Annotated in this window: 51 protein-coding genes and 1 pseudogene (2 of these 52 running past the window's edge); 18 read left to right on the forward strand and 34 right to left on the reverse strand. The window is 66.7% G+C overall.

From position 1 onward, the window contains the following. Nucleotides 1-314: the 3' portion of an alpha/beta hydrolase gene (locus ACFC4D_RS39785; RefSeq protein ID WP_376071306.1), read on the forward strand. It extends 721 nt beyond the left edge of the window; 314 of the gene's 1035 nt are visible here — the last part of the coding sequence; its start codon lies beyond the left edge, outside the window; the stop codon is at nt 312-314. A 5-nt stretch (nt 315-319) separates the two neighbouring features. Here the strand turns inward: ACFC4D_RS39785 and ACFC4D_RS39790 are convergent, their stop codons facing one another. From ACFC4D_RS39790 to ACFC4D_RS39810, 5 genes are all read right to left on the reverse strand, one after another. After that, the gene (locus ACFC4D_RS39790; RefSeq protein ID WP_376071309.1) at nt 320-1711 is read right to left on the reverse strand and encodes a wax ester/triacylglycerol synthase family O-acyltransferase; all 1392 of its coding nucleotides are present in this window, start codon (nt 1709-1711) and stop codon (nt 320-322) included. A 111-nt stretch (nt 1712-1822) separates the two neighbouring features. Next, nucleotides 1823-2110: a hypothetical protein gene (locus ACFC4D_RS39795; RefSeq protein ID WP_364636637.1), complete on the reverse strand. Its 288-nt coding sequence runs from the start codon at nt 2108-2110 to the stop codon at nt 1823-1825. Between the two features lie 169 nt (nt 2111-2279). Then, nucleotides 2280-3272: an alpha/beta fold hydrolase gene (locus tag ACFC4D_RS39800; protein ID WP_375961333.1), complete on the reverse strand. Its 993-nt coding sequence runs from the start codon at nt 3270-3272 to the stop codon at nt 2280-2282. Between the two features lie 310 nt (nt 3273-3582). After that, the gene (locus ACFC4D_RS39805) at nt 3583-5538 is read right to left on the reverse strand and encodes an acyl-CoA dehydrogenase family protein (RefSeq protein WP_376071312.1); all 1956 of its coding nucleotides are present in this window, start codon (nt 5536-5538) and stop codon (nt 3583-3585) included. A gap of 127 nt (nt 5539-5665) precedes the next feature. Then, nucleotides 5666-6850 carry an AAA family ATPase gene (locus ACFC4D_RS39810; protein ID WP_375961327.1) on the reverse strand — a complete coding sequence of 395 codons (1185 nt, stop codon included), beginning with the start codon at nt 6848-6850 and terminating at the stop codon, nt 5666-5668. Nucleotides 6851-7061: 211 nt separating this feature from the next. Between ACFC4D_RS39810 and ACFC4D_RS39815 the strand changes: the two genes are divergently transcribed. The 3 genes from ACFC4D_RS39815 (at nt 7062) to ACFC4D_RS39825 (ending at nt 8727) form a co-directional block, all read left to right on the forward strand. After that, nucleotides 7062-7313: a hypothetical protein gene (locus ACFC4D_RS39815; protein WP_364636629.1), complete on the forward strand. Its 252-nt coding sequence runs from the start codon at nt 7062-7064 to the stop codon at nt 7311-7313. A 350-nt stretch (nt 7314-7663) separates the two neighbouring features. Next, nucleotides 7664-8242: a C40 family peptidase gene (locus ACFC4D_RS39820; RefSeq protein WP_375961324.1), complete on the forward strand. Its 579-nt coding sequence runs from the start codon at nt 7664-7666 to the stop codon at nt 8240-8242. Nucleotides 8243-8334: 92 nt separating this feature from the next. Further along, a complete protein-coding gene (locus tag ACFC4D_RS39825) occupies nt 8335-8727 on the forward strand; it encodes an RNA-binding S4 domain-containing protein (RefSeq protein WP_364636625.1) in 393 nt (130 codons plus the stop codon). Here the strand turns inward: ACFC4D_RS39825 and ACFC4D_RS39830 are convergent. The 5 genes from ACFC4D_RS39830 to ACFC4D_RS39850 form a co-directional block, all read right to left on the reverse strand. Next, complete coding sequence (locus tag ACFC4D_RS39830; RefSeq protein ID WP_376071314.1) at nt 8707-9912, reverse strand: cation:proton antiporter; 1206 nt, start codon at nt 9910-9912, stop codon at nt 8707-8709. The genes ACFC4D_RS39825 and ACFC4D_RS39830 overlap by 21 nt on opposite strands. Further along, entirely contained in the window at nt 9909-10298 is a 390-nt protein-coding gene (locus tag ACFC4D_RS39835; protein WP_375961318.1) for a hypothetical protein, read from the reverse strand. The genes ACFC4D_RS39830 and ACFC4D_RS39835 overlap by 4 nt, the downstream gene beginning before the upstream one ends. A gap of 7 nt (nt 10299-10305) precedes the next feature. Beyond that, nucleotides 10306-12975, reverse strand: coding sequence for an acyltransferase domain-containing protein (locus ACFC4D_RS39840; protein ID WP_376071317.1), 2670 nt, complete (start codon nt 12973-12975; stop codon nt 10306-10308). A 243-nt stretch (nt 12976-13218) separates the two neighbouring features. Continuing rightward, the gene (locus tag ACFC4D_RS39845; RefSeq protein ID WP_375961314.1) at nt 13219-13389 is read right to left on the reverse strand and encodes a type II toxin-antitoxin system VapB family antitoxin; all 171 of its coding nucleotides are present in this window, start codon (nt 13387-13389) and stop codon (nt 13219-13221) included. A 158-nt stretch (nt 13390-13547) separates the two neighbouring features. Continuing rightward, a complete protein-coding gene (locus ACFC4D_RS39850) occupies nt 13548-14519 on the reverse strand; it encodes an NAD(P)H-dependent flavin oxidoreductase (protein ID WP_375961311.1) in 972 nt (323 codons plus the stop codon). Between the two features lie 281 nt (nt 14520-14800). On the opposite strand from ACFC4D_RS39850, the gene fadD5 reads away from it, so the two are divergent. Next, nucleotides 14801-16360 carry a fatty-acid--CoA ligase FadD5 gene (gene fadD5, locus ACFC4D_RS39855; protein WP_376071320.1) on the forward strand — a complete coding sequence of 520 codons (1560 nt, stop codon included), beginning with the start codon at nt 14801-14803 and terminating at the stop codon, nt 16358-16360. A gap of 3 nt (nt 16361-16363) precedes the next feature. Here fadD5 and ACFC4D_RS39860 read toward each other — a convergent pair whose 3' ends face one another. After that, the gene (locus tag ACFC4D_RS39860) at nt 16364-18733 is read right to left on the reverse strand and encodes a flippase-like domain-containing protein (RefSeq protein ID WP_375961307.1); all 2370 of its coding nucleotides are present in this window, start codon (nt 18731-18733) and stop codon (nt 16364-16366) included. A 199-nt stretch (nt 18734-18932) separates the two neighbouring features. Between ACFC4D_RS39860 and ACFC4D_RS39865 the strand changes: the two genes are divergently transcribed. After that, the gene (locus ACFC4D_RS39865; RefSeq protein ID WP_376071322.1) at nt 18933-19556 is read left to right on the forward strand and encodes a GDSL-type esterase/lipase family protein; all 624 of its coding nucleotides are present in this window, start codon (nt 18933-18935) and stop codon (nt 19554-19556) included. Here the strand turns inward: ACFC4D_RS39865 and ACFC4D_RS39870 are convergent. Beyond that, on the reverse strand, nt 19533-21011 hold the full coding sequence (locus ACFC4D_RS39870) for a threonine/serine exporter ThrE family protein (RefSeq protein WP_375961301.1): 1479 nt from the start codon (nt 21009-21011) through the stop codon (nt 19533-19535). The two genes, ACFC4D_RS39865 and ACFC4D_RS39870, sit on opposite strands and share 24 nt — an antisense overlap. A 233-nt stretch (nt 21012-21244) precedes the next feature. Between ACFC4D_RS39870 and ACFC4D_RS39875 the strand changes: the two genes are divergently transcribed. Beyond that, the gene (locus tag ACFC4D_RS39875) at nt 21245-22165 is read left to right on the forward strand and encodes a LysR family transcriptional regulator (RefSeq protein ID WP_375961299.1); all 921 of its coding nucleotides are present in this window, start codon (nt 21245-21247) and stop codon (nt 22163-22165) included. Here ACFC4D_RS39875 and ACFC4D_RS39880 read toward each other — a convergent pair. Beyond that, nucleotides 22160-22765, reverse strand: coding sequence for a flavodoxin family protein (locus tag ACFC4D_RS39880; protein WP_376071324.1), 606 nt, complete (start codon nt 22763-22765; stop codon nt 22160-22162). The two genes, ACFC4D_RS39875 and ACFC4D_RS39880, sit on opposite strands and share 6 nt — an antisense overlap. A gap of 61 nt (nt 22766-22826) precedes the next feature. Between ACFC4D_RS39880 and ACFC4D_RS39885 the strand changes: the two genes are divergently transcribed. Further along, a complete protein-coding gene (locus ACFC4D_RS39885; protein ID WP_376071327.1) occupies nt 22827-23732 on the forward strand; it encodes a LysR family transcriptional regulator in 906 nt (301 codons plus the stop codon). A gap of 16 nt (nt 23733-23748) precedes the next feature. Here ACFC4D_RS39885 and ACFC4D_RS39890 read toward each other — a convergent pair whose 3' ends face one another. The 3 genes from ACFC4D_RS39890 to ACFC4D_RS39900 all read right to left on the reverse strand — a co-directional run bounded on the left by ACFC4D_RS39890 (nt 23749) and on the right by ACFC4D_RS39900 (nt 27929). Further along, entirely contained in the window at nt 23749-25332 is a 1584-nt protein-coding gene (locus ACFC4D_RS39890) for a phytoene desaturase family protein (protein WP_376071330.1), read from the reverse strand. A gap of 75 nt (nt 25333-25407) precedes the next feature. Further along, complete coding sequence (locus tag ACFC4D_RS39895; protein WP_376071332.1) at nt 25408-26943, reverse strand: FAD-binding protein; 1536 nt, start codon at nt 26941-26943, stop codon at nt 25408-25410. An 80-nt stretch (nt 26944-27023) separates the two neighbouring features. Next, nucleotides 27024-27929, reverse strand: coding sequence for an NADP-dependent oxidoreductase (locus ACFC4D_RS39900; protein ID WP_376071335.1), 906 nt, complete (start codon nt 27927-27929; stop codon nt 27024-27026). 66 nt (nt 27930-27995) lie between these two features. Between ACFC4D_RS39900 and ACFC4D_RS39905 the strand changes: the two genes are divergently transcribed. Further along, nucleotides 27996-28418: a winged helix-turn-helix transcriptional regulator gene (locus ACFC4D_RS39905; RefSeq protein WP_376071338.1), complete on the forward strand. Its 423-nt coding sequence runs from the start codon at nt 27996-27998 to the stop codon at nt 28416-28418. Here the strand turns inward: ACFC4D_RS39905 and ACFC4D_RS39910 are convergent. Both ACFC4D_RS39910 and ACFC4D_RS39915 read right to left on the reverse strand, forming a co-directional pair. Further along, nucleotides 28408-29055 carry a class I SAM-dependent methyltransferase gene (locus ACFC4D_RS39910; RefSeq protein WP_375961285.1) on the reverse strand — a complete coding sequence of 216 codons (648 nt, stop codon included), beginning with the start codon at nt 29053-29055 and terminating at the stop codon, nt 28408-28410. The genes ACFC4D_RS39905 and ACFC4D_RS39910 overlap by 11 nt on opposite strands. A gap of 26 nt (nt 29056-29081) precedes the next feature. Continuing rightward, nucleotides 29082-30980: a DUF6301 family protein gene (locus ACFC4D_RS39915; RefSeq protein WP_376071341.1), complete on the reverse strand. Its 1899-nt coding sequence runs from the start codon at nt 30978-30980 to the stop codon at nt 29082-29084. A gap of 62 nt (nt 30981-31042) precedes the next feature. Between ACFC4D_RS39915 and ACFC4D_RS39920 the strand changes: the two genes are divergently transcribed. Beyond that, nucleotides 31043-32812, forward strand: coding sequence for a penicillin-binding transpeptidase domain-containing protein (locus ACFC4D_RS39920; RefSeq protein ID WP_376071343.1), 1770 nt, complete (start codon nt 31043-31045; stop codon nt 32810-32812). Between the two features lie 106 nt (nt 32813-32918). Next, complete coding sequence (locus ACFC4D_RS39925) at nt 32919-34628, forward strand: cutinase family protein (protein WP_376071346.1); 1710 nt, start codon at nt 32919-32921, stop codon at nt 34626-34628. Nucleotides 34629-34732: 104 nt separating this feature from the next. On the opposite strand, the pseudogene ACFC4D_RS39930 reads toward ACFC4D_RS39925, so the two are convergent. The 6 genes and pseudogenes from ACFC4D_RS39930 to rpsF all read right to left on the reverse strand — a co-directional run. Continuing rightward, a pseudogene (locus tag ACFC4D_RS39930) lies at nt 34733-35998 on the reverse strand (LAGLIDADG family homing endonuclease); the annotation flags it as partial. 127 nt (nt 35999-36125) lie between these two features. Next, nucleotides 36126-37520 carry a replicative DNA helicase gene (gene dnaB / locus ACFC4D_RS39935; protein WP_375961276.1) on the reverse strand — a complete coding sequence of 465 codons (1395 nt, stop codon included), beginning with the start codon at nt 37518-37520 and terminating at the stop codon, nt 36126-36128. Between the two features lie 500 nt (nt 37521-38020). Beyond that, on the reverse strand, nt 38021-38476 hold the full coding sequence (gene rplI / locus ACFC4D_RS39940; RefSeq protein ID WP_364636585.1) for a 50S ribosomal protein L9: 456 nt from the start codon (nt 38474-38476) through the stop codon (nt 38021-38023). 17 nt (nt 38477-38493) lie between these two features. After that, nucleotides 38494-38745, reverse strand: a complete 252-nt coding sequence (gene rpsR, locus ACFC4D_RS39945) for a 30S ribosomal protein S18 (protein ID WP_067567655.1) — start codon at nt 38743-38745, stop codon at nt 38494-38496. A gap of 55 nt (nt 38746-38800) precedes the next feature. Next, nucleotides 38801-39367 (reverse strand): single-stranded DNA-binding protein, encoded by a 567-nt coding sequence (locus ACFC4D_RS39950; RefSeq protein WP_364636583.1) that lies wholly within the window; start codon nt 39365-39367, stop codon nt 38801-38803. Nucleotides 39368-39471: 104 nt separating this feature from the next. Then, nucleotides 39472-39762, reverse strand: a complete 291-nt coding sequence (rpsF, locus tag ACFC4D_RS39955) for a 30S ribosomal protein S6 (RefSeq protein ID WP_330185601.1) — start codon at nt 39760-39762, stop codon at nt 39472-39474. Between the two features lie 169 nt (nt 39763-39931). On the opposite strand from rpsF, the gene ACFC4D_RS39960 reads away from it, so the two are divergent. Next, complete coding sequence (locus tag ACFC4D_RS39960; protein ID WP_376071349.1) at nt 39932-41332, forward strand: glycosyltransferase family 87 protein; 1401 nt, start codon at nt 39932-39934, stop codon at nt 41330-41332. A gap of 4 nt (nt 41333-41336) precedes the next feature. Here ACFC4D_RS39960 and ACFC4D_RS39965 read toward each other — a convergent pair whose 3' ends face one another. After that, nucleotides 41337-41894, reverse strand: coding sequence for a CGNR zinc finger domain-containing protein (locus ACFC4D_RS39965; protein WP_376071352.1), 558 nt, complete (start codon nt 41892-41894; stop codon nt 41337-41339). A gap of 88 nt (nt 41895-41982) precedes the next feature. Here ACFC4D_RS39965 and ACFC4D_RS39970 point away from each other — a divergent pair, with 88 nt between their 5' ends. Both ACFC4D_RS39970 and ACFC4D_RS39975 read left to right on the forward strand, forming a co-directional pair. After that, entirely contained in the window at nt 41983-42888 is a 906-nt protein-coding gene (locus ACFC4D_RS39970) for a DMT family transporter (RefSeq protein WP_376071355.1), read from the forward strand. A 21-nt stretch (nt 42889-42909) separates the two neighbouring features. After that, nucleotides 42910-43872 carry a DUF389 domain-containing protein gene (locus ACFC4D_RS39975; protein WP_376071357.1) on the forward strand — a complete coding sequence of 321 codons (963 nt, stop codon included), beginning with the start codon at nt 42910-42912 and terminating at the stop codon, nt 43870-43872. Between the two features lies 1 nt (nt 43873). Here the strand turns inward: ACFC4D_RS39975 and ACFC4D_RS39980 are convergent, their stop codons facing one another. The 3 genes from ACFC4D_RS39980 to ACFC4D_RS39990 form a co-directional block, all read right to left on the reverse strand. Further along, nucleotides 43874-44467 (reverse strand): Tellurium resistance, encoded by a 594-nt coding sequence (locus tag ACFC4D_RS39980; RefSeq protein WP_376071360.1) that lies wholly within the window; start codon nt 44465-44467, stop codon nt 43874-43876. Nucleotides 44468-44551: 84 nt separating this feature from the next. Then, nucleotides 44552-45664 carry a DUF475 domain-containing protein gene (locus ACFC4D_RS39985; RefSeq protein WP_375961260.1) on the reverse strand — a complete coding sequence of 371 codons (1113 nt, stop codon included), beginning with the start codon at nt 45662-45664 and terminating at the stop codon, nt 44552-44554. A 106-nt stretch (nt 45665-45770) separates the two neighbouring features. Beyond that, nucleotides 45771-46346 (reverse strand): TerD family protein, encoded by a 576-nt coding sequence (locus tag ACFC4D_RS39990; RefSeq protein WP_364636572.1) that lies wholly within the window; start codon nt 46344-46346, stop codon nt 45771-45773. Between the two features lie 212 nt (nt 46347-46558). Here ACFC4D_RS39990 and ACFC4D_RS39995 point away from each other — a divergent pair, with 212 nt between their 5' ends. From ACFC4D_RS39995 to ACFC4D_RS40010, 4 genes are all read left to right on the forward strand, one after another. Then, nucleotides 46559-47758, forward strand: a complete 1200-nt coding sequence (locus ACFC4D_RS39995) for a hypothetical protein (protein WP_376071364.1) — start codon at nt 46559-46561, stop codon at nt 47756-47758. A 94-nt stretch (nt 47759-47852) separates the two neighbouring features. After that, nucleotides 47853-49010: an HpcH/HpaI aldolase/citrate lyase family protein gene (locus tag ACFC4D_RS40000; RefSeq protein ID WP_375963775.1), complete on the forward strand. Its 1158-nt coding sequence runs from the start codon at nt 47853-47855 to the stop codon at nt 49008-49010. After that, entirely contained in the window at nt 49007-51544 is a 2538-nt protein-coding gene (locus tag ACFC4D_RS40005; protein WP_376071366.1) for a phosphoribosyltransferase, read from the forward strand. The genes ACFC4D_RS40000 and ACFC4D_RS40005 overlap by 4 nt, the downstream gene beginning before the upstream one ends. A gap of 59 nt (nt 51545-51603) precedes the next feature. Continuing rightward, nucleotides 51604-52419: an HAD family hydrolase gene (locus tag ACFC4D_RS40010; RefSeq protein ID WP_376071500.1), complete on the forward strand. Its 816-nt coding sequence runs from the start codon at nt 51604-51606 to the stop codon at nt 52417-52419. Here ACFC4D_RS40010 and ACFC4D_RS40015 read toward each other — a convergent pair. From ACFC4D_RS40015 to ACFC4D_RS40040, 6 genes are all read right to left on the reverse strand, one after another. Further along, entirely contained in the window at nt 52416-53168 is a 753-nt protein-coding gene (locus tag ACFC4D_RS40015; protein ID WP_376071503.1) for an isocitrate lyase/phosphoenolpyruvate mutase family protein, read from the reverse strand. The genes ACFC4D_RS40010 and ACFC4D_RS40015 overlap by 4 nt on opposite strands. Before the next feature lie 516 nt (nt 53169-53684). Beyond that, nucleotides 53685-54731, reverse strand: coding sequence for a radical SAM protein (locus ACFC4D_RS40020; RefSeq protein ID WP_376071369.1), 1047 nt, complete (start codon nt 54729-54731; stop codon nt 53685-53687). Between the two features lie 81 nt (nt 54732-54812). Then, nucleotides 54813-55538 (reverse strand): dihydroxyacetone kinase phosphoryl donor subunit DhaM, encoded by a 726-nt coding sequence (gene dhaM, locus ACFC4D_RS40025; RefSeq protein WP_376071372.1) that lies wholly within the window; start codon nt 55536-55538, stop codon nt 54813-54815. 8 nt (nt 55539-55546) lie between these two features. Next, nucleotides 55547-56173 (reverse strand): dihydroxyacetone kinase subunit DhaL, encoded by a 627-nt coding sequence (dhaL, locus tag ACFC4D_RS40030; RefSeq protein WP_376071505.1) that lies wholly within the window; start codon nt 56171-56173, stop codon nt 55547-55549. Next, a complete protein-coding gene (dhaK, locus tag ACFC4D_RS40035) occupies nt 56173-57174 on the reverse strand; it encodes a dihydroxyacetone kinase subunit DhaK (protein ID WP_376071374.1) in 1002 nt (333 codons plus the stop codon). Before dhaK ends, dhaL begins: the two co-directional genes overlap by 1 nt. Before the next feature lie 29 nt (nt 57175-57203). Further along, a protein-coding gene (locus tag ACFC4D_RS40040; RefSeq protein WP_364636558.1) for a hypothetical protein crosses the window boundary here: on the reverse strand, nt 57204-57671 show its 3' portion. It continues 267 nt past the right edge of the window; only the last 468 of its 735 coding nucleotides appear in the window; its start codon lies beyond the right edge, outside the window; its stop codon occupies nt 57204-57206.

Raw genomic sequence — 57671 nt, forward strand, 5'->3', positions numbered from 1 at the left:
TGCTGAACGCCGACCGGCTGCCGCGTATCCCCATGTACATCTCCAGCGGCACCGGACTGCCCGGCCCGCACGATGTGCTGGCCGATCCGACCGTGCGGCAGAACACCAAGACCCTGGCCAATCAGATGATGGTCGGCGGCGGTATCGAGGCGGCCACCAACTACTGCACCGCCCGGCTCGCCGAACGCACGAATGCCCTGGGCCGCAACGACATCACCTACAACCTCGACGCGCCGGGCACCCACTCCTGGGGCTATTGGCAGGATGAACTGCACCGGTCCTGGCCGGTGCTCGGTCCGGCGCTGGGGCTGTAATCCGTTCAGTCCCGGTGGGATTCGAGTGCCTGCCAGAGCTCGTCGAACGAGCGCAGCAGTAATTCCCCGTAGTGCCCGGTATCGGGCAGCATGGCGGTGTCGGCGCTGAAACTGATGATCAGCTCATCGCCCTGCGAGGTGGTCAGATGCCGCAGACCGTCACCGTCCATGATCGGCAGCGCACCGAACGCGCTGATCATCGGCGCACCCAGGAAGGCCAGCCGTTCCGCCACCGGCGGCACATTGCTGACGGTGGTATTGGACAGCGGCACCTGCGCGACATCATCGAATCGCCGCTGCGCCCTGCCCCATCCGGCCAATCGCAGCAGCCACGCGGGGGAGGTCTGCACGCGTTCCTGCCGCCGTAGATACGCCGGATCGCCGCCGCGTTCCTTCTCCCGTCGCACCGATTCCCGGATGGCGCGCAGCCGCCGCACCGGATCGGCGATATCGGTATGCAGATCGACCGACATCTGGGTGAGTTGATTCACCGAATCCCAGTGCGTGAGACCGCGCATGGAGCGCGGCACCATGGCGGCCAGCGAATCGGCGGGTGTCTCGCCCTGCTCGTCCAGGTAGGCGGCGAGCGCTCCGGCGACCACGGTCAGCACCAGATCGTTGACCGTAATCCGCTCCGGGGCAGCGGCTTTGGCCTTGAGCACGGCGGCCATGGGAATGCGCACCAGATCGAATCCGAAGCGCGGATCCACTTTTCGATTGAACCGGGTGGCGGGCCGCATGGCGAGCGGTTCCGGGGCCGATGACGGGGCGGCGCGGGTGCTCCGCAATCCGAGGGCGAACCGGAGCAACCGGTACGGCTGTGTCACCACCGCGCGGGCGAGCGCCCGGCGGGCGGACCATTCCCGGGCGTCGCCGGAATCGATCGGTGTCGGTAATGCGCTGCCGTCGAACAACTTCAGTTCGAGTTCCCTGGTCGCCACACCGTCACCGGCGCTGTGATGAAAGCCGAGCAGGACCAGCGTCACCGCCGCATCGGGCCTGCCCGGATATCCGGTGACAGCTTCGAAGATGTGAATCCGCCATGGCGGACGGGTCAGATCCATTCGGGTGGAGGCGATTTCGGCGATGCGGGCACGGATGGCGTTCCAGTCCCGAGCCGATTCCATCGAGACGTGCCGCTGTATGTCGAAGTCCGCGTCCCATACCCAATAGGGCAGATCCAGATCCCCCGGCACCCGCGCCAGTCGCCGCTGGAACAACCGGAAATGCCCGAGACGCGCTCGGACCCAGGCGATCACGGTCGCGGCATCGGGAGCCGACGCTCCGGCCGCGGTGGCGTCGAAGGCGTACACCGCGACGATATTCGACGGGTGCCGCTCGAATTCGTCATAGACGAAGACGGCATCGCGCGCCGTCAATCGCTCCGCGCGACTCACACACATACTCCTGCCCGGGACCGCCCCATCGCATGGATGGGTACTGCCGGGCAGCATTGTCCCGGGCGGGAGTTTAGTGATTCCCCACGCCGGTGTGGGCGGAAGTGTTGATTACTTGGTGCGCGGGCGGGAGTGGAAGCCCAGACCCTCGTCCTGCGCGCCCATCCAGGCCGCCTCGTCGTGCTTGGCGTCGGGGACGTAGATGGGTTCCTGCTTGGCCTTCGCCGATTCGCTCGGCGGGGCCTGCTCGAATTCATCGGCGTCGATGACGAGCCTCTCCAGATCGTTCTCCAACCGGCGAATCGAACCGGTCTCCCCGTAGTGGGAACGCAATGCGGTGACGCACTGCCGGAGCTGGCCGACCGTGTAGCGGAGTTCCGCAATCTCGCTGCGTGTCATCGAAAGCCTCCTCGAGCCGTGTGACCGACCACACAATATGATCTACAACACAGTACGTGAAGATACTCCGTTCGTCTCGTCGCGGAGACATATTCGCTGCTCAGCGGCCTGTCCCCGAGGCGGATCCGGGCCGCCGCCGCGACGGTCGCGGCCCGGAACGACGAGCGCCTCACCCCGCGATGGCGAACTCCGGGCCACAGTCCTCGCCCCGCTCGCAGGGGCGTCCGGCCGGATCGGCCACCACCGCCACGGCCCGATCCACCAGTGCCGCAATGGAAGCCGCGACCTCCTCGGCGCGCTCCATGATCACGCTGTGGCCCGCGCCGTCCAGGCGCACCAACTCCACATCGTCCAATTGCGAGGCCAGCACCACCGAATGCGCGAACGGGATCACGATGTCCGCCGAACCGGCCAGCACCAGCGCCGGAATCGCGCCCAGCCGGTGCAGGGTGGCGGTCTCGTCGAAGCGCATCAGCGATTCCAGGAAACTCGCCATGGTCAGCAGTGAGGTCTCGTTCAGCATGGCCGTGGCCACCGCCAGCACCCGCGGGCTGATCTTGCGGGTGCCCAGGGTGGCCTCGCGCATGATCGGCTCGAACAGATGCCGGGTGAAATGCTTGGACGCCTGCATGGCGCGCGGGGCGCGGCGCACCGCGACCCGCAGCGAGGTCACGGCCGGACCGTTCAGCAGGCGGCCCAGGCCGACCCGGGTGACGCTGTTGGCCGCGCCCGCCAGCAGGCCCACGCCCACGATGCGGGTGCCGATGGTCTCGGGGAAGAGCCGGGCGTACGCCAGGATGGTCATGGCGCCCATCGAATGGCCAACCAGCACAACCGGACCCGTGGGTGCGACCGCGCGCAGCACCGCGTCCATATCCAGCGCCAGCTGATCGATGGTGTACGTGGCCGGATCGGCGGTGCCCGAATTGCCATGTCCGCGATGGTCGTAGAAGACCATGTGCGTGCTCTCGCCCCACAGTCGTTGCAGATGCGCGCGCAGCAGCTCCCAGGATTCGGTGCGCAGGCAGTGCCCGTGTGCGAAGACCACGGTGAGCGGTGCGCCGGCGGGGCCGAATTCGCGAACGGCGATCGGCACGCCATCGTCCGCGGTGACGGTCAGATGGTGACCGTCGTGATCGGCGGCGGGGGTGCGGATGGACATGACGGCCTCCTGGAGAGTTCGCCTCTTGCCCGGTTGTCGATGGGTATTGCCTTCCCGTTAACCGTTCACACCAGGCGTTATGCACAAGTTGTCCAACCGATGCCGGTGATCGATATACCGATTCGACCGGATTTCTGCGCCATCGCTGCACAATCGGGCTATCTACAGCTTTCTAGTGGTGACACTAGAAAGCTGTAGATGCTTATGAGAACTACAGACCGCCTGGTCAATGCTCGCGACGGTGCTCGCGACAGCAATCTGCCCCTCTCTACCGAAGAAGCTAGAGAGGGGCAGATTTATCTGACGAGCACTAGGTGGACGAGCCCGCCTTCGTCGACGGCAGGAACGGACGGATCAGGTTCTGCTCCGTGGACGGCCCGAACTGCCATTCCGAGATCCACGGCCCGGTGCCCTCGCTGGGATCGAGCGCACCGCCCTCCAGCCAGCTGTAGCGGCCATCCAAAATGCCCCGGGTCAATTCGGTATCGGCGTCATCGGTGTTATCCCACAGCCCTTCGAACAGCCGCTGTACGCGGATGCGGGACTGGCGGCAGAACACCTCGGCCAGTTCCTCCGCCGCGGCACCGTCCGGATCGCCCGCCACGCGCAGCGATTGCGCCTTCACGCACGCGGCGGCCATGGCGAACAGCTCCGCGCCGATATCCACGATGCGACCCAGGAAACCCTGCTTGTACTCCAATTTCGCCTGCCAGCGCGCCATTCCGTACATCAGCGCCCGCGCCTGCTTGCGCGACATGCGCTCCACGAAACGCATATGCCGTGCCAGCGGGCCGAATTCGCCGAAGCTGGCGGGCACCGTGCCGGTGCCGACGGCCAGTTGCGGGAACCACTTGGCGTAGAAACCGCTCGCGCCGACCGCCGCCTTCGCCTTGTCCTTGAGTTCGGCATTGCGATCGACCAGCGCGCCCGCCGCCGACATATGCGCATCGGCCATCTCGCGCGCGATCAGCAATCGCATGATCTCGCTGGAACCCTCGAAGATGCGATTGATGCGCAGATCGCGCACCATCTGCTCCGCACCCACCGCGCGTTCGCCGCGCGCGGCCAGCGATGCCGCCGTCTCGTACCCGCGGCCGCCGCGAATCTGCACCAGTTCATCGGCGATGGTGCAGGCCATCTCCGACGCCCACAGTTTGGCCAGCGCCGCCTCGATGCGAATGTCATTGCGGTTCTCGTCGCACATGGTGGCCGAGAGATCGAGCACCGCCTCCAGCGCGAAAGTGGTTGCGGCGATGAAGGACAGCTTCGAACCGACCGCCGCGTGCTCACCCACCGGACGGCCCCACTGCACGCGCGCGCCGCTCCATTCGCGGGCGATCTTGAGCGACCACTTGGCCGCCGCGGTACACATCGCGGGGATGGCGAGACGGCCCGCGTTCAGCGTGGTGAGCGCGATCTTGAGACCGTCACCCTCGCGGCCGACCAGATTGCGCTTGGGCACCCGGACATCGTGCATGCGGGTGACGCCGTTCTCGATACCGCGCAGGCCCATGAACGAATTACGGCGCTCCACAGTGATTCCCGGGCTGTCCGCCTCCACGATGAACGCCGAGATGCCGCCGCGATGGCCCTCGCTCTTGGGGACCCGCGCCATCACCACGAGAAGTTCGGCGACCACGCCATTGGTGGTCCACAGTTTCACGCCATTGAGTTCATAGGCTTCGCCGTCGGCGGTCGGGGTGGCTGTGGAGGCCATGCGCGCCGGATCCGAACCCACATCCGGTTCGGTGAGCAGGAACGCGCTCACCGCGCCTTTGGCACAGCGCGGCAGGAACTCTCGCTTCTGCTCATCGGTGCCCGCCAGTTTGAGCGGCTCCGGAACGCCGATGGACTGATGCGCCGAGAGCAGCACGCCCAGGCTCGCGTGCGCGGAACCGACCAGCATGAGCGCGCGGTTGTAGCCCACCTGGGTGAGGCCGACACCGCCGTACGCCTCCGGAATCTTGAGCCCGAAACAGCCGAGTTCGGCGAGCCCGCGCACATATTCGTCCGGAATCCGGCCCTCGGCCTCGATGCGCAGGCCGTCGATGGTTTCGCAGAAGGCTTGCAGCCGAGTCAGATACAGATCCATCTTGGTCTGATCCGCCTTGCTCGGCGTCGGGAACGGATGGATCAGGTCGAGACGGAAGCGGCCGAGGAACATCTCCTTCGCGAAAGAGGGTTTGGCCCAGTCGGTTTCGCGGGACTCCTCGACAAGTGCGCGAGCCTGCTCTTCGGTGGCGTCGACTTTCGCTGTGGTCGCCATAGCGTCCTCCTCGGAGGTGATCGGAATCACATTCGAGTGTAGAAGCGTTTGTTACCCACCGGTAGACGCCAGTTAAGATCAAAAACCCTTGTCAGGCAATGATCTTGATTGCACAGCGAACCCCTGGCTACGCCACGCTCCGCAGATATCGGCCGAAATGCGGCACCGTGAAACCGATCGTTCCGCGCTCGGCGGAGTAGATCAGACCCTTCTTGATCAAGCCGTCCCGGGCGGGGGAGAGGGAGGCCGGTTTGCGATCGAGCTCGCGTGCGACCGCCGCCGTGGAGACCGGGCCGTCATCGCCCGCGAGATCCGCCATGGCACGCATGTATTCGCGTTCGGCGGGTGTCGCGCGCTCATAGCGGGAGCCGAAGAATCCGACCGCCAGCTCCTCCTCGGCGTGCGGTGCGGCCACCGCCACATCCTCTTCGCTGATCGGGCTCTGCGCGGCCGCGTCCCAGGTCGCCTTGCCGTACGCCTGCACGAAATACGGGTAACCGTCGGCTTTTTCGTAGAGGGCGTCCAGCGCCGCCTCGCTGTATTTCACGTCCTCGCGACCGGCGGGGGCGATCAGCGCCTGATCCGCGGCCTCCCGGTCCAGGCGGTCGATGCGGTGGTACGAGAACAGGCGCTCGGAGTACGACTTGGAGGCCGAGAGCACGGCGGGCAGATGCGGCAGGCCCGCGCCGACCACGATCAAAGGCGCTGCGTCCTGGCTCAATTCATGGCAGGCGCCGCAGATGGCGGAGATGTCCTGCGGGCCCAGATCCTGCATCTCGTCGATGAACAGCGCGATGCCGACACCGATGTCGCGGGCAAGTTGCGCGGCCTCCAAAAGGAGCTCTACGAGATCGATTTCGATATCCCCGGAATCGGCCCGGCCGGTGACCGCCGGGACGTCGATACCCGGATTCCAGCGGTCCCGCATACCCTTGTCCGCGGTCGATCGGAGCGCGAAAGCCTTGAGAATCCCCAGGAAATCGTCGACCTGATCCGGATTGCGATGTGCCACCGCTATGGAACGCACCGCCATGTGCAGGGCCGAGGAAAGCGGCCGCCGCAATTCCTGCTCGGGGCGTGCCTCGAGTTTGCCGGTACCCCAGCCGCGGGTGCGCGCGGCCGAGCGAAGTTGATTCAGCAGCACCGTTTTCCCGACCCCGCGCAAACCGGTCAGCATGACGCTGCGTTCGGGGCGAGCACGGGCAATGCGCTCCAGCACGATGTCGAAGGCGTCCAATTGCCGATCGCGTCCCGCGAGTTCGGGTGGGCGCTGCCCGGCACCTGGGGCGTAGGGATTTCTGACCGGATCCACGCGCACGACGGTAGCGCCAAAGTTCGGGATTATCCGGGCATCTACCGAAGCCCATAGACAGGGCAATCGACGGGCATACGCCGCCTGTCGACCGGCGACACGAGGAACTGTCCGTTTCGTCGGGAGCGGGTGTTCGCTTCGTACCCCTTGTCGCGCTTGCACCCTCGCTACCCTTATGGCTGATTCACAGATGCCCAGGGCAGGAGGGTTCATGTCGGAGGAAGCCCCGTCCACCGTCGCCGAGGTGGTCGAGTCCTGGAACGTACCGTCGGAGGCGATAGTCGCCGCGCGCATTCGCAACAACATTCTGGTGGCGATCGAACGCGGCTATGACGATCCGCAACTGGTCGCCGATCTCGCGGTCGGCCCGCTCGTGATGGCGCTGGGTCAACTCGAAGTCGAACTCGCGGACGCGCGCCGCCGCATCGCCGATCTCGAAAGAGCAGTGGAGGCACGCGGTTGATCTCGAGTTTGCGCTTCGATAACGGGCATTTCGATCGCGTATATCTTCCCGTGATCCGGCCCGGCATAGCGGAATTCGTGCTGCGGCCGGGGGATTTGCGGTGTGTCGCGACACGCGCCGCGTGTGGGGTGGACAACACAGCCGGGTAGTCGTAATCTCTTCGTGACTTAGCGGAGTCTGTCGCTTCATCGGAGAGGCGGCCCGCGACGTTACCGGCTAGTCGACGACGAACCACAAAGACGTTCGTCAGCGAATCGGGATGTAGCAAGATCGGAGATGGCGGCTCGGTGGGTAAGCACAGCATGCAGCGGGAATCTCGAATTCCGAGTTCCGTGAAGGGCGCAGTAGTAATGGGCGCCATGGCGGCGACGACGACGGGCGTGTTCCCGGCGATCACCGCCCAGGCAGCCACCATCGATATCCCGGGTATCGGGAATTTCGATGTACCGGACGATTTCGCGCCCCAGGTTCAGCAGTTCAACCAGGCGGTCAAGGACCTCCAGAGCACTCAGGTCGGGGTGAATCCCTCCCCCGGCGCCAACGGCTTCCAGCTTCCGGAGCTGTTCCCGCAGAAGCAGACCGGCCCCGCGCAGATCGCGCTCGAGGCCGCGCAGACCAAGGTCGGCGCACAGTACTCCTGGGGTGCCACCGGCCCGTTCAGCTTCGACTGCTCCGGTCTGGTGCAGTGGGCCTACAAGCAGGCCGGAGTCGAACTGCCGCGCACCAGCTTCGAGCAGTCGCACGTCGGCGCGCCCGTCGCCTTCCAGGATCTGCAGCCCGGTGACATCGTCGTCACCAACGGCGGCGGCCACGTCGGCATGTACGCCGGCGACGGCAAGCTGCTGAACGCGGTGCAGACCGGCACCCCCGTCTCCTACACCAACCTGCGCCCCGACATGGTCGTCACCGCGCGCCGCATCGCCGCCTGATCGACGGCGATCACCGCATAACGACAGAGTTCGAAACGACTGCCGCCCAGTCGAAGATCGTCGGCGCACGCGTGGCACGTATCGTGTAGCCCGTGACGTCAGCTCTACCGAGCGAACCGGCCCAGGCCCGAGTTGATTCTTGGGTCTGGGCCGTTCGTCTTTTCAAAACCCGCTCCGCCGCCGCGACCGCCTGCCGGGCCGGGCATGTGAAGGTCAACGGCGTGGCGGTCAAGGCCGCCCACTCGCTCAAACACGGTGACGAGATCCGGGTCCGGGTCGGCGGCGTCGAACGCATCGTGATCGTGCAGCGGCTGCTCACCAAACGCGTGGGCGCGGCCGTCGCCGTGCAGTGCATGATCGACAAGAGCCCGCCCCCGCCCGATCCGGCGGTGATCGCCACCCTGCCGCAGCGCGATCGCGGCAGCGGCCGCCCCACCAAACGCGAACGCCGCGAAACGGATCGGCTACTCGGCCGCGACGCCTGAGTCGCCGCGCTTCGCGCCCTTGCCGTGCTCGCCATCCCCGTCGCTCCCACCCTCGTCACTCGGGGAATGGGTGGCGGCGCGATTGGCGGCCAGGGCGGTCGCGAGCACGGTCACCAGCGCACCCAGCATGAGCGCGGCCGGTTCGCCCGGGCGCAGCACATGCAATTGGGTGCCGACGGTGACCGCCGCGACCGGCACCCCGATCTGCGCGGACGCCATGGCGCCGAACGTGATCGGCTGACCGACGACCCGCATCGCCATATGCGCCAGCACCGCCGCACCACCCAGCGCCAGGCCGAGCAGGATCAGCCACGGGTGATCGCCGAACTCGCGCAGGTTCAATCGCGCACCCAGCCAGACGAAGAACATCGGGGTCAAAAAGCCATCGCCGATGGCGAACAGCTGCCGCGCCACCCGGCGCGGTTCCCCGATGGCCGACACCACCAGGCCCAGTGCGAAACCCGCCAGCATGATCGACACGTGCGTGCGGGTCGCCAGCGCGCACAGCGCGAACAGCAGCACCAGGCTCACCCGCAGTTCCAAGGCGAAACCGCGCTGCTCGGACACCTTGTGGAAGCGATGGCGCAGGCCGGAATCGCCCAGGTACTTCAGCCCGAAGTAGAGCACCACCGCGCACGCCGACACCGCCAGCGCACCCAGCGCCGCGCGGCCCGCATTGCCGGGATCGATCACCAGCGGCAGCGCCACCACGCACGCCGCATCGGCGATGGCGACCTGGGCGGTCAACTCCAGCACCGGTTTTCCGGTCAGGCCCTGCCCGTCGATGACGGGCAGCACCAGCGCGGCCGAGGAGGAGGCGATGAGCACCGCGTAGAGCGCGCCGTGGCCGGTATCGAACAGCGCGGCCACACCCTGTCCGGCGGCGACCGCGAGGAGACCGACCAGCGCGGCCCGCACGGCGCCGCGGCCCAGCGCCGAGCGAATGGTCGAATCCCGCATGGGCACATGGGTTCCCGCCACGAACATGACCACCGCGAAACCCACATCCGCGAGGAAGGTGAAGGTGGGATCGGCGGGGTTCAGCACCCCGAAACCGGTGCTGCCGAACAGGATTCCCGCCAGCAGCTCGCCCAGGATGACCGGGATGTGCCATTGCGGCCGCCACGCCAGGATCGGCCCGGCCAGGCCGAGCAGCACGATCAGCGAGAGCAGTTCGAAAGTCACGGCAGCGAAGCGATTTTCACCGGGATGAGGATGTTCTCGTCGGAGTAGTAGATCGCGCATACGCGGTGATAGCCGTCCGCGATCTGCGCGGGCACACCGCGCCGGAAGTTGCCGCGCACCAGCAGAATCGGCGAAAGCGCCTTACCCGCCAGGATCTTCTCCAGATCGCGGCGCACATACGGGTTGTACGCGGGCAGGATCTCCAGCTGTGAGGCGCGCAGAATATCCTTGGCCTTCTTATGGGTGACCTGCGCGGCGCGCAATTCCTCGATGACAGTGTTCACCACATCCGGATCGCCCAGCATATCGAGGAAGTCCGCCGCGGCCGGATAGTCGTGCTCGTCCGGCTGGTCCTTCCATTTCACTTGGATAGTCGCCTCGGCCATTCCGACATCATTCCCGCGTGACCGGCGCGGCACCGCCCGACACGCGGGTCAGCGGCAGCCAGCCCACCCCCGAGAACCCGATGGTGAAATCCGTGGGATCGGCCGCGGTCAAGTCGACCAGATTGCCCGCCGCCACCGGATGCAACGCCCGCCCCGCCAGCACCACACCCCGGATCGGCGGTCCGGAATCGCGGATATCGTCCAGCGCCCCAGCCAGATCCACCCGATCGGTGGCATCGCACTGCACCACCACCACGCACTCCTCCATACCCTCGAGCGGTTCCGGCAGCGCCCGCGCCAACCGGGTCAGCACCACCACCTCCCGCACCCCAGCGTCCAGCAGCCACCGCACCACCAGCGCGCCCGACACCCCGAGCCCGCCCGCCACCACATACGTCCCGTCCACCCGAATCCGCACCTCGGGCATCCGCACCCCGACGCCTTCGACCGACACCCGCCGCCCCCACCGCCGCTGCGGCGGCGGCACTGTCAGCGCCCCCAGCGCCGACCAATCCACCCGCCGCCCCTCCAGGAACAACCGCCCGACCGCCCGCAGAAAACTCCCCGCCTCATCCGCCCGCGACCCCACCGCATAAGCGGCCCCCCGAAACGCCATATGCTCCCGCGCCACCGGCGTCAGCACCCCATGCGGCCCAATCTCCACCACCGTCGAAATACCGGCCCCCGCAGCAGAATCCAACGCCGCCCCGAGTTCGACCGGCCCAGCCGCATTCAGCGCCCAATACGCCGCATCCGTACACCCCTGCACCACCCCATTCGCTCCCGGCGCTGTTTTCGGTCCGATCACCATGCCGCGCCGAGTGGTTGAGAAGAACGGCATTTCGGGGCGCAGCGCCGCAACCGTCGCGAGCTCCGAAACCAGTTGCGGGGCAACGTCTCGGGCACGGGGTGCGTGCGGCACGGGGATCGGGCCGCCGATGGTGCCATCGGCGGCGATGCGCTGCGCGAAGATGGCGCGGCGGTGGGCGCGGCGGACCAGGGTGTCGATATAGCGCGGGTCGCCGGAGACCGTGATGGACGATGGGCCGTCGACGGCCGCGACTCCGACCGAGGAGCGCATGGGTTCGATCAGCCGATGTACTTCGGCGGGGGTGGCTTCCAGTACCGCCGCGGCACCGTCGATACCGGTTCCGGCGAGCAGGCGGCCGCGGGCCACCGCGATTCGGGCTCCGTCGGCCAGCGATATCGCACCGCACACCACGGCGGCCGCGACTTCGCCGATCCCGTGTCCCGCAACGGCATCCGCCCAGATGCCCCAGACACCCAGCAGGGCGGCGAGCGCCACCTGGAATGCGAAGAGCGCCGGTTGCGCGACGTCTTCGCCGCCGGTTCCCGATCCGAATCCGTTGCGCGGGGTCCATACTCGCGGTCCACCGGCCGCGACGATGGCATCGACCGCATCGGTCAACGCCGCCGCGAAGACCGGATAGCGTGCGGCGAGTGCGCGTCCCATTCGCGCGTGCCCGCCCGCGCCCGAGAACAGGAACAGCACCCCGCCCGCGCGCTCGTACTCGGAAATCCCGACCACCTCACCGGATTCGGCGGTTCCGGGGTCGCTCGACAGCGCCGAACCGACCACCCGCCGGACCATTTCCCCGGCGATACCGCACGCCGTGCTCGGCCCGGCCGATCCGTTGCTCTCCGGTCGGGTGGCCGAATTTCCCTGTGCCGTCGTCGAAGTCGGTGCACTCGCGGCCGCAGGAGCGTCTGCTGCCGTCAGGTGCGCGATTCGATTGGGCTGTACCCGGCCGACGCGTGGGGACACGCGGGCGGCGGCGGAGACGGGCAGGGTGGTCGCGAGGGCCGTGATATCGCGGGCGACTTCGCGGAGTTGGCTTGCGGCATCGGTGATGTCGTGAGCGAGGATCGTGGCGCGGGATGGGCCGGGTGTCAGACGAGCAACCGCGGCCGCGAAGTCACGCAGCGATGGGTAGCCGCCGATCGCGGTCGCGTAGTGCAGGCAGAGTTCGTGCAGGGCGTCGAGGTCGTGCGCGGACAGGGGAATCGGCAGCGGTGGCTGGGTGTCTCGATCCGATGTGCGTACCGGCCCGTCGGTCTCGTCCGACCGAGGATGGCTGTGCCACAGCGCTATCCGGGGTGCGGTGTCGCCGGGATGTGGGAAACCCATTCCGGTGCCTGGGAATTCGGCGTAGTGCCGGGAGCCGGTGCGGTACGCGTCCCGCGTGCGCTGCAGGATCAGGACCGCGCCGCGGCTGGATTCGGGCAGCGCGACGGCCGAGATGTGCTGGGGGAGAGGCGGGTCGGGGAGCAGGGCCAGGTCCGCGCCGCCGGTGATGACGAACGGTACGGATTCGTCGGCGAGCAGGCGGACGGCGGTGTCGACCGCGACCAGCGGTGCGGTGCGGTCGCTGGCCACGAGCAGGCTGGGGCCGTGCAGGTCCAGGGTGCGCGAGAGCAGGTGGGCGATGTTGAGCGCGGCGGCAGGGCCGAATGTCGTTGCGGCGCCGAAGACCACGGCGGCACGCGAGCCGGGGGCGAGGTGGCCCAGGCCGGAGTCGTCGAGGGCCTCGACGGCGAGTTCGAGGGTGACGCGCTGGCGCGGATCCAGGGCGGCCGCCTCGTGTTCGGGCAGCGCGAACCAGTCGTTGTCGAAGGCCGTACCTGTCGGCCGGTACGCGACACCGACGATCGACACCCGCGGAGCGGGCGCCGAATCGTTCGATGCTGTCGTACTCTGCCGCACGGAGAACCCCTCCCGTGGTCCGGCGACGTGTGCGCCGAGGTACCTCCGGCGATTCTGCCAAGAATTCGCCGCCGCCAGAAGAGCTTTGGCGCAGGTAGATTGTGACTCGGCGTGCCATCCACGGGTGTGGGACGCGCGCCGCGCGCCGCCACGGTGTGGCCGCGCGCGGTTACGGCATCGGCTGGGGCGCGGCTGCTACGCCGAGGCCGCCCGGGTGTGAATCGGGTGCTCGAGATCCGCCGCCGTGGCATGCGAGGTGAAGAATCGCAATGCTAGGTTCACCGCGTCCTGTTCGGTGTGAACGCCCGAAATAGCCATTGTCCGCCGCAGCGCGTCATCGTCGAGATAGATACGAGTGATTGCCATTTCGGCACCTCCACCACTTCGGACTGTCGTTAAAGCATGACGCATCGACGGGCCCCGGGTAACCGAAATGACTAGAGCCCTTGGCAAGATCTGCCAAGGGCTCTTAGCGGAAATTCTCAAAACACCTATTGCGCTTTCGAGAACATGCCGCGCGGTCGTCAGACGAGCATGCCGCCCAGCTGACCCCGGATGATCTCCTCGGCCTCGGAAACCATGCGGGACACCAGGTCCGCGCAGGTCGGGATGTCATCGATGAGGCCCTGGACCTGACCCGCGGACCAGATACCGGCGTTCAGATCGCCCTCTTCGAATACGCGGCGGCCGCGCGCACCGGCGACCAGTTCGCGCACATCCTCGAAAGTGCCGCCCGCCTTCTCGATTTCGACGACCTTGCGGCTGATCTCGTTATCCGCCACGCGCGCGGTGTTGTGCAGCGTACGGAAGATGAGCTGGGTCGCGCGCTCGGAATTGGCGACGATCTGCTCCTTCACCGTCTGGTGAATGGCCGATTCCTGCGTGCACATGAAGCGGGTGCCCATATTCACGCCGTCCGCGCCCAGCGCCAGCGCCGCGACCAGACCGCGCGCATCGGCGATACCGCCCGAGGCGATCACCGGAATATCGAGGGCCTTGGTGGCCGCCGGAATCAGGATCAGACCGGGGACATCGTCCTCGCCCGGGTGACCCGCGCATTCGAAGCCGTCGATGGACACGCCGTCGACGCCGATCTTCTGCGCCTTGAGCGCGTGCCGGACGCTGGTGCACTTGTGCAGCACCTTGATACCGGCCGCCTTGTAGTACGGCAGGAACGGCTCGGGGTTGGAGCCCGCGGTCTCCACGATCTTCACGCCCGACTCGATGATCGCCTGCATGTACTCCTGGTACGGCGGCGGATTGATCGACGGCAGGATGGTCACGTTCACACCGAACGGCTTATCGGTGAGCTCGCGCGCCTTCTCGATCTCCTTCAGGAGATCCTCGGGCGTGGGCTGGGTGAGGGCGGTGATGATGCCCAGACCGCCCGCCTCGGACACGGCGGCGGCGAGTTCGGCGCGGCCGACCCACATCATGCCGCCCTGCACGATCGGGTGCTCTACCCCGAAGGTCTCGGTGAACCTGGTACGCAGCATCGACGCAGTCCTCTCTGGCCTCTCACAACTGGCTCGATACTCGCATAGTTGCATATGGGGGTTCAACCCCGATGTGAGTCGGAGTTTGCACCTTCGGTGGCGTAGGGGACGCCGACCTGGGGATAACCGCGAGCGGACGTCCCCGTCATCAAGAGCGATTTTCAGCCTCTGAGCTGCTGATTGAATCGATGATAAACATCGTACAGAACCTTCTCTGTAACCCTTGTCACGCCAAGAAGTTAGTTGGTATTCTCGCGAACAATCAGACGGAAGGGCACACAATGACCACAGGTTTCCGGCCGCTCGACGAGCCGATCCGGTCGCGGCGCAATCACTGGGTCAACCAGGTCGCCACCCACGCGGCCATGCGGGGAGACGGTGTCGCCTTCCGCTTCCAGGGCACGGACACCACCTGGGGACAGCTGCACGAGCGCTCGGAGAAGTTCGCCGACGCGCTCGCCCGGCGCGGGGTCGGATTCGGCGACCGGGTGCTCATCCTGGCGCTCAACTACACCGAGTACATCGAGGCCGTGCTCGGCATCAATGCGCTCGGGGCCATCGCGGTGCCGGTGAACTTCCGGCTCACCCCGCCCGAGGTCGCCTATATCGTGAGCGACTCCGGCGCCAAGGCCATCGTCACCGACGCGCCGCTGCAGCCGCTGGCCGCCGCCGTGCGCGCCCAGGCCCCGGCCCTGGAAACCTGCGTGGTCATCAACGGGCAGAGCGGCGACGGCGTCATCGGCTATGACGACTTCCTGGCCGAAGGCGGCGAACCCCATGCCGCACTGGACATTCCGGAGGACTCTCCGGCGCTGATCATGTACACCTCGGGCACCACCGGCACCCCCAAGGGCGCGGTGCTGTCCTACGCCAACCTGAATTCCCAGGCGCTGACCTGTATCCGCGCCATGGAGATCACCCCCGATTCCATCGGCTTCTGCACCTCACCGCTGTTCCACATCGCCGGATTGGGCAGTCTCACACCGTATTTCCTGCTCGGCGGCAAGACCGTGCTGCATCCGCTCGGCGCGTTCAACCCCACCGAATTCCTGGACGCCATCGAGGCGGAGCAGGCCACCACCGCCTTCTGCGTACCGGTGCAGTGGCAGCTCATCTGCGAGGATCCGACGGTCAAGGACCGCAAGCTGGCCCTGCGCGCGCTGTGCTGGGGCGCGGCCCCGGCCTCGGATACGGTGCTGCGCGCCATGGCCGACTGCTTCCCGGACGCCTTCAATGTCGCGGTCTTCGGCCAGACCGAGATGTCGCCCATCACCTGCGTGCTCGAAGGCCGGGACGCGCTGACCAAGCTCGGCTCGGTCGGCAAGCCCATCCCCACGATTCAGGCCCGCATCGTCGACGACGAGATGAACGATGTCGAACCCGGCACCGTCGGCGAGATCGTCTACCGCGGCCCGACCCTCATGCAGGGCTACTGGAACAAGCCCGAAGCGACCGCGGAAGCCTTCCACGGCGGCTGGTTCCACTCCGGCGATCTGGTGCGCGCGGATGAGGACGGCTTCATCTACGTCGTCGACCGCAAGAAGGACATGATCATCTCCGGCGGCGAGAACATCTACTGCGCCGAAGTGGAGAACGTGCTCTTCGCCCACCCCAAGATCCACGAGGCCGCGGTCATCGGCCGCGCCCACGAGAAGTGGGGCGAGGTGCCGGTCGCGGTGGTCGCCCTCGCCGCGGGCGTCGACACCCTGACCCTCGAAGAACTCGAGCCCTTCCTGAACGAATCCCTGGCCCGCTACAAGCACCCCAAGGATCTCGTCATCGTGACCGAGCTGCCCCGCAACGCCAGCGGCAAGGTGCTGAAGGTCGAACTCCGCAAATAGGTTTCAGATCATGTCGTTCTTGGTGAGCCAGCGCATGATCGGCCAGCCACAGAACACCGGAAGCCAGCAGGTGAGCACTCGGTAGAGGAGGACGGCGGGGACCGCGATGGTCGCCGCCACTCCGAACGCCGCCAGACCACCGATCAGCGCGGCTTCCACCGCGCCCACGCCGCCGGGGGTGGGCGCGGCCGAGGCCAGGGTGCCACCGATCATCGTCACGATCGTGACGGTCACGAAAGTCGTACTGCCGCCGAAGGCTTCGATACTCGCCCAGAGCGCCAGCGCCATACCGAGCGTGGTGGTGGCGCAACCGGCGACGATCATCGCCAGTCGACCCGGACGGCGCGACAGATCCTTGAGTTGCGCCAGGACGTCCGCGAGCTGCGGCCGCACCTCATTGAGCAGCCAGCGCCGGATCTTGGGCACGAACATGGTCACACCGAGCAGACCCAGCAGTGCGCCCGCCACGAAATACAGCACCGTCGCACTGGGCACGAAATGCGACAGGTTCGTCGAAACCCCCGCCGCCACACTGAAGAACAGCAGCAGGATCAGGTGCGTCACCACCTGAATGGTCTGCTGTAGCGCCACCGACGCGGTCGCGCGCACCGCGCCCAGTCCGCTCTTCTGCAGGAATCGCACGCTCAACGCCAGACCGCCCACGCCCGCGGGGGTGGTGGTCGCGGCGAAGGTATTGGCGACCTGCATGAAGAGCAGATTCTTGAAGTTCACTTCCTCGGAAGCGCACGCCCACAACGCCATTGCCGCACCGAGATAGGTCAGTGCCGATACCGCCAGGCCCAGCAGCGCCCACCACCAGTTGGCGTAGCGCAGTTCGGAGAAGAATGTCGGCACGGCGCTGATGTACGGGTACGCCACGTACACCAGGCCGATGAGCAGAACGAGCTGGATGAACTGGTTCCGGGAGAACCGGGTGATGCGCGCCGCCTCGATCTTGTCCTGATCGGTCTGCCTGGCCACCTCGTCGCGGGTGTGCTTCATCAGATCCCCGGCATCCGGCACCGCGTGCCGAACCTGTTCGGGGATGGCGGTTTTGGTGAGTCGCCGGGACGAGGTCAGCACCCGCTGCGCGCCCATGCATTCGATGGCCGTGCGCACCGCGGTCTCGACGCCGAACAGCGCGGCCGAGGTCAGCAGCAGCTGCGCCACATCGGATTGGAAGCGCACCTCGTAGGTGCCGAATTCCGAGGTCATGAAACCGCCGAAACGCACCTGCCCGTCGATGATCCGAATATCCTCTGCACGCAGATCCCCGTGCGAGATCTGAGCGTCGTGCAGCGTGTGCAGGGCCTGCCACACCTTGGCGAGCATCTCCTCGCCGTCGGCGGCCGAGAGCGGTTTACCGCCGGGCACGGTGTGCGCGTACATCATCCAGCCGCGATCGAGGGCGGCGACGGTCAGCGGTCTATTGCTGCCCAGGCCCAGATCCCCGATGGCGATGCCCATCAGCGCGCGATGTTCGACCGCGCGCCGCATGGACGCGAACAGGGTCGGATACTCGCTGGCCCGAATCGTCAACCAGCGCCGCAACTGTCGCAGCGCACTGCGGCTGCGCTGATTCTGCCCGTACATCTCGACGGTGATCGGATCACCCTCGGTCTTGGCCGAGAGCACCAGCGGCCCGCGCCCGGCCGGGCGCACCACCTGGAAGGCCGTCACCTTGAAACCGCGCTGCGCCAGCACCCGCACGGCCGCGTCCAGCGGCACTTCCAGCGCGGGTGTGCCGACCACCAGCACGATCACCGTGCCCACCAGCCAGCCCACCGCCAGCCCCAGCATGGCGCGGGCGGGCACCACCAGCGACACCACCAGGTGGATGGGCACGAACGCCAGCAGCAGTGTCCACCACCAGCGCCGCCAGCGCGGGGGCAGCCACGGGCTGGCCACGGTGAGGGTGGCCGCCAGCATGGCGATCCAGCGCGGATCGTCCAGGAACTGGGACAGGAAGGTATTGAGCTGTTCGGCCTCGGACAGATGCCACTTCGGCGGGGTGAAACCGGTGCCGGTGATGGAGAACAGCAGCAGTGCGATCAGGCCCGCGGACAGGAAGCCGCCCAGCAGTTTCCACTGCCTGCCCCAGATCAGGCGCACCAGAATCGCGAACGGCAACGCCAGAATCGCGATGCCGTACAGGATGTAGACCAGATTGGACTGCTCCGGCGTGAGGAATCCGACGATCTCGGAGACCGAACGCTCCAGCGCCACCCACTGCGGCCGCGTGATGAGTGAGCCGGTGATGACGACGGCGGTCAGTAGCGCGGACAGCACGACACGCAGAATGTCGCTGGTCCGCCGGATCCGCGGCTGCAGCAGACTGCCGGAGACAGGAATTTCCCGTCCGTCGACTCGCATGTCCTATGGGCGCTTTCGGATCGTGGGAACGACTGCGGTCCCATGGTCGGCTCGGGGCGGTTGGTGCCCGGTTACCGTAACCCGTCGCGGGGTCCCAGCGGGACGACCCCGCCGCCACGCCGAACGCGTCGTCGCGGTTATTCCTGCTTAATAGGTTCGGCGCGGGGCCGTCGCGGCCCCGTGCGAGGATCGACGCGTGGTGCCCGATCTGCGTGTGTGTTTTCTCGGCGAATCCTTCGTAGCGGGCATAGGCGACCGAAAACACCTGGGCTGGGCGGGCCGCCTCGCGGTGCGCGCCACCGCGGCCGGACAGCCGCTCAACTATTACAACCTGGGAATTCGCCGGGAGACCAGTACCGAATTGCGGGCGCGCTGGGCCGCCGAATGCACCCCGCGACTACCCGCCGGGGCGGACTGCCGGGTGGTCATCTCCACCGGCGTCAACGATTCGCAGTACGAGAACGGCCGCCCCCGAGTCGATCCCGAGGTCTCGGCGGACAATCTCACCGCCATCCTGCGCGGAACCCGGGAAAGAGGCTGGCAGACAATGGTGATCGCGCCGCCGCCGAATGTGGACGAGGATCACAATCGGCGCCTGCTGGCTCTGGATGACAGCTTCGCCGATATCTGCGACGCCCTCGACGCGCGGTATCTGCGTGCGCACCAACCACTGCGGGACAATCCGATCTGGATGCGCGAGGTCGCCGCGCGCGACGGCTACCACCCCGACGCCCCCGGCTATGACGAATTCGCGGCACTGCTCGCACCGCACTGGCTGCTGTGGCTGGCCGATCCGGGCTCAGGGCTTCCGACGGTTCGCTGAATGCCGCCCGGTATCCGGGCCGAGCAGCTGATCCACCACCGGGGTGATCTGCGGCGGCCGCTTGGCGGCGATACCGGAACCGACCAGCACGCCCAGCGCGATGGCGGCGACGGTCAGCGTGGTCGTCACCAGCACGTGCAGGCCGTTCGCATTGGATTCGGCCACCAGCTGCGAGACCCCGGTGAGGCCGATACCGCCGGGTACCAGCATCCAGAACGCGGGCAGGAACGTCACCTGGGTGGGCGGGGCGTTCCGATTGCGCTGCACCAGATATGCCGCGGGCACCGCCACCATGCCGCCCAGGAACGAACCCAGCAGACCGCCGCCGATCTGCACGCCGAGCTTCTGCGCCGCGAACGCCGCGTACAGCACCACCAGCAGCCAGGGCAGCGATTTCGGCGGTGCGCTGGACCGCCAGGAATGCCCGAACCCGATCAGCAACACACCGAGAATCGGCGCCCACCAACCCAATTGATGCATCTGCTCGGGCGGATTCGGATGATTCGGGCCCAGCAGCTGTAAGCCGATGAAAACCCCGAACGCCAGCAGGAACAATTTGTTCAGGCCGTAGATGGTGCGACTCGCGCCCGCCACCATCGATCCGGTGGCCAATTCGATGGAACCGTTGGTGAGCGTGGCGCCCGGCAGCAGCGCCGAGACGCCCGGCACCAGCAACTGCTGCGGATTGCCGCCGCCGAGCGCATGCGGAAAACCGAAGGCCAGCATGGTGACCGCACCGCCCGCGACCACCGGCAAACCCAGGGACAGCAGCGGCATCCGGTCCGCGAGCATGATCAGCAGCTGCACCACCAGGCCGATCACGATATAGCCGAGCAGGGCATTGGCGGTCGGATTGAGCATCAGGCCCAGACCGAGGGTGAGCACCACATTGCCGAGCAGCATGAGCCACACCGCGGTCGGCGGCGGTGAGCGCAGGATCGCCGCGAGGGCGGCGGTGGCCATGGTGGGCGGCGGCACTTTGTTCTTGATCTGATCGATCAGCTTGTACAGCGCGGCGATCTGATCCAGCCGCAGTGTGTCCACCGACGCGTCCAGCAGATCGACGGCCGAACCGCGCGAATCATGCACGCGCACGAAGATTCCGGTGGGCAGTACGAAGAAGTGCACTTCATCGGCGTCGTAGCGGCGGGCCAGATCGTCGAGAATGCGCTGCACCTGATTGGTGGTCTCGCCCGAGGCGATGAGCGCGACGCCCATATGCCGCAGCAGATCCAGCAGATCGGCCGAGACGGGCGGCTCTTCGGGTTCGGGGGCGTCCTCGGCGGGCACCTCGGGTGCGCCGGCGCTGACCCGGCGCAGCCAGCGGTCCATGGAACCGGCGGCGCGGCGGGTGGCCCCGTAGAGGCGCCCGCTGCTGGGGCGCGGGGCCGGAGCGATGCGGTGCTGGGGTTGATGATTTTCGGGTTGCGGGTGGTCGGGGGTGTCCGAATCCATGCGCCTCCTTCCGCCCGTCCGAGTCGGCAACTTTCTGGCAAATTCACCCTAGCGCGCAACTAACCGACTGGTCGGTGGCGTGCGGGGTTTCGCCGCGACATCCACCTTGGGTAATCCGGTTCGCCTGGAACGACTCGTCTGCGAGCATTGGCGGTGTGACAGAACCGTCAATCCCGTCCCGGCCTACAAAGCCGGGGTATGCCTACCGGTTGCAGCGTCCATAACCTGAGTGCATGGATATCGACACGCGACTGCTGCGTTACTTCCTGGCGGTCGCGGACACCGAGTCCCTGCCGCTGGCGGCGCAGCGCCTGCATGTCGCCCAACCGGCCCTCGCCACCCAGATCAAACAGCTCGAACAGCAGCTCGGCGTGGAACTGTTCATCCGCTCCCGCGCCGGCTGGACCCTGACCGCCGCCGGAAAGGTCCTCGCCGACCGGGTTCCGGGACTGCTCGGCGCCTGGGACCACATCCTGCGCGATACCAAGAGCGATGCCAGCCGCGCCGCACGCGTACTGCGCCTGGGCTGCGTGCACAGCGCCGCCGACGGGCACATCCCGGAAATCATCCGCGTCTTCCACCGGCTGCACCCGGACTGGCAGGTCGACATCCACCAGGGCGGCTGGACCGATCCCACCGCCGGACTCGACGAGGGCGATGTGGACGTGGCGCTGCTGCGACTACCCTTCCCGGGGCAGGACGGCTACTACGTGCGCGAACTGTTCACCGAACCGCGCTGGATCGCGCTGCCCGACAACCATCCGCTCGCCGAACGCGAGGACATCGCCTTCCGCGAACTCTGGGATGAGCCCTACGTCGCCTCACCCGCGGAAACCGGCTGGTGGCGCGACTATTGGATGGGCCTGGACGCCAGACCCGCCGATACCGCCATCATCGGCGCCATCGCCCGCAGCACCGACGAATGGCTGCGCGCCATCGCCAACGGGTACGGCGTCAGCTTCACCCCCGCCTCCACCGCCGCCGCCAATGCCCATGCGGGCGTGGTGTTCCGGCCCGTGCACGGCATCGCGCAGACCCGGGTCGCACTGGTGTGGCCGGACGCCTCCGAAGCGGATCCCATTGTGCGGTACTTCATTCGGTGCTGCACCGACATCATGGGGCATCAGGCCGGCGACGGCCGCCGCACCTCATAGCAGCGCGGCCTGACCCAGGCGCAATTGCGCCGTCACCCGCGCGACCCGCTCGCCCAGCCGGGCGCAGGTGCGAATATCGGACTCGGACATGGCATTCGGCGGCAGATCGACATTCGTCTGCGCGCCCGCACCGAGCCAGAAACCCAGGCGATTCGAATCCTCCGGACTCGCGACGGTGGAATTCCAGCCCGCGGTCAAACCCAGATTCACCCAGTGCATGTGATGCTGTGCGGCGAATATCGACAGCGAGACGAGCGCATGCAGTTTGTCACCGCTCATCGCCCCGGAATTGGTGAAACCCGCCGCGACCTTGTCCCGCCAGCGGCCCTCGGAGCAGCGGCGCGAGGTGGCCTCGGCGAAGGTTTTGAACCCGGCCGACACATCGCCCAGGTAGGTGGGGCTGCCGAAGACGATGGCATCGGCCTCGTCCAGCGCCGACCAGTCCGCGTCGGTGATTCGGTCCACCGGCACCAGCCCGGTGGCCGCGCCCGCCGTGCGCGCACCGTCCGCCACCGCCTCGGCGAGTACTTCGGTATGTCCCCACCCCGAGTGATAGGCGACGACAAGGTGTACCGGGCTGTTGATTTCGCTGATGTTCATGATTTTCAGCCTGACCGGGGGTGAATTCGGCGTCCAATACCCGCATTCATAACCTGATGGAATGGACATCGATACGCGGCTGCTGCGCTACTTCGTCGCCGTCGCGGAAGAGGGCCACCTCACCCGGGCCGCCCAACGGCTCTATGTATCCCAGCCCGCGCTGACCAAACAGATCAAACAACTCGAAAACCAGCTCGGCGTAGCGCTTTTCACCCGATCGCGGACGGGAATGACGCTCACCGAACCCGGGCGGGTATTCGCCGAGCACGCACCGGAACTGCTGGCCGGCTGGGATCGCATGCTGCGCGCCACAAAGAGCGATGCCAGCCGGGCCGGGAAGGTGCTGCGGGTCGGGTTCATCGCCAGTGCCGCAAACGAATTCACGCCCGCCATCGTGGCGGCGTTCCGGCGTGCGCATCCGGACTGGCGGGTGGATATGCGACAGGTCGGCTGGACCGATCCCAGCGCCGGACTCGCCGACGGGGATGTGGACGCCGCACTGGTGCGACTGCCGTTCCCGGGTGACGATCGCTTCCGGGCGCGGGAACTGTTCACCGAACCGCGGTGGCTCGCGCTGCCCGCCGACCATCCGCTCGCCGCATCACCGGAAATCGAATTCCGGGAGATCTGGGATGAGCCGTTCGTCGCCTCACCACCGGAAAACGGCTGGTGGCGCGACTTCTGGATCGGCGCGGACGCCCGGCCCGCCAGCACCGCCGTCATCGGGGCCATCGCCCGCAATACCGATGAATGGCTCACCGCCATCGCCAACGGCTTCGGCCTCAGCTTCACCCCGGCCTCGTCGGCGCGCTACTACCCGCGCCCCGGCATCGTGTATCGGCCGGTGCGCGGCATCGGACCGAGCCGCGTCGCGGTCGCCTGGCCCGCCTCGGCCGAGACTCCGCCGCTGGTCAGCGATTTCATTCACTGCTGCGTCGAGGTATGTGGCGCTGGGCAGGATAGGTAACGCCGGGGATGTAGGGCTAGGTGGTTTCCAGGGCTGCCATGGCGGCGTTGTGGCCGCCTATGCCGCTCACGCCGCCGCCGCGGATCGCGCCCGCGCCGCAGAGCAGGATGTTGGGGTGGGCGGTGGAGACTCCCCAGCGAGCGGCGGGGGAGTCGCCGGAATTGGCTGGGAGATAGGGGAATTCGAGGTCGCGGTGGAAGATGTGGCCGCCGGGGAGGCCGATATCGCGTTCCAGGTCGACCGGGGATTTCGCTTCCAGGCAGGGGTTGCCGTCGCCGTCCAGGGCCAGGCAGTCGCGCAGTGGTTCGGCCAGGACCGCATCGAGCTGGGCCAGGGTGGCGTCGACCAGGCGTGCCTTCGTGCCCTCCGGGTCATCGGCGAAAAGCCTTGCGGGGGTGTGCAAACCGAAGAGGGTGAGGGTGTGTGCGCCCTGGGCGCGCAATTCCGGTGACAGGATCGAGGGGTCGGTCAGGGTGTGGCAGTAGATCTCGGCGGGCGGGGCGGAGGGGAGCTGTCCGGCAGCAGCCTCCCGATATGCCTGGGCGAGTTGGGAACTCGATTCGGCGATATGGAAGGTGCCCGCGAAGGCATCGGCCGGATCGACGGCGGTATCGCGGAGTTTCGGCAGGCGGCGCAGCAGCATATTGATTTTGAGCTGTGCGCCCTCGGGGCGTTCGGCGGATTCGCCGAGCAGTTTCGCCAGTTCATAGGGGGCGGCGTTCACCAGCACCTGCCGGGTGGCGACCACACCCGCCGTGCCGTCGCCCGAGGTGAAGGCCACTTCCGCTGTGCCGCCATCGGTTTCGATGCCGGTCACGGCGCAACCGGTGATGATCTCGGCCCCGGCGGCGCGCGCGGCCGTCGCGAGCGCGTCGGTCAGCGCGCCCATGCCGCCGACCGGCACATCCCAGTCGCCGGTGCCGCCGCCGATCACGTGATAGAGAAAGCAGCGATTCTGTAGCAGTGACGGATCATGCGCGTGGGTGAAGGTGCCGATCAGCGCATCGGTCAGCACCACGCCGCGCACGGTGTCGTCGGCGAATTCGCGCTCCACCCAGTCACCCAGCGGCCGTTCGAAAATCGACTCCCAGAGCGCGGAATCGTCCACGGTGCCGCGCATTTCGTCGCGGGTGGGCAGCGGTCGAGTCAGGGTCGGGAACACGCGCTGTGCGAGTGCCCCGGTGCGGGCGTAGAAGTCCTGCCAGGCCCGGAAGTCCTTGTCCGAGCCGGTGACTCGAACGAAGCTCTCCCGGGTCTGCGCCTCGGACCCGTTGTCCACCAGCAGCCCGCCCGAACCCACCGGCGTATACGATGAAATGCGCCGCTTCCGAGTCTCGAAGCGCAGCCCCAGTTCTCGCACGATCTGCTCCGGCAGCAGGCTCACCAGATACGAATACCGGGACAGCCGCGCGTCCACGCCCGGAAACACCCGCGACGAGACGGCCGCCCCGCCGGTGTGATCCTGTCGCTCCAGCACCACCACCGACCGCCCGGCCCGCGCCAGATACGCCGCCGCGACCAGCCCATTGTGGCCGCCACCGACCACCACCACGTCGTACCGTCCGCGCGCGGGGAACCCCGGAGCCGTCTCATCACCCATGAATCGACTCTAAGCCCGGCCACACCGGAATCCCCGTCGTCATCGCGGCCGAATATGCGCCGGGATGACGCGAGGTCAGCGAGCCGCCATATCCAACGCCGCGAGGTGGCTGAACAGGACCGATGCGCCGATCGGGTTGCCGCCGCCCGGGTAGGTGGTGCCGCTGGGGGCGGCCATGGTGTTGCCCGCCGCGTAGAGGCCGGGGATGGGGGTGTCGTCGGCGGTGAGTACCCGGCCGACGGTGTCGGTGCGCAGACCGCCCTTGGTGCCCAGGTCCGAGATACCGAAGGCGGCGGCGTGGAACGGGCCCTTCACGATCGGGGCCAGGGGCGATTCGCCGTTGGAGAAGGCACGGTCGTACGCCTCGTCGCCGCGGCCGAAGTCCGGGTCCGTCCCGGCGGCGGCCTGTTCGTTGAAGCGGGCGACCGTGGCCGCCAGCGCGTCACTCGGCACGCCGATCTTCGCGGCCAGTTCCTCCAGCGTGTCGGCGGTGTGCCAGAGTCCGGCCTCGACGTACTTCTCGCGCTCGACCATCGGCACATTGCTGGCCTTGATGGGCGGTACGCCCGCATCGGCGTCGTCGTAGATCATCCAGAACGGCAGTGTCACCGTTCCGGCGTCCATCGCCTCGATGATGTCCCGGCCCAGCCGGTCGTACGGTGCGGATTCGTTCACGAACCGTTCGCCGCTCTGGTTCACGAACACACCACCGGTGAACCAGAGCGCGAACGCGGCCCGCCCGTCCGGGTGGATCAGGCCCGGCGACCACCACGCCTGATCCATCAGATCGGTGTCCGCGCCCGCCGCGATACCGGCCTCATGCGCCTTACCGACATTTCCCCACGGCCCCATGGTGTCTCGCGCGACACCCGGTACGCCGAAGCGCTGCCGCAGTTCGTCATTGCCCTCGAAACCGCCCGCCGCCAACAGGACTCCCTTGCGGGTGCGGATCGCGGTGCGCTCCCCGTCCTGATCGACGATCGCGCCGACCACCGCGCCGTCCTCGACGACCAGCTCCACCAGCGCGGTGTTCAAACGCAGGGAAGCGTTGGGGTACTTGGCCATTGCCAGCAGGAACCGGCCCACCAGCGCACGGCCGCCGATCAGATAGTCCGGCTGCGGTTCACCATTGCGGTCGGTGCCCAGCGGTCCGCGAATGGACGCGCTCAGCTCACCGAGCTTCTTGGCGGCCAGCGGCTTGGGGATGATGTGCCGCTTACCGTCGAGCCGCGCCTTGGGCGCCTTGCCGTAGTAATCCGGCCACGGGAACATCTGGAACGCGATGCTCTCATCGCTCTCCAGATACTCGATCACCTTCGCGCCGCCGCGCACATACGCTTCCTGCAATTCGGCGGGTGTGCGATCGCCGACCACGGCCCGGTAGTAGGTGAGCGCATCCTCGAGCGTGTCATCCACACCCTCGCGCTGGAGTACCGGATTGCACGGGAACCACACACCGCCGCCACCCGAATACGAGGTGGTGCCGCCGAATTTCTCGGTGGCCTCCACCAGCAGCACCGTCAGTCCCTCGCGCGCCGCCGTATACGCCCCGGCCAGGCCGCCGCCCGAACCGGCGACCAGCACATCGACCTCATTGTCCCAGTACGTCACCACAACTCCCTGTTCTCGCCTACGCCCGACGGTAGGGCGCGGCCGCGAGCCTCGCACAGGAATGTCCCGATGGCCAGGAATCAGGCGGCGGCCCAGGGCAGCAGCACGATCTTGCCGCGCACCCGCCCGGATTCACTGAGCCGATGCGCCTCGGCGGCATCGGCCAGGGACATGACGCGCTCGACCTCGCCGCGCAGCGCGCCCTGTTCGAGCAGGGGTGTGAGCGCGCGCAGATCCGCGCCGGACGGGGCGACGTAGTGCCGGTGGAATCGCGGATCGTCGAGCACGCCGTCGCGCTGGGCGTCGATGAGACGACCCTCCGGGGTCAGGATGGTCAGCGACCGGTCACCGTACTCACCGCCGACGAGATCGAACACCACATCCACCGGCGGCGTCACCGTGGTGAAATCGGCTGTCCGGTAATCGATCACCTCATCCGCGCCGAGCGACCGCAGGAACTCGTGATTCGCGGCCCGGGCCGTACCGATCACGTACGCGCCATGATGTTTCGCGATCTGCACCGCCAGATGCCCGACACCACCGGCGGCCGCGTGGATCAAAACGCGTTGTCCCGGTGCGATTTTCGCCAATGCCTGCCATGCGGTGAGCGCCGCGGTCGGCAGCGCCGCGGCGGCGGTGTGCGTCAGGTTCGCGGGTTTGGGCGCGAGGTGGTCGGCCGGGGTGACCACATATTCGGCGTAGGTGCCCGAACGGCTCAGCGCCATACCGAAAACCTCATCGCCGATATTGAAATCGGTTACCCCGGCACCGATTTCGGCGACCGTACCGGATACGTCGAAACCCAGCGTGAACGGCGGCGGACCCAGCACGTCGATGCTGCCGTTGCGGAGCTTCCAGTCCGCCGCGTTCACCGAGGTGGCGGCAACGCGCACCAGGACCTCGCCCGCACCGGGAGCAGGCCGTTCGACCTCTACGGTCTCCAGTACTTCCGGTCCGCCGACTGTGTTCTGACTGATCGCTTTCATGGTTACGATTCTTCGGCCGGTAGTATCTTCTGGGAAGAAGGCACTAAATAGATCCCGAGGTACCCGATGGATACCGTCTTCGACGTGGAAGAATCCACCAACCTGGTGGAGGACTATCTCAAACGCTGTCCGGCACGTGATGTGCTGGCGGTGCTGGCCGACAAATGGGTGCTGCTGGTACTGGGCGTACTGCGCGCGAACGACGGCCCGATCCGCTTCAACGAACTACGCCGCCGCCTCGACGGCATCACCCAGAAGGTGCTCACCCGCACCCTGCGCGATCTGGAACGCGACGGACTCGTGCGCCGCGCGGTCTACCCCACCGTGCCGCCGCGGGTCGAATACTCACTCACCCCGATCGGGGCCGACCTCGGGCGGCTCACGCATGCCATGGGGCAGTGGGCGCTGGCGCACGTGGACGAAATCACCAGCGCCCGAGCCGAATTCGACGAACGCGCGGCGCGCCCGGTGGAACCGATCAGTTCTTGACGGCCAGCAGATAGCCCTGCGGGGTGCGCTCATCCTCGCGGGCGGTCCGGGACATGCGCGCGGTCACGGTGAAACCGAGCTCCTCCAGGGTCGCGGCGAGCGTATCGGGAGCCCAGCGGTAGGACGTGGTGACCTTGTGGTCGTACTCCTGGATGCCGCGCGAATCATCGGCGGCCTGGAAACCGAACAGGGCGTGACCGCCCGGGCGCAGCACGCGCGCGAATTCGCCCAGCAGCGCCGGGATTCGGTGCGGCGGAGTGTGAATGATGGAGTACCAGGCCACGATTCCGCTCAACGACGCATCGGTGAGATCCAGGTTCTCCATGGAACCGATCTCGAACCGCAGATGCGGCAGCGCGGATTGCGCGCGGGCGATCATCTCGGGGGATAGGTCCAGGCCGAAGACATTGAGCCCCAGCACATCCAGATAGCGCGCGGCCCGGCCCGGACCGCAACCCAGATCCGCGATCAACCCCGGCTCGGCATCGGCGGCGCGCACCGAGGCGGCGAACATATCCAGCATGGCCCGATCGAAGGGATTCTCCTCGATGCCCTCCCGGAAAGTGTTCGTGTACAGCTCCGCTACCTCGTCATAGCTTTCTCTGGTAACCCGGACATCGTCGATCTCGGTGGTCATGGCTCAAACTCTATGGCCGCGCACGGTCAGAAGCCGGTAGCCCCCGTCGACGGGGTGCGCAGATCGTGATCTTCCGTGCCCGACCGCACCCGCAATACCGTGTACGGACCCATTCGGGTGCGCAGCGGCCACAGCGCGAACTCCACGAAATGCCGGAAGTCGCGGTACAGCGCGGGGCGATAGAGGCCGCACCGCCATACCGGGCGCGCCGCCTCGGGACGCTGCCAGCCGTTCGCGCGCATCAGGCCGGTGATGCGCGGATGCAGGCCCAGCCCGGCCTCGGCGTCCAGGCTCACCCGCAGACCGTCCGCGTCGCGGTGGAAATGCGCGGTGCCGCGATCACCGGCATCGACGGTGGCCTCGGCGTTCTCGGGCAGATCCGCGACCACCACGGCGAGATCGTCGAAGAACTGCCGCCATTCGCGTTCGGCGGCGCGGCGGGCCGTCTGCTGCTGTTCGATGATCAACTGGCGGCCGCGTTCGGCCGGATTCACCAGGTACAGCTCGACCGTATTCTCGTCCGGCACAATGCCTATGGCCAGATTCTTCGATGCCCACACCGGGCCGTGCGCATGCCGGAGCGTGCCGTGCACGGGTGCGCCCAATTCCGCGCGCAGACCCTCCACCGCGCGAGTCACCGCCGCCGTCAACTGGTCTCGCACCTCGGCGGGCGGACCCTCCTCGTACAGCTGGGATTCGATGCTGTCGCTGAGGGTGATGCACACCGCCTCCAGGCGGTCGCCGCCGTAGCAATAGCGAGCGCGCGAATGATCGATCCGCAGTTCGGTTTTCGCGTGCACCACCCGATCCGACGGACCGGGATCGCCCTCCAGCCGCCAGCCCAGGCGCTCGGTGAACGCGGCGATATCCGCGCGCGACCACGACCAGTCGAAATCCTTTGCCGCACGCGCTATTTCGATACCGCCGGGCACATCAACGCGCAGCGGGCCGATATCGAAACCGTATGGGGCGTTGCTGCGCAGGAATTCCGCGCGCTGTGTGCGCGCGGTCGCGTGCGGAGGAATGCCGAGCGGGGCGACATCGAGATCCTCGCCGCCCTCCACCCAGGCGTCCGCCACCAGATCCGTCACCGCGCGCACCTCCAGAATGCGCAGCGCCTGCACGGTATCGGCCGCGAAATGACTGACGGCGGTACGCCCGGCATTGCGCGGCAGGGTGCGCCACCAGTTCGCGTCCTCGGAGGGCTTCCAGCCCTGCGCCATCAGCTGATCGTCCACCTCGACGCCGTATCGCCAAGTGGGATCGATGAATTCGCTGCGACTGAGCTCACTGGTGAACTCACCCGGCTCCACCGCGAATTGCACGTAGCGACCACCGGGCGCGGTCACCACCATGCGCGCGTCCGTGGCAAGCGACTCCAGATATTCGGCCAGATCCTCGGTGAAGCGGCCCCAGCCGCCCAGACCCGCACGCCTGCGCGCACCGTCATGCCGCTTATCCATCCAGAAGCGCTGATCGAGCGGATTCACCAGCATCAGATCCACGGTTTCCGGGCCGATCGTCAAGCCCACCAGCAGATTCGGGAAAACCCAGGACGGTCCCTCATCCGGCCCCGCACCCGATTCGGGCTCACCCCACACCTCGGCGAACGCGGCGCGCACCCGGGCCAGCGCGTCATCGAGCAGATCCCGATGCGCGGTCGCGGGACAGTCCGAGACCGGCACCCGCACGTACTGGAGCCGCCGCCCACTGCCCCAGAACATGGCCGAATCCCACCAGATATTCAGGCCGGTCCGGGAGAACACCGCACCGCGGCGCATGGTGCCCACCGGCTCCGGGGTATCCCACCCCACCCGGCGCGCGAAACTCCGGACATCGGTGGCATCCCAGCCCCAGACGAACCGCACTGCGGCCCGGACGATCTCGATAGCGCCCGCACTGTCCACCCGAACCTCGAAACCCACGTGGCGACAGTAGCCCCGACAGGTCCGTGCTTACCACGTGATCGCCAGGTACCGTCGGGCCAATGCGCACGGGAACCAGACTGCTCGGAATGGTCGTCGCAACCGGCCTCGCACTGACCGCCTGCTCCGGCGATAAAACCGCCGACCACATGCAGGACGCGGCCGGCGGGTTCGCCGATGCGCTCAGCCGCGACGACGTCACCGCCGCGGCCGCCGCCACCACCGACGGCAAAAAGGCCACCGACACCCTCACCGGGCTCTACGACGCACTCGGCAAGGATGTGAAATTCCAGGTCGGCAAGGTCGAGAAGACCGACAGCGGCGGAACTTTCACCCTCACCGGCACCTGGAAACTCGGGAAAGACGGCCACAACACGTGGACGTACACCACCAACGGACAGCTCGACGATACGAGCGACGGGTGGAAAATCCACTGGAATCCGGCCACCGTGGCACCCGGGCTGGATATCGGGCCGCTGTCCTACAGCGCCGTGGATCCCGCGCCCGCCGCGCGCATACTCGACAGCACCGGCGCGGAATTCATGACACAGCAGGTCGTCACCCTCGTGAACCTGTCACCCGGGGTGGACACCGCGGCCGTCGCGGCGCTGCTGCAACCGGTCGCCGCCGATATCACCGCGGCCTCGCTGAATACCGAACTCGCAGGTGCGCAGGGCAAATCGATCACGGCCGTCACCCTGCGCGCGGCCGATATCGCGCCGATTCAAGATGCGCTGGCCGCACTGCCGAATGTCACACTGGCACCGCAGAATCGGCTGCTGACCACCGACAAGGCCCTCACCTCACCATCCTGGTCCGGGCTCAGCGACCTCTGGCAGCAGGAGAACGACGCCGCCGCGGGCTGGGCGGTCCGGGCGCGCGGGACCGACGGGACACAGCGGGTCGGCGGACAGGACGCCAAGCCGGTCAATGACATTCGCACCACCCTGGACCCGGCGCTACTGCGCGCCGCCGAAGGCGCGCTCGCCCCGATCCCGCAGGCCGCGACCATCGTGGCACTGCAACCGTCCACCGGCGACGTGCTCGCCATCGCGCAGAACGCGCCCGCCGACGCCCAGGGACCGATCGGACTCACCGGGCTCTACCCGCCCGGCTCCACCTTCAAAACGGTGACCGTCTCGGCCGCACTGCAATCGGGCGCCGTCACCCCCGACACCGTGCTGCCCTGCCCGGGCACCGAGAACATCGAAGGACGGCAGATCCCCAACGACAACAACTTCGACCTCGGCAGGGTGCCGCTGCACACGGCCTTCGCCAAATCCTGCAACACCACCATGGGACGGCTCGCGGTGAACCTGCCGCCCGACGGACTCACCGATGCCGCGAACCAATTGGGCCTCGGCATCGACTATGTGACGCCCGCGCTGACCACCGTCACCGGCAAGGTGCCCGCCGCCGACACCTCCGCGCTGCGCGTGGAAGAGGGCATCGGACAGGGCAAGGTCACCGCCACCCCCTTCGGCATGGCACTGGTCGCCGCCGCGCTCGCACACGGATCGCCGCCGAATCCGGTGCTGGTGCAAGGCCGTCCCGGCACCCCCGACCACGCCGCCGCACCACTGCCCGCGGGCATCGCGGACCAGATCAAAACCATGATGCGCGAGACCGTCACCTCCGGCACCGCCACCCAGCTGGCGGACATCCCCGGACTGCTCGGCAAGACCGGAACCGCCGAATTCATCGACGACAAACACGCGCACGGCTGGTTCGTCGGAATCTCCGGCGATCTCGCGTTCGCGGTGTTCATCAATGACGCCGGATCATCCACCCCGGCGGTCGACGCGGCGGGCCGGATGCTGCGCGCGCACTGACCGCTAGCTGCATAAACGGTAGCCGCAGTAACGATTCCCTTCCCCATTCCGACGTCCCCGGTGAATCACGGCCCGTCGGGGGGCCTATCCATCCACCGGAATGGGAATGGGAACCGGGACATTGGCTCTTCGAACTTATTTTGCGCGCATTCGATCGTTCCTCGGAAAGAACCGCCGCACCGCGATACCCGTTGCGGCACTCGCCGCACTCGGGCTGGTCGCGGCCATCGCGGCCTCCTGGGGTATCACCTCGAAGCCGGGCACCACCGAGACGCAGCTCACCTCATCGGTCATGGACTGCCATGACATGGTGACCATTTCGGTGGCCGGACGCAACGACACCCCGGTCTCGGGCACCACCGCCATGCTGGTCGACCGCAACGGCAACGAACTGCCCGCCGCGCTGTCCGGAGACCACAAGAGCGAATGGCTGGACCCGGTCGTGAACGCGGGCAGCAATGCCGTCGGCTCCGATTCCAACGCGGCCATCTACATCGCCTACCCCGCCAACCTGAACTCGGAAGAGGCCGCCGTCACCGCCGGCGTCGCCAACACCGAGAAGGTCATGCGCGAGATCTCCTCGGTCTGCCCGAACACCAAGTACTCCATCGTCGGCTACAGCGAAGGCTCGGACGTGGTCCGCCGCGTCGCCATGCAGATCGGCAACTCGCAGACCGATATCGACCCGGACAAGGTGCTCGGCGTCGTCATCCTCGCCGACCCGGGCCGCAAGGCGGGCGACGGCACCTTCATCGGCGCCCAGGACCCCAACCACCCGGACAACTTCGACACCAACTACGGCGGCAAGGGCGCGGGCGGTCAGGGCGCACTGCCCGACACCGGCGGCGACTTCGGCAAACTGAACGGCAAGATCGCCTCCTTCTGCTCCGACGGCGACCTCACCTGCTCTGCGCCGCAGAACATTTCGCTGCTGCAGCTGGCCATCAACGTCGGGCGTCAGATCAATGTGGACTCGCTGCAGAATGACGGCCTCACGCCCGCGACCGGTCAGGACGTCGCCGTCAAACTCGGTGATATCGCGCTCAAGGCGTTCCAGTACATCGGCAACAACCCGAACTGGATGAAGAGCGACGAAACCTTCCTGCAGGTGCTGCTCAAGGTCTCCGCCCCCACCTACAAGCCCGGCGCCGCCGCGGTCACCGCCGGACCCGTCTCCGCCGGGGACAGCGTCGCCACCAACGACATGTCGCCGCTGGCCTACCTGCCGCAGAAGGTCTTCAACGAGATCGTCGGCCTGATCGTCACCAACACCAACACGATCCCCGTCATCCTCAGCGATCCGTACCAGCAGACCCTCGGCCCCGACCACACCGGTCACCACTTCGACTACTGGAAAGACGCCGACCAGGCCAACGGCAAACCCCTCACCTCCGCCGAATACGCCGCCGCCTGGCTCACCCACCTGGCCCAGCAGGCCCAGAAGGGCGAACCGGTGACCACCGCCGCCAAGCCCGAACCGGCAGACCTCGCCGCCGCCTACAAGGCCGCCAAGCCCACCGTCGAATCCGCCTCCACCACAACAACTTCCCCGACCAAGGCCTCGGGCACCACCACCCCCGGCTCAACCACCCCGGCCACCACAACACCGGGCACCACAACCCCGGGCACAACCACCCCCGCCCCGGTGACAACCACGCCCACCACCCCGGCTCCGACCACCGTCGCCCCGACGACCACGGATTCCGTACTGGCCCAGGCCCCCGTCACCACCACCCCACCCGCAACCACGGTGCCGCCCACCACAACCACCACTGCTCCACCGACCACCACGGTCACCACCACCCCCAACCGGTAACCCAAAACCCTTACCGGACAACCGAATACGCCAACGCCCTCCCCGTAATCCAATTGCGGGGAGGGCGTTAACGTCTACTGGTCAGAACTATTGGATGGCTTCGACGAATCATGAGTCGAAATGCCCTGTGCCACTAAGTTGTGTGTACCCAGCACCTCAACCTCGAAGACGTCCTGTTCGCCATCGCTCGTGATCTCGACAATTCGATCCCAGAAGACGTCACTGGTCGCGAACATCTCGAGTTCGGCGTCGTCGAGAATCGCAGCGGCCCGCGCCAGACGCCCTCGGCTCGGTGCTGCCTTCCACATTGCGGAGCCGCAGAATTTTGATCCCATCGAGGCTTGGAAGGCGCGAAGTGGAAGCTGCCGATCTGCGAGGAGAGCGCGGACCCGAGTCCAGATTTCGTTTGGAATCGTATCCACGTTGGTATTGCGAACGAGGGGTTCCAGCTCAGCGAGGGTCGCGTTCGCTGCGATGCCACGAGCCCCGTGCACGCCTATGTCGCGAAGGAAGAGCGTTTGATTATCGGCACCGTCTATCGAGAGATGCCAGCAATCACGGTAGCCCGACTTCAAGACTCGTTTGATCCGCCCATGGATGTTATGCCGAAGCAGTAGATGCGTGACATCGTCGATCAGTTGACGGCTGGTAGAGGCGTAGTAGACGTGAGCTTGGCGGCCCTTGGTGTCCCAGCGGACAGAACCGTCGGTCGCCCAGAGATGGCGGAGGAAGAGCGCGGTTTGATCGTCGGAAAGGGAGAAAATGCGCGCGGGAACGAACTTCTCGTAACTCCTCAGCCCGAACAATCCGAGCTCATCGAGCCACAGGGCAATCGGATTACGGATTCCTCTCGCGAGGCGAAAGGGAGCGGGAAGCCGCAGGGTTGTTACTCGCGCGGCCGCGTATTCATCGCGAACGGCGGTAACGCCGAAGTGGATGGCGGCAGTACTCACCGCGGCGAGGTTCTCCTCGTCGATGCTTGCGTAGCGGATCGGCTGTCGTTTGACGCAGGATCCATCACCGATCATGTGCGCTAACAGGATCACTTCGGCATCTGGCATCGTCTCGGACTTCGATGGTGCGGAAATGCGGCGCGGGATAGCAATGCGAGCGTCGATCCCAAGGCTTGCGAGCGGGACCCAGCCGCCTACGGTCAGGAAGGCTTGTCGGCCAGTAGCTTCCAGCTCGCGGCCAGAGGCAAGTCGGACGCGGAAGACGTCTCCACGACCGCTTGGCAGCACTCGCACCATCGGGCGGGACGTCATACGCATACGTTCATCAAGTGACCAGACGGGTATGTGTCCAACGCTGGTTGACAGGCTGTGCAGCGTGACCTCATGGCCAGTGTCGGCGCGCAGTATCCGCGTCGATTTCGGCAAAGCTCCCATTCTGTAAAAAGGTGTCGAATGCATCAGTATCCCCCTGTATGCGGCAGTAATTGAATCAATTATTGCGCAGTATGGGAATTCTCGAGGCTAGAATCGAAAATATGTTCGATTAGCCTCGGGCCATATCGACAAACCTGCTGAGATGCAACTGGTGCGCAACGGTAATGGTTGCGGTAGGACCATTTCGATGCTTACCGACAATGAGGTCTGCCTCGCCCCCTCGGGGGTCATCTCTTTCAAATGCATCGGGCCGATGAAGAAGAATTACCATGTCGGCATCTTGTTCTAGCGAACCACTCTCGCGAAGGTCAGACACCATTGGTCGCTTATCGGTTCGCTGTTCCGGACCACGGTTCAGCTGACTGATAGCGATAACCGGGACTTCCAATTCCTTGGCCATCAGTTTGAGGCTTCGGGAGAAATCCGAGACTTCTTGCTGGCGCGATTCCACCTTTTTGCCGGAGCTCATCAGCTGGAGGTAGTCGACCACGATGAGGCGCAGGTCGTGACGCTGTTTCAGGCGGCGGGCCTTGGCGCGGATTTCCATCATAGTGAGGTTCGGGGAGTCGTCCACGAATAGTGGAGCCTCGCTGATTTCACTCATGCGGCGGGCGAGGCGAGTCCAGTCGTCATCGCTCATGCGACCCGATCGCATATCGCCGAGTTTGATTTTCGCTTCGGCGGATAGGAGGCGCATGACGATTTCGGTGCGGCTCATTTCCAGGGAGAAGATGACGCTCGCCATTCCATGCTTGATGGAGCAGCTGCGCATGAAATCCATTCCCAGGGTCGATTTGCCGACACCGGGTCGGGCCGCGACGATGATCATCTGGCCGGCGTGCAGGCCGTTGGTCAGTTCGTCCAATTCGGTGAAGCCGGTGGGGACGCCCAGGGAAATGCCGCCGCGGCTGGCGATGGAGTCGATTTCGTCCATTGTTGGCTGCAACAGCTCTTCAAGAGGGAGGAAGTCTTCGCTGGAGCGGCGTTCGGTTACTTCGTAGAGTTCGGCTTGGGCGCGGTCCACGACCTCGGCTACGTCTTGGCCGTCGGCGCCCGCGTAGCCGTATTGGACGATGCGGGTGCCCGCTTCGACGAGGCGGCGCAGGACGGACTTCTCGGCGACGATTTCGGCGTAGTAGCCGGCGTTGGCGGCGGTGGGGACCGTTTGGGTCAGGGTGACCAGGTACGGGGGGCCGCCGATGCGTTTGAGCTCGCCACGGCGGTCGAGGGTGGCGGAAACGGTGACCGGGTCGGCGGGTTCGCCGCGGCTGTAGAGGTCCAGGATGGCGTCGTAGACGGCCTGGTGCGCGGGGCGGTAGAAGTCGCCGGGGCGAATGACCTCGATGACGTCGGCGATGGCGTCCTTGGACAGCAGCATGCCGCCCAGGACGGACTGCTCGGCGGCCATATCGTGCGGGGGCTGGCGGCCGAAATCCTCACCGGGGGCTTCGCGGTACTCGGAGGGTCCATTATCGTCGTGGCCGCGATCGTCGATGACTGCCATCTCGACCGTCCTCTCTCCTCCGGCCCGGATTCGACATCCCTCACCGTTCTACGCCTGCATACCGACAGATTCGGGCTGCCACGCGGCGGGCGAACGCGCGTGGTGATGAGGACAACGATGCGAACCTAGGCGACCGAACAGGTACTCGCCAAACCGACCTGTGGATACACCTGTGGATAAAGTGGGTGTTGTTCACCAACCGTTGTGCACCCCCTGTGGATTACTTGGGGACAACAGTCGGCGGGATCGTACAACCGCCAGGTAGTGGTCTATTTCTCACTGTCGGCAACTGTGGATCAAAACGTTCCGGCGTGTCGCTGGACGTCCACCTTCGGGCGTGTTCGGTGAACAGCGGCGAACCAGTTTGTGACCCGTCACACAAAGCGGAAGGTTGGTTTGTTCAACCATCCACAAGCCGACACACAGCGATGCGCAGAAAAGAATCGGAGACCGCCCTCGCACCCGGAAGTACGAAGGCGGCCTCCGTTCTGACGCCGAAATTACTCGGCGGCGTTGACCTGCAGGTCGAACTTGGCAGCCACATCGGGGTGCAGGTGCACCACGACGTTGTGCTTGCCGGTGCTCTTGATGTGAGCCTTCGGCAGCTCGATGCTGCGCTTGTCCACAACCGGACCGCCGGCGGCCTTGATGGCGCCCGCGACGTCGGCGGTGGTGACCGAACCGAACAGCTTGCCGGTGCCCGCGGTCTTGACGGACAGCGCCACGCCGGTCAGGCCCTCGAGGGCCTGCTTCAGCTCGTTGGCGTGATCCAGGTCGCGCACCTTGCGCGCGTCCTGGGCACGACGGATGCCGGCAACCTGCTTCTCGGCGCCACGGGTGGCGACGATCGCCAGGCCGCGGGGCAGCAGGAAGTTACGGCCGTAACCGTCCTTGACCTCAACGGTGTCGCCGGGCGCACCGAGGTGATCCACATCAGCAGTAAGGATCAACTTCATTGCTGTGTCTTCCCTTCTCAGCGAGCCGTGGAGACGTAAGGCAGCAGTGCCACCTCACGAGAGTTCTTGACGGCAACGGCGACGTCGCGCTGATGCTGCACGCAGTTACCGGTCACCCGGCGCGCGCGGATCTTGCCGCGATCGGACACGTACTTGCGCAGCAGCGCGGTGTCCTTGTAGTCGATGTTGACGGTGCCGGTCTTGGCTTCTTTGCAGAATGCGCAAGCCTTCTTCTTCAGCACCTTCTCGCGTGCCGGTGCTTTGGCCATGGGTTTTACTCCGTAATTCTGGGGGAGCTCTCAGGCTCCCTGCGAAAGCCGTTGTCTAGAACGGCGGTTCATCGTCCATCTGCTGCCCGCCCCCGAAGGAGCCGGCCGCGGGCGCACTGCCCCACGGGTCGTCGCCGGCACTCTGGCCGCCACGACCTCCGCCACCACCACTGCTGCCACCGCCGGAGAAACCGCCACCGCCTTGGCCGCCACCCTGACCGCCGCCGCCCGAGAAGCCTCCGCCGCCACCGCCACGGGTGGTTTTGTTGATCTTCGCGGTCGCGTACTTCAGGGAGGGACCGACCTCTTCGACCTCGAGCTCGACCACTGTGCGCTTCTCACCCTCGCGGGTTTCATAGGAGCGCTGCTTCAGTCGTCCGCTCACGATCACCCGAGATCCACGGGTCAGGCTCTCGGCGACATTCTCCGCAGCTTCTCGCCAGATGTTGCAGCGCAGGAAAAGCGCTTCGCCGTCTTTCCATTCATTGGTATTACGGTCGAACACACGGGGAGTCGACGCGACCGTGAAGTTCGCGACGGCCGCACCCGCGGGCGTGAATCGAAGCTCGGGGTCAGCCGTCAAGTTTCCGATGACGGTGATGACCGTGTCGCCTGCTGCCATGGTTCCTCCTGCTATCCGGTGCAGTCCGCAGTGCACTCGCCTGTTGCGCTCAGCCTAGAGACACAGACCGACGCATTGTGAGTGCACATGCGGGAGGGCAGGACCTACTTCTTGCCGAGGCGCAGCACCTTGGTGCGCAGCACCGACTCGTTCAGTCCCAGCTGGCGATCGAGCTCGCTGACCGTGGCGGACTCGGCGGTCAGCTTGACCACCGCGTAGATGCCTTCGGCCTGCTTGGCGATCTCGTAAGCGAGACGACGCTTGCCCCAGATGTCGACGTTGTCGACCTTGCCGCCTTCTGAACCAACCACGCCGAGCATGGTGTTCAGGTTCGGGCCAACGGTGCGCTCGTCCAGACTCGGATCGAGGATAACCATCACTTCATAATGACGCACGGACCTCATCACCTCCTATGGGCTTAAACGGCCACGGACGATCCGTGGCAGGAGGGTTCGTTGCGTCAGCAACCCGCCAAGGCTACATGAGCGGCTGTGAGCAGCGAAATCGGGCCCGGACAAGGGTTTGCCGGGCCGGAACCCGGCCGAGCCGCTTAGGGTGGTGGCCATGTTGAACCGACCCGTCGGCAATGAGCCGGTCGCCGACCGCGCGGTCGGCGACCGTTCATCGATGGGGTTGATCGCCGTACTGGTGTGCGCGGTCACACTTTTGGTGGCCTACTTCAACAAGGCGCGCTGTGCGGGCGCGCCGTTCAATGAATTCGGCCGCAGCACCATCTTCGATTCGGTCAAGGATTCGAACGTCTGTTACTCGGACATCCAGTTCCTGTGGCTGGGCCGCGATATCAACGAGCACATCTTCCCGTACCTGACCGGCGGCATCACCCCGGACGGCGCGCTCACCGGCGGTGCGGTCGAATATCCGGTCCTGAGTGGGCTTTTCATGTGGCTGGGCGCGATCGGCGCGCACGATGACGCGGCGTTCCTGCTGCATTCGGCGCTGCTGCTGGCGCCGTTCGCGCTGTTGACCGCGTACATGCTGGGCCGGATGGGCGGGCGCGCGGCGCTGCTGTGGGCGGCCGGTCCGCCGCTGATCCTGTACGCGTTCCATAACTGGGAACTGCCGGTGGTGTGCACGGCGGTCGGCGCGGCCTACATCGTGTCCACGATGACGCGATATTCGTTGCGGGCGCGCGGAATCGCCGCCGCGGTACTGCTGGGCATCGGGTTCTGCCTGAAGCTGTATCCGGGAATCTTCGTGCTGCCCTTGCTTTTATACGTGCTGGTCGGTGAGCCGCGGCCGGGTGAGGACGCGCGGGTGCCGCGCCGCTTCGATGTGCGCGGCGCACTGCTGGTGGCGGGGACCGCGATCGTGACCGTGATCGCGGTGAATCTGCCGTTCGCGCTGGCCGGTTATGAGGGCTGGCGGGCGTCGATCACCTTCCAGCAGTTGCGGCAGGCCGATATCACCACGAATTCGATCTGGTACTGGGGTCTGCGCCCGGTGTTCGGCAATACCGCCGCCGATGAGGCCAACTTCCAGGATGTGGTGTCGGCGGCGTCTCCACTGCTGATCGTGCTGGCGTTCGCGGTGGCGGGCTGGCTGGGCTGGCGGCGTTTCGCGGTCACCGGGCTGTACCCGTGGATCGGGGTGAGCGGGGCCATGCTGTGCGGATTCCTGCTGTTCCACAAGGTGCATTCACCGCAGTACACGCTGTGGCTGATTCCGTTCCTGGTGCTGCTGGAGGTGCCGTGGACGCTGGTGGGGGTGTATCTGCTGGCCGATGCCGCGATCGGGATCGGGGTGTTCCGGTACTTCTACGCGCTGGGTTCCGGGCACGCGCCCGAGCTGGCCGAGAATGTGGTGCAATTCGGGGTGTGGGGCCGGGCGGTGTTGCTGCTGGTGTTCTTCTTCCTGTTCATCAAGGCCCGCCCGCGCGTAAGGGACAGTGCGGCAACGCGATTCGAGGAGAATCCGGCGCCGGTGCTGGCGTACTCGGCACTCTGAGCGTCTAATGCGCTGCCGCGGTATCGGTTTCGGTGCCGCGGGCGCGAAAGGCCGCGCTCTTGGCGCGATTTCCGCACACGGTCATATCGCACCAGCGCCGCGATCCGGCGCGTGAGGTGTCGACGTAGAGGCGGGTGCAGTCCGCGCGCCCGCATTCGCGGACCCGGTTCCGGTCCGCGCCGCCGACCAGTTCGATGGCCGAGCGTGCGATCGCGGCGAGCACGGATTCGCTTGTGCCGCTGCGCTGTACGCCCCCGGCGGCCGTGAGTTCGACGCCGGGCAGCGGGCCGCGCGCGATGTCGTTGACGAGTCGCCGGTCGGCGTCGTCGATCGGCGCGCCGTCGATGACGGCCAGGGTCATGCGCCAGGTGGCTTCGCGCAGTGCGGTGGCGCGCTCGAGTTCGGCGGCGTCGGCGGTCGGCGCGCTGTCCAGCAGTTCGGCCGCGACGGCCCATGCGCCCAGGTCGTCCGGTGTTTCGAGGAGGTCCTCGAACCGGGCGCGCCGGGCTTTGACGGTGCCGATGAAGTCCAGTGCCAGATTGCCGCTGACGAAGGTGAACATGTCTTTCACAATAACCCCCTTGACAGGTTACTGCTAGCGGGTGAAGTCTGATAACCGTCTTAAGGGGTTACGCCGACGGGAGATGGCCATGCCGGACCGATTCATGAACGGGGTCGTACAGCCGCTGTTCGTCCTCATGTGGAGCAGCGCGTTCATCGTCGGAATCATCGGCGTTGGCGCGGCCCCGCCGATGGTGGTGCTGCTCGGCCGCTATGCCATCGCCGGACCGCTGCTGCTGCTGTACGGCCTTGCGGTACGCGCCGTCTGGCCGCGCGGACGGCAGCTGCGGCACGTCATGATCGCCGGTCTGCTCATGCAGATCGTGCAGTTCGGCGCCTTCTATACCGCCATGGGCGAACACGTCTCCGCCGCCGTCATCTCCCTCATGCAGGGCCTGAATCCCGTTGTCATCGCGCTGTTCTCGGGTGTCCTGGGCGAGCATGTCAGCAAACGGCAGTGGCTCGGATTCGGCATCGGCGGCGTCGGTGTGGCCTTCGCGGTCAGCGATCAATCCAATTTCTCCTGGCTGGGCCTGCTGCTGTGCGTCATCGGACTGCTCGGCCTGAGCCTGGGCACCGTCTACCAGAAGAAATTCACCCCCACCGTGGACTCGCGCGCCGCGACCGCCGTGCATCAGCTGGTCAGCGCGCCCTTCGCCGGACTGCTGGTGCTGGTGAGCGGCGACTTCCACATCAGCGATCCCGGCCGCTTCGGCATCGCTCTCACCTGGATGGTGCTGATCAACTCGATGGGCGCGTTCCTGCTGCTGAACGCCATGCTGCGCCGCTGGGACGCCACCCGGGTGGGCCGCCTGTTCTTCGCCACCCCGGTCACCACGGCCGTGCTGGCCTGGCTTTTCATCGCACAACCGTTGCACCCCTTGACGATCGCGGGTCTGGCCGTCGGCGTCCTCGGCATGATCCTGGCCGCGCGCAAGGCCCCCGCGCCCCGGCCGGAACCGATCGTCGCCGTGCCGGAGCCGGTGCGCGCCTAGATCACCCGGCAGACTGTGCGCATGCTGCACCTGCGGATCACGGCCCCCGCCACCATGACCGATGACATCCTCGGCGCACTCGAGCACGACGACGCGGTGACCGGCCTCGCGGTCTTCCGCGGCGTCGCGCTCAAACCACCGGGTGATGTGGTGACCGCCCAGGTGGCGCGCGAGGCCGCCAATGACGTCGTCGACCGGTTGCGCGCGCTGAAGGTGCATCGCGAGGGCAGTATCGAGATCGAACAGGTGGGAACCTGGTTGTCCCGCAGCGGTTTCGACGCCGAGGTCCGCTCCCCGGGCAGCAGCGCCGATTCGGTGGTGTGGGCCGAGGTGACGCAGCGGTCCTATGACGAGACCGAACTGAACTGGACGTTTCTGAGCTTCCTGACGCTGGCGACGGTCATCGCGAGCATCGCCATCATCACCGATTCGCAGATTCTGACGGTCGGTGCGATGGTGCTCGGCCCCGAATTCGGCCCGATCGCGGCCCTGGGCGTCGCGCTGGTGCGTCGTCGATTCGTGCTGTTGCAGTTGGCGATTCGCACGCTGGTGAGCGGTTTCGTGATCGCCATCGCGGTGACGATCGGGCTGGCGCTGCTGGGCCGGGCGCTGGGCTGGATCACCCTCGACGATGTGATCGGCCCGCGTCCCGGCACGGCGTTCATCTACACCCCGGACAAGTGGTCGTTCATTGTCGCGGTGGTCGCGGGCGCGGCCGGGGTGCTGTCCATGACCTCGGCGAAATCGGTTGGCCTGGCCGGGGTTTTCATCTCGGTCACCACGGTGCCCGCCGCGGGCAATATCGCGCTCGGGGTGGCGTTCGGTGATGGTTCGACGATCTGGGGCAGTGTGGCGCAGCTGTTCCTGAATGTCGCCGGTATGGCGCTGGCGGGCTGGGTGACCCTGGCGGTGCAGCAGTCGGTGTGGTCGCGCATATCGGTGCGGCGATCCCGGCGGCTGACCGCGCAGCGCCGCATGCTCTGACCTATTTGCTCCCAGCCTGCCATTTCATGCCCCAGCCGTAGGCACGGTCGATGGCGCTCTGATTTCCGTTGATGTACTGCACTTCTCGATGCACGGTGAGCCCGCCGCCGTTGTTTTGCAGCAGGGCGATGGCGCACGAGCGCGCGCCGTCCACCGGCGAGTCCAGGCGCACCTCGACCTCCGGACCGGAGGTGGGGTACAGCGTCACCACACCGTCGGCGGCGGCCCAATTGGGTACGCCCTCATAGATGAACGCGAAGATCAGAATCCGCCGGAAGGTGTCCGGGCGTGCCAGGTCGATATGCATATTCTCGCCGCCGGAGGATTCCCCGGTGCGGTCGTCGCCGTCGAGTTGGATGAAGGGCGCGGAATGCAAAGAGCCGAAATTGTTTCCGACCGCCTGCACCACGCCTTTGCTGCCGTCGGAAAGTTCCCACAGGCAGCCGAGATCCAGGTCGATCGCACTGGAGCGTTTGAAGAATCCGCGCCGCGCCCCCTGCGACCAGTTCAGGTTCACCCGCAATAACCCTTGGCTGTCACCGGGTTTGGTGAGACTCACCGACGGTGCGGCCTTGGACAGCGTGACCTTGCTCATGACATTCCCCCCTCAGGGATTGAAACGACACCGCGCCCGCCGCGCGAATTCGCGTGACGGGCGCGGAAAGTGGAGTTACGTGGTTCAGGCTACCGGGGTGGGTTCCTGGGTCGTCACGCTTTTGGAGTCATCGTCATCGCCCAGCCGGCGATTGCGAATGATGCTGGTGATGAACGCCGCTCCGATGAACGCCACACCCACCAGGCCGGTGATGACCTCGTTGATGTGCACGCCGATGGAGACCAGCAGGATGATCGCCAGCGCGCCGATGGCCCAGTGCGCGCCGTGCTCCAGGTACACGTACTCGGACAGCGTGCCCTTGCGGACCAGGAACACCGTGATGGACCGGACGAACATGGCGCCGATCAGGCCCAGGCCCAGGGCGATCAGGATCGGGTCCGAGGTGATGGCGAACGCGCCGATGACACCGTCGAAGGAGAACGAGGCGTCGAGCACTTCCAGGTACAGGAACAGGAAGAACGCTGCCTTACCGGTGGCCTTGACGACCCCGCTGGGCCCGGATTCGGCGCCCTCCTCGAGTTCCTCGGTGTGGAACATCGATCCGAGTCCGTCGACGAGTATGTAGGTGACCACGCCCAGGATGCCGGACAGCAGTACGGTGCCGCGGTCGTCCGCGTCGGCAATCCATTCCGCGGCAATGACAATGGCGACCAGGGTGAGCACCACCGAGAGCATGTCGAGCTTGCCGAGCTTGGCCAGCGGCCGCTCGATCCAGCCCAGCCAGGTGATCTCATGCTCTTCGAGGATGAAGTTCAGGAACAGCAGCAGCAGGAACGCGCCACCGAAGGCGGCGATCTGCGGATGCGCGTCGGTGAGCAGCTTCTCGTAGGAGGCGCTGCCATCGGGGAAGGTGAGGGCGCCGTCCGCGGGCGGGTTCATCGCGAGATCGAACGCGCGCTTGGGGTCCAGGCCCGCGGTGACCCACACGATGGCGAGCGGGAAGACCAGGCGCATACCGAAGACGGCGATGACGACGCCGACGGTCAGGAAGATGCGCTGCCAGAATTCGCTCATTCGTTGCAGGACACTGGCATTGATCACGGCGTTGTCGAACGACAGCGACACCTCGAGGATGCCCAGGATGGCGCACAGTGCCAGCGCTGTCGGACCGCCGTACAGGAATGCCGCGATGAGCGACACCACCGTGACGAGGATGGAGAGGCCGAATATACGCACCGCTAGGGGGCCTTTCGTTGTGCCGGAACCGCTTGAGGATCGGGTGATGCTCGCACGAGGAGGGGCTCATGCACCCGAGCCCCCCTGGCGCGTCGAAACTATTTGATTAGACGTTGACGCCGTAGTCGCGGGCGATACCGGACAGACCGGACGCGTAGCCCTGGCCGATGGCCCGGAACTTCCATTCGGCGCCATTGCGGTACAGCTCACCGAAGACCATGGCGGTCTCGGTGGAGGCGTCCTCGGTGAGGTCGTAGCGGGCCAGTTCGGCGCCGTTGGCGCGGTCGACCACGCGGATGTAGGCGTTGCGGACCTGGCCGAAGCTCTGGCCGCGCTGATCCGCCTCGTAGATCGAGACCGGGAAGAAGATGGACTCGATGGTCGGCGGGGTGGCCGCGAGATCGATATTGATGATCTCGTCGTCGCCTTCGCCCTCACCGGTGAGGTTGTCGCCGGTGTGCACGATGGAGCCCTCGGGCGAGGTCAGGTTGTTGAAGAACACGAAGTGCTTGTCCGACACGACCTTCTTGTCGGCGCCGGTCGCGATGGCGCTGGCGTCCAGGTCGAAGTCGCTCCCGGTGGTGGTCCGCAGATCCCAGCCGAGGCCGACCGACACGGCGGTGAGGTTCGGGGCCTGCTTCGTCAGCGAAACATTGCCGCCCTTGGACAAACTGACACCCATGCGGGAATCCCTTCCGTTGGAAAGCGTTCAAACGTTCTTGTAGCGCGGCATGTCCGAATTGCCGGGGTCCGCAGGTACGACCCTAGTAGTTTTCCGCGAGCTTGTGCATGAACAAACCGAGGACATCCACCGGCACCAGCCTGTCACGCGACATGTCACCGGGTTCATCGTCACAGTCGCCCCGGGTGTGAACGGGCACCTAACATCGGGGCGTGGCAGGCCGTAGACGCGGATGGTTCCGCTCCGCACCCCCGAACACCGAATGGGTGGCGCAAGCCCGGACGGCGCTGACCGCGGCCTTCCTGGACATGGATACCCGGCAGAGCATCGCCGAGAACGCGGTCGCGGCATCGGCACAGGTGTTTCCCGAACGCGGGATGGCGGCGCAGTGGGATCGGGTGCGCGCCCGCTGCTATGACGCCGCGGGGTCCTATCTGGCCCTGAACGAGCGGCTGGACCAGGCCGAACGGGACGGCGGCATGATCCCGCAACCCGAGATCGAGGCGCAGGTGCGCAAGCTCGCGGATGCCGCGCGCGGGGTGGACGAGTTCTATCGCGGCAATCAGGCGCACCTCGAACACGCCGTCGCCATCTACGGTTCGGTGCCGCAATTGGTGGCGCAGGTGCGGTCGGCGGCACAGCAGGCGCGGCAGGCCGCGGACGCGTCGCCGTTCACCGGATATCCGTCGGTGCTGCTGTCCAAGGCGGCGGTGGATGAGGGTCTCGTCACATTGGAGGCGGCCGCCGCGGCCGGTGTCGGGGCCACCCGCGAGGCCGCGACGGAGCTGGACAATCGCACGCGCGCGTTGTCAAGGGTACTGGAAGACGCACCGGGCAAACAGCATTCGGCGACCACCGCATTGGCATCGGCGGGTACCCGGCTGGCGGCGGCCCAGCATCGCACCGAGCGACTCGCCCCGGCGCTGTCCGCCCTGCTCCGGGAGTTCAACGCTGCAAGTTCGGCGGATTTGGCGAACAATGAGCGGCAAGCCCACCGAGCCATCGACGCCGCAGCCGCGGAACTGTCCCGGGCCCGGGCCGCATTGCAGAACAACGACCCGGAGCAAACGCTTGAGTTGACCACATCCGCCCGCGGGCACCTCGCCTCCGCAGAGGAGCAGGCCGACGCTGTCACCGACCGGTTGACACTGTTGCGCGAGGTCCGCGAGAAGCCACAGGAGAAGGCCAAGACCGTACGGTTCAAACTGCGCGACGCGCAGATGCTGGCGGTGAACAACGGTCTCGTCCCCCAGTGGGGTTCGGTACTGGATGCCCAGTCCGAACGCCTGGATCGGGTGGTCGCCGGGCTCACCGGCCCGCATCCGGACTATTGGGCGTATATCTCCGAACTGGACGCCATCTCGGCGTTCCTTGCGGGTGTTGTCGAACGCATGCGAAATACCGATAGATAAACCGACCGAACAGTAGGAGGCACGGGGGACGATGACCGCGATTATCAGCACCTATCCGGAAGTCGCCCCCGTATCCCTGCACAAGCGCTTCCCCATGCGCCACTTCCCGCAGGTACCGGGGCCGGAACTGCGACTGCTCTTCCACTGCCTGCCCGAACCCTTCGGCGGCTCCAGCGACCGCGACCTGCTGTCCATGGCATTGGGCGCGACGCTCTACGTGCCCGCGACCCGCGACGACCTCACCGCCACCATCGTGCGCCGGGCCGAACGCGGGGTGTGCTCCATGGTCATCGACCTCGAGGACGCCGTCGCCGACCACGACCTGGAATTCGGGAAGAAACAGGCCGTCGCGACACTCGACGAACTCGGCGCGGGCACGGACACGCATCCGCTGCTGTTCGTGCGCGTGCGCGATGCCGAATCCGTCGGCGAGATCGTCGCCGCCCTGGGAACGGGCGCGCGGGCGCTCACCGGATTCGTCTTCCCCAAATTCGACAGCACCTCCGGCGCGAAATACCTCGACGCCCTGGACCGGGCCTCGGAAGCGCTGGGGCGCACCGTCTTCGGCATGCCGGTGCTGGAATCACCCGCGCTGGTGCACCGCCAGACCCGCGATCTGGAACTGCATCGCATCCAGGACATGCTCACCGCGCGCCGGGACAGCGTGCTCGCGGTGCGCATCGGGGCCACGGATATGTGCTCCACCTTCGGAATTCGGCGCGACCGCGATCTCACCATCTACGACGTGCGCGTGGTGGCCGACGTCATCGCGGACATCGTCAACTACCTGGGGCGAACGGACGGAACGGGATTCACCATCACCGGGCCGGTGTGGGAGTACTTCGCGGACCACGAGCGCATGTTCCGCCCGCAGTTGCGCACCTCGCCGTTCTCCGAAGCCGACGCGGTGCCGTTCCGGCAATACCTGGTCAGCCGGGATCTGGATGGGCTGCTGCGCGAGATAACCCTGGACCGCGCCAATGGAATTCAGGGCAAGACGGTTATCCACCCGTCCCACGTGGCGGTGGTGCACGCGCTGTCGGTGGTCACCCATGAGGAGTACTCCGACGCCCTCGACATCCTGCGCGAGGATTCCGGCGGCGTCGCGGCCTCGGAGTATCGCAACAAGATGAACGAGATGAAGCCGCATCGCAGCTGGGCTCGCCAAACTTTGCTGCGCGCCCGCGTATTCGGAGTCACCAATAAGGGCGTCTCCTTCGTAGATCTACTGAAAGTGCTGGTGGCATCGTGAGCGCGCGTCCCGAGGGCACAGTCACCACCGAGCCCGCGACGTCTGCCCCCGAACCGTGGGCCACCCGTGAACTCGGCCTGGGCCTGCGCCACGGCGACTCCCACGTCCCCGCCCCCGCCTGGGACATCCCCGACCTCATCGAACCCGGCCTGCGCCGCAACCCCCGCCGCGCCCACCTGCTGGTCTCCACCGTCCTGGGCAAACACCTCCCCACCGACCCGCACCGCGTCATCGACGCCGGAAACCGCCTGGGCGACTTGGTCTCGGAGACGCTGACGGCTCATGCAGGGCACGCCGCTGCGGCCGTCACGGCGAACAATGTGGCCGCGGTTGTGCTCGGATTCGCCGAGACCGCAACGGGACTCGGGCACACGGTGGCGGCGCGCATCGGTGCGCAGTGCTATCTGCACTCCACCCGGCGTGATGTGCCGACCGCCGTAACCCTCACCGGGTTCGAAGAGGGGCATTCGCACGCCACCTCGCATCTGCTGCAGCCGATGCCCGCCGAGATCTTCCGCAATGAGCTACCCATGGTGCTCGTCGATGATGAGATCTCGACCGGCGCAACAGCGCTCGACGCGATTCGCGCATTGCACGCGTTCACACCGCGACCGCACTACATTCTGGCTTCGCTGGTCGATATGCGGACCGATGCGGACAAGGCCGCGTTCGCCGCCACCGCCGCCGAACTCGGCGTCGAGATCGCCGCGGTGTGCCTGGCGGCCGGGGAGACCCTTCTTCCCGCCGGTCTGGTCGAAGCCGTTGCCGCCCTGCCGGATCCGGAGCTGAATCCCGTCGCCGCGGTTCGCGGTGAATTCTCGCGCCTCGAACTACCTTGGTCCCGAACGGTTCCCGAGGGTGGCCGACACGGGATTCTGGAGTCCGATACCCCTGCTTTCGAAGCCGCCGTCTCGACCGCGACCGCGGCCCTGCGCGACCATCTCAGCGAACTACCTTGGGGTAGTGCTGAATCGGCGCTGCGGCCGGTGATCGTGCTCGCGCATGAGGAGCTCATGTACTTGCCGTTGCGTCTGGCGGCGGCGCTGGCCGATGGGGGAGTGGCGGCGCGGTATCAGACGACTACGCGGTCACCGGCCTATGTGCTGGATGAGCCCGGGTATCCGTTGCGTCGTGGATTCCGTTTCACCGCACCGGAACTCGGCGAGGACGCACCGCGCTTCGTGTACAACGCGCAGTGGCCCGAGCCGATCGCCGTGGAGCCGATTCTGCTGGTTGTGATCGATGAGCCCGCCGATACCGAGCGCCTCACCGAGACGGGCGGCTTGATAGATGTGCTGACCGCGTCCGGTGCGGACGTCGTACTTGCCGTGCTGCCGGGTGTCGATCCGCAGGCGCTGCTGGCCACCCGCTCCGCCGGTGCGGTCGCGGGAGTCGCGGCACCTTCCGGGTCCGAGCGGGTGCTGCCGGAACCGTTGCGCGGACCCGAGTTCGGGTCGTATGCGGCCGATGAAGTGGCTTGGCTGTTGAAGGATTTGTCCGGGGCGGATCTGGAAGCCGATGTGGCGGAGCGGGAACGGCGGATTCAGGCCGGGGTCGCGCATTACGCGGAGTCGCTGCCGGTGGAATATCAGCCGGATGCCGCCTATCGGGAGCTGTTCGACAAGGTGCTCGCCGAGAGCGCGGAGCGGTTGGCGCTGGCCGTGGCCACGGTGTCCGAAGTCGTGGTGGCCGAGCGCGGGAACGATATCGTGCTGGTGTCGCTGGCGCGGGCCGGAACCCCGGTCGGGGTGCTGATGCGGCGGTGGCTGGCCACCCGCGGGCTGGATGTGCCGCATTACGCGGTGTCGATCGTGCGTGATCGCGGTATCGACGCGGTGGCGCTGGATTATCTTGCCGCGCATCATGATCCGGCGAATATCGTGTTCGTGGACGGCTGGACCGGCAAGGGTGCGATCACGCATGAGCTGGCCGAGGCGCTCGACGCGTACGCCGCCGCGGGTGGCGCGCGGTTCGATCCGGAACTGGTCGTGCTCGCCGATCCGGGCGCGTGCGTGCGCACCTACGGCACCCGCGACGACTTCCTGATCGCGTCGGCCTGCCTGAATTCCACGGTGTCCGGCCTGGTTTCGCGCACGGTGCTGAACGACACCCTGATCGGCCCGGGCGATTTCCACGGCGCGAAGTTCTACGCCGAACTCGCCGCCGACGATGTGTCCGGCCGCCTGCTCGATGCCGTCACCGCGGCCTTCGATACGGTGCGCCCGCAGGTCCCCGCGCAGGTCGAAGCGGTGCTGACCTCCGACCGCACCCCCACCTGGGCCGGGTGGGCCTCGGTGGAGAAGGTGCGCGAAGCGTACGGCGTCGCCAGCGTGAACTTCGTGAAACCCGGTGTGGGAGAGACGACCCGGGTGCTGCTGCGCCGCGTCCCCTGGCGGGTGCTGGTGCGCGAGGCGGACGCTCCCGAGCACGCGCATATCCGCATGCTGGCCGCCGCCCGCGATGTCCCCGTCGAAGTGGTGCCCGATCTCGCGTACGCGTGCATGGGCCTGATCAAGGATGTGGCCGAGCAGTGACCGGACGGAAGCTGCTGTCGCGCAGGGAAACCCTGATCGCGACCGATCTGGACCGCACCATGATCTACTCCCGCAACGCTTCCCGCGATGCCTCGGGCGCGACCGCGGACCTGCCCTCGGTGTGCGTGGAGCACTATCAGGGCGCCCCGCTGTCGTTCATGACTGTCATCGCGACCGAACGCCTGCGGGCCCTCACCGAAGTGGCGGCGGTCATCCCGACCACCACGCGAACCATCAAGCAGTTCAAGCGAATCGGCCTCCCGGGTGCGCCGTGGCGCTTCGCCGTCACCACCAACGGCGGCAATATCCTCGACAACGGCGTCCCCGACACCCGCTGGCGCAGTTCACTGGACGCCGAGGTCCGCTCCGGCAGCGCCACCCTGTCTCAGGTGAATGCCGAATTGCTTTCCCGCATAGACGATTCCTGGGCGACCAAGTTCCGCGTCGCCGACCATCTCTTCAACTACCTGGTCGTGGATCCGGCCCGGCAGCCCGCCGATTTCCTGGCCGAATGGGATGCCTGGTGCCGCGCACGCGGCTGGTCCGCTTCGCAGCAGGGCCGCAAGATCTACAGCATGCCCGATGCGGTCTGCAAGAGCCGCGCGGTCGCCGAAGTGCGCCGCCGCCTCCAGGATTCGGGCGAACTCGCCCCGGAGGCCCGGTTGCTCGCGGCCGGTGACGGCGCCCTCGACGCGGAAATGCTCCGCACCGCCGACGCCGCCATCCGTCCCCGGCACGGCGAACTCGAACAGCTCGGCTGGACCAGCCCCAACCTCACCCTCACCCCGTCGGCGGGCATTCTCGCGGGTGTGGAGATCCTGGACTGGTTCCTGACCGGGGCCGCGCTCGCGACCCGGGAACCGGTGCTCTCCTAGCGCCAGATGCCGAACAGCCCGTTGGCGTATTCGGTGAGCGCGTTCTGCAGGAACGGCCCGAAACTCACGCGCGCCACCCCCAATTCGGCGAAGTAGGCGCGCCCGTCCTGCGCGGGAATGCCGATCGAGTTGACCGGCAGCGGCAGCTCACCGGTGAGCCGCCGCAGCACCTCGGGCTCATGCCGTCCGACCGGGTACAGCACATCGGCTCCGGCGGCAGCGGCCAGTTGCATCCGCTCCAGCGCGCTGTCCAGCCGTTCGGCCGGTGTCCCGGTATCGGGCCGCATGAAGACGTCGGTGCGCGCGTTCACGACCACGTGCACGCCCGCCGCGTCGGCGGCCTGCCGCAGTTCCCCGACCAGATCGGCGTGCTCCTGCGGCGCCCGCAGTCGCTTACCCTCGCTGTGCACGGTGTCCTCGATATTGAGCCCCACCGCCCCGGCCTCCAACAGCCCTTCGATCAGGGTGGCGGGCTTCTGCGCGTATCCGGACTCGATATCCACCGACACCGGAATGTCCACCGCCGCGGTGATCTCCTTGATCCGCGCGGTCACCTCGGTGAAGGTCATCCCCTCGTTATCCGCCCGCCCCAGCGAATTGGCGAGCGGATGACTGCCGACGGTGATCGCCGAGAACCCGGCCTCCTGCACCAGTTTCGCGGACCAGGCATCCCACACGGTAGGCAGAATCACCGGATTCCCCGGCTGATGAAGTGCGAGAAACGTTTCGGCGTGCTCCTTCAATGTCATCCCCCGATCCTGCCCCTCCCCGCCACCGCGCGAAAGGCGGCCCACGTCACTCGCGTGCCGCAGGCGTTCGCGCACGAGCTCGATCCGCACCCGATCCCGGGCCGATCCGCGCGCCGCCAGGAACGCGATCAGATGTGCGGGCGACGCGACCGGGAATCCGAACCGGGTGCTCGCCGCGGCGAGGAGTTCCGGCCAGGCCACGGCGTCGTACTCGTAGGTGGCGTCGACGACCGCCGCGCCGCGTCGTGCGCGCAGATAGAACCGCCCGCTCAGCGTCCGCGGGCACAGTGGCGGCCGAATCTCGTCCTGCCAGGAGTGAATTCGCCAGCCGTGCGTGATCAGGGTCGTGGCGAAAGCGTCGAGGTCGGCCGGTTCGACGATGAGATCGCAATCGTTGACCGGCACCGGGTCCCCGTATCGCAGGTGCAGTGCGAATCCGCCGATCACCACGAACGGCACACCGCGCGAACGCAATTCGCGCAGTGTGTCGGTATAGACGCTGATATCGGCGGTCATCTAGGCGGTCCGCAGCAGCACATCGGTCTGCGGATCCCAATCGGCGCAGAGGTTTCCGTTGGCGTGGTGGATCAGCTTGTAGACCACGTTCGAGTGGTGCCGGTCTTTCATGAGGCCGTAGTCCGAGGTCTCGAAGGTGACATCGACGGTATCGCGCCAGCGCAGGCGCAGATTCCAGTAGTAGTACCCGATGGTGTGCCGCAGCGGGGTGAATCCGACGGCGGGCGCGGCGGCCGCGGGCCACACCTGGTCGAGCAGGGTTTCGATCGGCACCCGGTCCTGTTCGATCAATCGTAGTGGTGCGTTCGGGCGGTAGAGGTCGGCGAGGCGGGAGAATTCCCGGAACACCACATCGGTGACGCCCAGTTCACGCGTCCACGCCAGATAGCGTTCGACGCCGGCGAGATCGTGGATGCCGCTCGCCTGGACGATGCACACCAGCCGAACCGGCATGGCGGCCACCACATCTCGCACCGTCCGTTCGAAGACGGAGTTGTCCCCGACCGGTTTCCCCCTGCGGAAGCGCATGATTCGATCATTGACCTGCTGATCCGGGTGGTGCCGGGACACTTCGGCGCGGGTCAGCCCGAACTCCCGCAGCCGCGGAATCAACCGGGCCCCATGGGTTTCCCGGGCGAGTCCCGCCGTGTTCGTGTACAGCACCTTCTCGGTGATCGGCCCCTCGTGCGCGTCGATCAGGGCCAGTACCCGCTCCAGCCAGTCGGGGTCGTCGGTCGATTCCAGGCCGGAGAGCGAGAGGCCGAACGGCAGGCCGCGCAATTCCCGCAGCGAGCGCTGCAGACCGTCGAAATAGTCCGGCCCCGGGCGCAATCCGGCCGACAGCACGGTGGCGTCCCGATGCCGCAGCGTTTCCGAGCAGAAGACGCAGCGGGCCGAACAGGGTTGAGCGGAAGCGAACGGGGTGAAGGTCAAAGGCAGCGAGAAGGTGTGCTCGCGATCGCCGATGCGGTGCGTGACCAGGTCGGCGCCCTCACCGATCCGCTCATCGACATCGACTCCCGGAAACCGAATCTCCGTGGCGGTCATGGTTGCCTCCCCGTCCTGCCGTATTAGTCGTAGTGACTAAAATAGACCGGGAACTCGGATACGTCCAGGGTGAAGCCGATCTCAATTGCCGGTGACCGCGGTGCGCACCCGATCGATCGCCGCGGTCGCATCGGGGCCGAGTGCGGATACCTCCAGGTGATGGCCGGGTGATACGCCGAGGGTGAGGAGGCGGGTGAGGCTGTCGGCGGGGACCGGTCCGGTTCCCGTGGTGGCGTTTCGGAGTTCTATGTCGACGTCCAGGTCGCGGAGCGCGGCAATGAGTTCGGCGGCGGGGCGGGCGTGCAGGCCGTGCGGATCGGTGACCTCGAAAGCCGCTACCGTGCGTGCGGTCTGGGTGGAGGGTGTGGCACTCGCGGGGGTGGCGACGCCCTCTGCTCCGGATGCGGGGCGTGAACCGCTGTCGCCGAGTTGAGCGTATTTGGCTTCGAGGGCGCGCTCGGCCTCTCGCGCAACCCGTTCCAGGTCTGCACCACCACCCGCCGTCGCCAGCGCGGCGATCAATCCCTCGACGAAGGGCGCGGCGCAGAGGCGAACGCGCACGGGGGATTCCAGCAGTTCCAGGGCTGTCTCGGCGGAAAGCACCGCGCTGCCGAGATCCATCAGGACGAGGACGCCGTCGCCGGTGTCGGCGGCGCTGATCGCCTCCGCCACCGCGACCGCGTCGGTGCCGAGGGAGTTTTCGTATGTGCCCGCGGCGATTTCGATGCGGACGGGTTGGTGGGGGAGTAGTTCGGTGGCCAGGGCGACGGCGGCGCGGGCGAGGGGGCGGCTGTGGGACACGACCACCAGGCCGATCATCGCAGGGCCTGGCGGGCGGCCCGGACGAGGAGGGCGGCACTTGTCGCGCCCGGATCCTGGTGTCCCGCACTGCGTTCGCCGAGGTAGGAGGCGCGGCCCTTGCGGGCGGTGAGGGGTGTGGTCGCGTCCCGGCCGGATTCGGCGGCGGCGACCGCCGCGTCTAGGACCGCCTGTGGGGTGTCGGCGGTACTCGCTTGTTTCTCCAGCACATCGGCGGCCGGGGCCAGGGCGTCGATCATGGTTTTGTCGCCGGGCTCGGCTTTGCCGCGGGCGATGACACCATCGAGTCCGGCCCGGAATGCGAGGGCGAAATCGGTTATGCCGGTTGAGGTTTCGGGATCGGCACCGAGGGCGGTTGCGAGGCGCAGGAAGAAGGTGCCGTACAGCGGGCCACTCGCTCCGCCGATGGTGCGGATCAACACCATGGCGGTCTGCTTGTAGATCTCGGCCGCTGTGGCGGGCGTCGAATCATCCAGCGCCGCAACTGCCGCCGCCATGCCCCGGCGCATATTGGTGCCGTGGTCGGCGTCGCCGATCGCGGCGTCGAGGGCGGTCAGTTCATCGGCGTGCTCGTCGATCAGCGCGGAGAAGGCGCGAATCCAGGCTGCCGCGTCGACCCGCATCAGATGCCCCACCGCAGTGCCGGGGTGCGAACCGGTGCGTCCCACAGTGTCGTGAGTTCCTCGTCGAGCCGGGTGAGGGTGACCGAGCATCCGGCCATATCGAGTGAGGTGATGTACGAACCGACCAGGGAGCGTTCGATTTCCACACCCTGACCGCGCAGTAGTCGAGCCACTTCGTCGAACATGAGGTACAGCTCCAGCAGCGGTGTCCCGCCCATGCCGTTGACGAAGCACAGGACGCGATCACCCCGCTGGAACGGCAGATCGGTGAGAATCGGCTCGACCAGCATGGCGGCGATATCGCGCGCGGGAGCGAGCGGGACGCGGCGGCGGCCGGGTTCGCCGTGGATCCCGATGCCGATCTCCATCTCGTCATCGCCGAGTTCGAAGGTGGGGTGTCCGACGGCGGGCACCGTGCCGGAGGTCAAAGCCATTCCCATACTGCGTGATTCGACGCTCACGCAGGTGGCGATACCGGCCACCTCGACGAGCGGCCGCCCCGCCGCCGCGGCGGCACCGGCCATCTTCTCCACGATGACGGTGGCCCCGACACCGCGCCGACCGGCGGTGTACAGGCTGTCCTGCACCGCCACATCGTCGTTCACCACGACGGAGATCACCTGCACCCCTGTCTCGGCGGCGGCGATTTCGGCGGCCATCTCGAAATTCAGCACATCGCCGGTGTAGTTCTTCACGATGTGCAGCACCCCCGCCCCGGCGTCGGCGGCGGTGGTGGCGGCCAGGATCTGATCGGGGACCGGTGAGGTGAAGATCTCTCCGGCGCAGGCGGCGTCGAGCATGCCGTGGCCGACGAATCCGGCGTGCAGCGGTTCATGTCCGGAACCGCCGCCGGACACCAGGCCCACCTTGCCGGGCACGGGTGCGTCGGCCCGGATGACCAGCCGCTGTTTCGCGTCGATGCGCAATTCCGGATGCGCGGCGGCCATTCCGGCCAGTGCCGCGTCGACCACATCGGCCGGATCATTGATGAGCTTCTTCACCGAATCGTTCTCCTCCGCAGCCAACGGCGTCAGGCGGTCGCGTCCTCTTCCAGTGTGCGCGCCAATTCGATATCGGTGACCAACTGCACCATCAGCTCCCGTAATTCGCAGTCGGGGAGATGGTGTGCCGCGAATTCGAACGGTTCGGATACGTCCAGGCCGCCCTTGGTGGCCTCCAGGATCACCCACGGGATACCGACGTCGGCGACGCCGAGGCGGTCGCGCACCAGATCGGTGGTGTCCTCGATCAATCCGGTGCGCGCGGCGACGGCGGCGGTCATCTGTTCGTCGAGTTCCACCCGGCGCGCTTCCAGCGCACCGAGATCGGCCCCGATCTCCTGGGAGACGGTGGTGCGCACCGATCCGTCGTCGAAGACCTGGAAGCCCTCGTTCACAGCCGTTGTGCCGAGCGCGATCTCGGCCTCGGCGAGATCGGGCAGCGTGCGCAGGCAGTCCAGCACCGCGTCCAGCGCGACTACGAGCCGGTCTCGAATGTC

It is taken from the genome of Nocardia sp. NPDC056000 (assembly GCF_042269265.1).
GTDB lineage: Bacteria > Actinomycetota > Actinomycetes > Mycobacteriales > Mycobacteriaceae > Nocardia.

What these genes read in the sequence shown, in the direction of transcription:
- ACFC4D_RS39970 (WP_376071355.1), top strand. Translation starts at nt 41,983, where the DNA reads ATGCCGGACCGATTCATGAACGGGGTCGTACAGCCGCTGTTCGTCCTC.
- dhaL (WP_376071505.1), bottom strand. Translation starts at nt 56,173, where the DNA reads ATGCGGGTCGACGCGGCAGCCTGGATTCGCGCCTTCTCCGCGCTGATC.
- ACFC4D_RS39950 (WP_364636583.1), bottom strand. Translation starts at nt 39,367, where the DNA reads ATGGCAGCAGGCGACACGGTCATCACCGTCATCGGAAACTTGACGGCT.
- rpsR (WP_067567655.1), bottom strand. Translation starts at nt 38,745, where the DNA reads ATGGCCAAAGCACCGGCACGCGAGAAGGTGCTGAAGAAGAAGGCTTGC.
- ACFC4D_RS40015 (WP_376071503.1), bottom strand. Translation starts at nt 53,168, where the DNA reads ATGACATTGAAGGAGCACGCCGAAACGTTTCTCGCACTTCATCAGCCG.
- ACFC4D_RS39870 (WP_375961301.1), bottom strand. Translation starts at nt 21,011, where the DNA reads ATGGATTCGGACACCCCCGACCACCCGCAACCCGAAAATCATCAACCC.
- rplI (WP_364636585.1), bottom strand. Translation starts at nt 38,476, where the DNA reads ATGAAGTTGATCCTTACTGCTGATGTGGATCACCTCGGTGCGCCCGGC.
- ACFC4D_RS40000 (WP_375963775.1), top strand. Translation starts at nt 47,853, where the DNA reads ATGCGCCACTTCCCGCAGGTACCGGGGCCGGAACTGCGACTGCTCTTC.
- dnaB (WP_375961276.1), bottom strand. Translation starts at nt 37,520, where the DNA reads ATGGCAGTCATCGACGATCGCGGCCACGACGATAATGGACCCTCCGAG.
- ACFC4D_RS39920 (WP_376071343.1), top strand. Translation starts at nt 31,043, where the DNA reads ATGCGCACGGGAACCAGACTGCTCGGAATGGTCGTCGCAACCGGCCTC.
- ACFC4D_RS39890 (WP_376071330.1), bottom strand. Translation starts at nt 25,332, where the DNA reads ATGGGTGATGAGACGGCTCCGGGGTTCCCCGCGCGCGGACGGTACGAC.
- ACFC4D_RS39835 (WP_375961318.1), bottom strand. Translation starts at nt 10,298, where the DNA reads ATGGCCGAGGCGACTATCCAAGTGAAATGGAAGGACCAGCCGGACGAG.
- ACFC4D_RS39800 (WP_375961333.1), bottom strand. Translation starts at nt 3,272, where the DNA reads ATGTCCATCCGCACCCCCGCCGCCGATCACGACGGTCACCATCTGACC.
- ACFC4D_RS39900 (WP_376071335.1), bottom strand. Translation starts at nt 27,929, where the DNA reads ATGAAAGCGATCAGTCAGAACACAGTCGGCGGACCGGAAGTACTGGAG.
- ACFC4D_RS39845 (WP_375961314.1), bottom strand. Translation starts at nt 13,389, where the DNA reads ATGGCAATCACTCGTATCTATCTCGACGATGACGCGCTGCGGCGGACA.
- ACFC4D_RS39820 (WP_375961324.1), top strand. Translation starts at nt 7,664, where the DNA reads ATGGGCGCCATGGCGGCGACGACGACGGGCGTGTTCCCGGCGATCACC.
- ACFC4D_RS39795 (WP_364636637.1), bottom strand. Translation starts at nt 2,110, where the DNA reads ATGACACGCAGCGAGATTGCGGAACTCCGCTACACGGTCGGCCAGCTC.
- ACFC4D_RS39980 (WP_376071360.1), bottom strand. Translation starts at nt 44,467, where the DNA reads ATGAGCAAGGTCACGCTGTCCAAGGCCGCACCGTCGGTGAGTCTCACC.
- ACFC4D_RS39805 (WP_376071312.1), bottom strand. Translation starts at nt 5,538, where the DNA reads ATGGCGACCACAGCGAAAGTCGACGCCACCGAAGAGCAGGCTCGCGCA.
- ACFC4D_RS39885 (WP_376071327.1), top strand. Translation starts at nt 22,827, where the DNA reads ATGGACATCGATACGCGGCTGCTGCGCTACTTCGTCGCCGTCGCGGAA.
- ACFC4D_RS39850 (WP_375961311.1), bottom strand. Translation starts at nt 14,519, where the DNA reads ATGCTGCGTACCAGGTTCACCGAGACCTTCGGGGTAGAGCACCCGATC.
- ACFC4D_RS39990 (WP_364636572.1), bottom strand. Translation starts at nt 46,346, where the DNA reads ATGGGTGTCAGTTTGTCCAAGGGCGGCAATGTTTCGCTGACGAAGCAG.
- ACFC4D_RS39960 (WP_376071349.1), top strand. Translation starts at nt 39,932, where the DNA reads ATGTTGAACCGACCCGTCGGCAATGAGCCGGTCGCCGACCGCGCGGTC.
- ACFC4D_RS40020 (WP_376071369.1), bottom strand. Translation starts at nt 54,731, where the DNA reads ATGACCGCCACGGAGATTCGGTTTCCGGGAGTCGATGTCGATGAGCGG.
- ACFC4D_RS39880 (WP_376071324.1), bottom strand. Translation starts at nt 22,765, where the DNA reads ATGAACATCAGCGAAATCAACAGCCCGGTACACCTTGTCGTCGCCTAT.
- ACFC4D_RS40010 (WP_376071500.1), top strand. Translation starts at nt 51,604, where the DNA reads ATGATCTACTCCCGCAACGCTTCCCGCGATGCCTCGGGCGCGACCGCG.
- ACFC4D_RS39910 (WP_375961285.1), bottom strand. Translation starts at nt 29,055, where the DNA reads ATGACCACCGAGATCGACGATGTCCGGGTTACCAGAGAAAGCTATGAC.
- ACFC4D_RS39860 (WP_375961307.1), bottom strand. Translation starts at nt 18,733, where the DNA reads ATGCGAGTCGACGGACGGGAAATTCCTGTCTCCGGCAGTCTGCTGCAG.
- ACFC4D_RS39925 (WP_376071346.1), top strand. Translation starts at nt 32,919, where the DNA reads ATGGGAACCGGGACATTGGCTCTTCGAACTTATTTTGCGCGCATTCGA.
- fadD5 (WP_376071320.1), top strand. Translation starts at nt 14,801, where the DNA reads ATGACCACAGGTTTCCGGCCGCTCGACGAGCCGATCCGGTCGCGGCGC.
- ACFC4D_RS39975 (WP_376071357.1), top strand. Translation starts at nt 42,910, where the DNA reads ATGCTGCACCTGCGGATCACGGCCCCCGCCACCATGACCGATGACATC.
- ACFC4D_RS39815 (WP_364636629.1), top strand. Translation starts at nt 7,062, where the DNA reads ATGTCGGAGGAAGCCCCGTCCACCGTCGCCGAGGTGGTCGAGTCCTGG.
- ACFC4D_RS39875 (WP_375961299.1), top strand. Translation starts at nt 21,245, where the DNA reads ATGGATATCGACACGCGACTGCTGCGTTACTTCCTGGCGGTCGCGGAC.
- ACFC4D_RS39965 (WP_376071352.1), bottom strand. Translation starts at nt 41,894, where the DNA reads ATGTTCACCTTCGTCAGCGGCAATCTGGCACTGGACTTCATCGGCACC.
- ACFC4D_RS39905 (WP_376071338.1), top strand. Translation starts at nt 27,996, where the DNA reads ATGGATACCGTCTTCGACGTGGAAGAATCCACCAACCTGGTGGAGGAC.